Origin of the sequence: Vibrio lamellibrachiae, assembly GCF_050337265.1 — a bacterium.
GTDB lineage: Bacteria > Pseudomonadota > Gammaproteobacteria > Enterobacterales > Vibrionaceae > Vibrio > Vibrio kyushuensis.
Genome location: NZ_JAKJSU010000019.1, coordinates 1 through 56,989, shown reverse-complemented (window position 1 = coordinate 56,989; position 56,989 = coordinate 1). Strand labels below are relative to the sequence as shown.

Below are 56,989 nucleotides of genomic sequence, written 5' to 3'. Positions count from 1 at the left end.
GATTGTTTTTCAGCATCGATAAGCTTGAATTCATACTTTCATTCGCCATACCAGATTGAGTTTGTAGCTCTTCAATGATCGCTTGAATCTCTTTGGTCGAGTCTTGAGTTCTGGCGGCGAGCATTCGTACCTCGTCAGCCACAACGGCAAATCCTCGGCCACTCTCGCCTGCACGTGCTGCTTCTATTGCGGCATTCAATGCCAGTAAATTGGTTTGCTCTGAAATACTTTGTATTACTTCAATCACTTTGCCAATTTGTTCTGATTGATCCTTTAGTGAATTAACCACTTGGGCTGCGTCACTCAACTGATCCGCCATTTTAGCGTTTGCTCGATTACTCTCTTCAAACATGGTTAAGCTAGTGACCGCGAGTTCGTTCGCTTGGTTAGAGGCGGTGTCAGCGATATTGGCATTGGTTGCCACTTCTCTTGATGTGCTCTCTAGCTGGTTAATGGCTGATGCGACTTGTTCTACTTCTTTTTTTTCTTGATCAGAGTTTACCGTTGATTGAGTCATTACAGCTGCGAGCTCAGTGGAAGCAGAAGCCACATCGACGCTAATTCGGACTAACGAATCAACAGTGTAATGAAGCTTAGATACGGTGGAGTTTATATCTTTGGCCAACGCCGTAATTTCGTTGTCTCCTTCTTCACTGGCTTTCACCAACAAGTTGCCACCCGCGACTTCTTTCATTGTTGATTGAAGTTGGAGTATCGGTTTAACAATGACACCGGCAATTAGCCAACAAGCAATAAGACATGAGACAACGAGTACACAGAAGGCGATGAGTGCATTAGTGAGAACTGTGGCGTGCGATTGAGCATTGGTCTCTACGTTTTTAAGAGAAAGCTCATTGAGTGTATTGGATAGCGCAGTAATGGCATTGACCATTTGCTTGCCAAAGTCACGATATTCATCTGCCGCTCGGTTGTATTTTATTTCGAAGTCAGTAGTGAGGTTTTCATTTTTATGTTTGGTATTAAGCAGCGGGATCATTACATGAATCGAGTGGTTAATGTAGTCGTCCATCGCAGTACTTAATGCTTTTGCTTCATTCTCCATCCCTTCAACACTTGCCAGAGAAGACAGCAACACTTGGCTTAATTCTCTTTTCTGCTGTAAAACACTCGGAAGTATCTTTACTTCTTCTGGCTTAAACAAACTGTATATGGCGCTGATCCGCATCGCATAGGTATTGTCTATGATGTCTGTTAACTCATCTTTATGCAGAATTAGCTCTTCGGTTGATAGAGATACCAGACTAAATTCTTTCTCTAGGTTTGAGGTGCTGTAAATGATACCTGTGAGTAAAAGAAACATTGTGAATATGACCGGTACTACTACTTGTAGCTTAATGGATAAGCCGTTAAGTAACTGGCGCATTGAGATCCTCTCGATATTTTAAATGCAAATTATTCTCATTTGCGTAAATGAGTTTGTGATTGTAATAACTTTGACGAATAGATCAATCGTTTCTTTTACTAAGTTATACCTTTTGCGACGAGTTTATATGCAACTAAAGTTGTTGAAATTCATCGGCTTAGTGCCATTGCCTAGCGGTATTAAACTTGCTTGTGGGTGATAAGTGAACAAAACAGTGAGCCTTGGTTGTTTTTGCAGCAAAGTCACTTTTGTCATAGAGGCTTAAATTAACTGAAACACAACTGTCATATTTGAAGCCTAAAGTGAGCATCGTTCGAGTAAAACACAACGGCAATTCGGCCACTTAAGGAAATGTGATGAAAAAGACAGTTATCGGTGCAATCGCACTACTAGGCGCAATGGCAGTAACTACAGTTTCTGCAAAAGAAACAATCTCTGCTGTAGGCTCTAGCAGCGTTACTCCACTGATGGAAGTTTTCTCTGAAACTTACATGAAGGCAAACAATCAAGTATTTATCGAAGTTCAAGGCCCTGGCTCTTCTGCTGGTGTTCGTGCTGCTAAAAATGGTACAGCTGATTTAGGTATGTCTTCTCGTGACCTAAAAGACTCTGAAAAAGAAGCAACGCTAGTTGAAGAAGTTGTTGCTCGTGACGGTATCGCAGTTGTTGTTAACCCTAACAACAAACTTGATGGATTAACGGCTGAGCAAGTAACCGCTATCTATAAAGGCGACATCACTAACTGGAAAGATGTTGGCGGTGCAGACAAGCCAATCGTTGCTATCACTCGTGACACAGCTTCTGGTACTCGTGGTGCATTCGAAGACATCATGAAACTTAAAATGAAAGTTAACGATATTAAAGTATCGGCTATCTCTCAACGTGCTCAAGTTGCTAACGGTAACGGCGCACTTAAAACGATGGTTGCTTCAAACCCATACGCAATCGGCTACATTTCTCTAGGTACTGTTGACGAGTCAGTTAACGCACTTGCAGTAGATGGTACAGAAGCTTCTGTTGATAACGTGAAGAACGGCTCTTACAAAGTAGCTCGACCTTTCCTTGTACTTTACAAGCAAGGCCAACCAACAGCTGAAGCACAAAAATTCCTAGATTGGATGCTTACTGATGAAGCTCAACAGCTAGTTGACAACAAAGGCTACATCTCAGTTAACTAATCGACCCGTAATGAATTAAGTTTGCTCAGCCCGTATTTGGGCTGAGCCTTTTATCCACTTCACCAGTCTTTTTATTACTGGTTGAAGCATGAGATTTTGTATATGACCATCGCAAATAGTGAAAAGCTTATGAATACCCAAGCGACTCAAGTTAATCGGTCTGGCCTTCGCACAAAGAAACGTGTTGATTGGAAAGAACGAATTTTTCACGGTTTATTTTTAACAAGTGCCATTATCGGTATCGTTTCTTTAGCTCTTATTGCTTATTTCATTGTTAAAGAGAGTATCCCTGCATTCCGTGAAGTCGGTGTGTCAGGAATTGTTCTGGGCCAAAATTGGTTACCACCAGCGCTTTACGGCGTTGCGACTATGATTGTTGCTTCTATTGTTTCAACATTAGGCGCAGTTGTAGTTGGTGTACCGATTGGTGTTTTAACCGCGATATTCATTGCTGAGATCGCACCCAAGCGTCTAGCTGATATTATCCGTCCTGCGGTTGAATTGTTGGCGGGCATCCCTTCGGTTGTTTACGGTTTCTTCGGCTTGGTTATCATTGTCCCTTTAATTCAAGACATCTTCCAAGTACCAGCAGGTAACACAATTCTAGCCGGTATCATTGTTCTAGGTGTGATGATTTTACCAACCGTTATAACGGTCTCTGAAACGTCAATTCGCGCAGTACCGAGAACGTATAAAGAAGGCTCGCTAGCATTAGGCGCTTCAAAAATCTTTACCATCTTTAAACTGCTTGTACCGGCGGCTCGCTCAGGAATCATGACAGGTGTGATTTTGGGTATCGGTCGTGCATTAGGCGAAACGATGGCGATTATCATGGTGATGGGTAATGCTCCGGCAATGCCAGAAGGTATTTTAGATTCAGCACGTACACTAACGGCTAACATTGCAATTGAAATGTCCTATGCAAGTGGCATTCACGCCAATGCGTTGTACGCAACAGGTGTCGTTTTATTAGTATTCATCATGATGCTAAATGGTGTTCTTCTTTTCCTTAATCGCGAAAAGGCGAGGTAATGGCAATGAATCAAATTAAATTAAAGCAGTCTCGTCAGTTCAAAGATAATATTCTTAGTGGTTTCGTTTGGGCAGCAGCAGCAGCGACAGTAGGATTTTTATTTTGGATTATTTGGTACATTCTTTCTAATGGCCTACAACACGTAGATTGGGCATTCATCAGTGGCGATTATAGTCGTACGGGCGATTCTCAAGGTATCTTCCCAATGATTATGTCGACATTGTACATGGTCATAGCATCGATTGCCGTTGCTGCCCCACTGGGTATCATGACGGCTATTTACCTAACTGAATACGCCAAGGTAGGCAGTAAATTGGTTAAGGTGATTCGCTTCTGTACTGAGTCTTTAGCTGGTATACCATCGATTATCTTTGGTCTGTTTGGTATGACGTTCTTCGTTGTCATTATGGGCTTCGGTTTCTCGATTCTATCGGGCGCATTAACGCTAAGTATCTTGATACTTCCGGTTATCATCCGTACGACAGAAGAAGCGTTAATGGCGGTACCACAAACGTACAGAGAAGGCTCTTACGCTTTAGGTGCTCCAAAAATTTATACAGTCTGGCGCCTGATTTTGCCAAGCGCAATGCCAGGTATTGTTACTTCGGTTATTCTAAGTATTGGTCGTGTAATTGGTGAATCTGCCCCGGTATTCATGACTGCAGGTATGGTTGCGCGTATTCCTGACTCATTATTAGATTCAGGGCGTACATTAACCGTTCACTTATACAAACTGACGACCGAGCTGTTTACCATTGAAGAATGGAACCAGGCTTATGGCACTGCAACTGTATTGATTGTTGTTGTACTTCTAATCAACACAGTAACCAAATTGATTGCTAGTCGTTTCAACACAGCTACTTACTAACGCATACAAAATTGCATATAGAGTAAGAGATAGATTTGCCCTTTCTTAAGAAGAAAGCCCAAATCACAGTTGAAATAAGATGATAGACCAGACCGAATTTAGAGATAATGTAATGAACAAATTTAATATTGAAAACCTAGACCTGTTTTACGGCGAAAACCAAGCACTGAAATCAATTAATCTACCAATTCCTACTCGTCAGGTGACGGCTTTGATTGGCCCATCTGGCTGTGGTAAATCAACACTGCTTCGCTGTCTAAACCGTATGAATGATCTGATTGAAGGCGTCACTATCAAAGGAAACCTTGATATGGATGGCCAAGATATCTACGGTGATATTGATGTGGCGGATCTTCGTATTCGCGTTGGAATGGTATTCCAAAAACCAAACCCGTTCCCTATGAGCATTTACGAAAATGTTGCATACGGTCTACGAGCTCAAGGCATTAAGGACAAGAAGCATTTAGATGAAGTGGTAGAGCGTTCATTACGCGGTGCAGCACTATGGGATGAAGTGAAAGATCGTCTAAAAGCACACGCTTTTGGTCTATCTGGTGGACAACAACAGCGTCTTTGTATTGCTCGTACCATCGCTATGGCGCCCGATGTTATTTTAATGGATGAGCCGACTTCGGCACTTGATCCAATCGCGACACACAAGATTGAAGAGTTGATGGAAGAGCTTAAGAAAGACTATACCATCGTCATCGTGACGCACTCTATGCAGCAAGCACGCCGGATCTCTGACAGAACAGCGTTTTTCTTAATGGGTGAATTAGTTGAGCACAATGATACTCAGGTTATTTTCAGCGACCCGAAAGATGATCGTACTAAAGGCTATGTAAACGGTGACTTTGGTTAATTACCGACTGATGATTTACGCTCTAATCGAGAGTTTTTGGCTAACCTAGATTTAATTTTTAGCCAAATCTCGATTACAGCGAACCATATTTACTGGTGTAAATATTATAACTATAAGCGATGGAAACTTTGCCCCTCTTTATGAGGGGCTTTTTTATGTCAGCTTCACAATGAGGAAGCAGGAGCGTCATCGCTTTATTTGAGAGGTCATCGAAGGAAATCAAAGCCATTAGATCTGTACTACACTGAAATTTCAACACAGCATAATGTTAATTGTGTCACTTTATTCTTAACTATTAATGTGTGGAAGGATTTGTGAATGTAGACAGTAGCCAAATTGATCTTATGTGGATAATGTTATCGACTGTTGCAGTTTTGTTCATGCAAGCGGGCTTTTGTTGTATAGAAACGGGTTCGGTCCGTAGTAAAAATAGCATTAATGTTTCTGCAAAAAATTTCTGTGATTTCTGTATATCGTCAGCCCTTTTCTTAGTCATCGGTTTTCATCTAATCTATGGCAATAGTAGTACACCTTACTATTTTTTTAGTGGTGTCGATGCCTCCCCCTACTTACTTGCATTTTTCCTATTTCAATTGGTTTTTTGTGGAACCGCCTCGACGATTATGTCTGGAGCGGTCGCTGAGCGTACGACTTTCTTGGGTTATTTAGTCATTGCAGGGTTTATTGCTGGTTTTGTGTATCCTTTATTTGCTAGTTGGGTTTGGGGTGGACATATTAGCGGTGAACTAGGCTTGCTTGAACGCATAGGGTTCGTTGATTTTGCTGGTGCTAGCGTTGTTCACTCCATTGGTGGGTGGTCGTCACTTGCTGCCGTATGTATTATTGGTCCACGAATTGGCCGTTTTGGCAATATCAAAGCACGTATTGAAGGTCATAATGTCCCGTTGGCTACAGTCGGCACCATCATCCTTTGGGTGGGCTGGTTTGGCTTTAATGGAGGCAGTACCCTGGCCTTTAATGATGCCATCCCACAGATATTTTTGAATACGAATATTTCCGCCTGTTTTGGTGCAATAGCACCGTTAATATTTACCTGGCGTAAAAATGAAAAACCCTTTGTCCCCCATGTATTAAATGGGGCATTAACTGGCTTAGTTGCTATTACTGCGTGCTGTAATGTGGTCAATCTTCATCATGCAGTCTTAATAGGATTTATCTCAGGCTGTCTTTATCTTATCAGCGTCAAAATTCTAGAATTAAATAAAATAGACGACGTTGTGAATGCAGTGCCTGTTCATGGGGTGGGAGGCGCTTGGGGAACGTTATGTGTGGCTTTATTTGGTGATCCCACACTTATCGCGAACGACTTAGGGTTCTATCAACAATTAGGCGTTCAGGCACTCGGTATTTTGGTCTGTTTCTGTTGGGCGTTTGGCGCTACCTATCTATTTTTATTGGCTGTCAAAAGAGTCATTCCTCTAAGAGTAACAGCGGAGAGTGAACTACAAGGATTAAACGCTTCTGAACACAATGCGACGACCGAGGTCGTTGAGCTATTAACGTCGATGGTTGCTCAAGAAAAAACGGGAAATTTCGCTGAACGAGTATACGAAGAACCACATACGGAGGTGGGACAAATAGCGAAAGAGTACAATCGAGTCTTACATGCTGCCAATCAAGAAATGAAGAATAGACAAGCGGCTAATCAACAATTAACTGAATCACTAGAGAAACTCAAAGAGCTTCAATCTGATTTGGTTGAGGCAGAGAAAATGGCTTCATTAGGAGAGTTGGTTGCTGGTATCGCACACGAAATCAATACACCATTGGGTATCGGTGTTACCGCGAGCTCTTTTTTGCAAAGTGAAGTCAACGATCTCGAAGAACTATACAAGAAACGAAAGTTAAAAGAATCGGACGTTGAAGCTTTTTTAGCTGCGGCGGAACAAGGGACTGCCATTATTTCTCTCAATTTACAGCGAGTGGCAAACTTGGTGAAAACGTTTAAAAAAGTATCAGTTATCAATTCGGTCGATGCCCATGAAAAATTTGAGCTAAAAGAATACATTCAGCATGTGATCTATGAGCTTCGAATGAACCATGACACTGGAAATCATAGTTTTACTTTTTCTGGTGATGAGGTTTCAATTTATACTGATCCTAATGTGATAAAACAGATTTTCCATTCGTTCTATATGAATTCACTTCTTCATGGTTTTATATCTAGTCAATCAGGGGAAGTCTCGATTACAGTTAAATGCCTAGATAAAGACGTTGAACTTACATATGAAGACAATGGTGCTGGTATTTCATCAGAAGATTTGGTTAAAGTTTTCAACCCTTTCTTCACCACCAAACGAGGTCAGGGTGGGGGGGGGCTAGGCTTACACATTGTTTATAACTTGGTGACGCAAGTCTTGATGGGAACAATCAAGTGTGAAAGTTCCCCGGGTAGAGGGACATCTTTTACTATCCTATTTCCTCGGTATCTATAATGCTCGATCCAACCTATTTTTGATTGAATAAATAGGTTGGGTGGTTGGTGGTCTATTGAGGTGATGAGCGACGATTAAAAGTCAGCGTCAACTTGAAAGTGCATTGGCTCTTTAGAGTAAGGGTGCTCAAAGCTAAGCGATTCAGCATGAAGGTGAAGGCGATTAGCTTTAGTGCCGTATAGGCCGTCTCCAACAATGGGCATGTTTAAACCTTGATGATGAGCGCAGTGGACTCTTAGTTGGTGAGTACGTCCTGTTTTAGGGTAAAGGTAAACCTTAGAACAGCCGTTTGTAACTTCGATTAGATCCCAATGTGTTTCCGCTGATTTACCATGCTCAAAACAGACTAATTGACGCGGTCTGTCGTATAGATCCCCTCGCAAAGGAAGTGATACATCACCTTCAGATTCGGCAAGCTTACCGTCAATTAGTGCGACATAACGTTTTTTGACGGTTCGAGTAATAAACTGTTTTTGCAGACTTTTATTCGCGCGGCGAGTTAAAGCAAACACCAGTAACCCTGACGTGGCCATATCAAGACGGTGGAGAACAAATGGGCCTTCCACATCATTAAATTGGTCGCTCAATCGTGTGAAGGCTGAGTCGCTGATGTTTTTCCCCGGTACTGAGAGAAAGTCTGCCGGTTTGTTAACGACAACAATGGCATCATCTTGATAAACAATCTCAAGTTCCTTTCCTTCTGCCGGATTTTCCAATAGTGGATTATCATCAAGCTCAATACCTTCAAGCATGTGAGTTAATATAGGTAAGCACTTACTTTGGCACGAAGGGTAGTATTTCTTATGTTGGCGAATCTCTGACTTTGGAGATACTCCCCACCAAAACTCAGCTAAACAGATGGGGGTAAATTGATGCTGAAACGCATATTGAAGTAACTTTGGTGCTGCACATTCACCTGAGCCAGCTGGTGGAATAGGCGTCGTTGTTGCTTCAAAAATATCGTTTAGTGATTTCTCTATGCCCGCTTGATTTAGAAATTGGTATTGCTCAAATAATTTGTGCTGTAAAGCGTTGGACATAGCTTTACGTTGTTCAAGCATTGAACTTACTTCATCGGTTAACTGAGCAAGCTGCGATTGGATCTCGGAGAGGACCTCACTCTGTTGAACTTTTAGCTGCTTTAGGTGCTTTTTTTCGGCAACACTTTCTCGGCTAAGCTGTATCAGAGCTTGTTTCTGCTGCTCATCCGTATCATCAAGTAGAGTACGTTGTTGTTTTCTCTGTGCGCGAGCTTCAATCGTAGCCAGCCGATGGTTCTCAATTTTTTGCTCAAAGTCGGCAGATGCTGTCTCTAACGTTTGTTCTAATTCGGCAATTTTAGGGTTTGATTGACGCTGCTTGATGTTGTCATTAATTATCGTTATTTCAGCTAACTCACCGCGAAAAAAACTGTCGCTACTCAACATATCAAAAACGGGCGGTACAAAACCGGGAAGTAAGTTTTGATCGGCAATTTTCCCTGAAAAGGCGCTTAGATAACCAAGTTCTCCTTGCTGATTTTTGACAACAAGTACCCCAAACATCTTTCCGGTGCCCGTATTGGCGCCAGTGTCTAGACCAAAATCATGTACCCAATCAGTTTGTGTCTCTAACTTTGTTTGAAGAGCTTTCGCTGCCAATTCACTTAAAGGGTGAGGTTGATAGTAAAAAGGGAAGGTAAAGCGCTCTGGTAAAGCAACTTCTTCTATTGAATCAATAAACGGAGTAAAACAGAGTTCTGAGCAAGGTATTGTTGAGTCGGGCATAAATAAACCAAAACAAGCGCTGAATTGAAGTGAGGGCTGATTTTACTCCTCTGCTCACGAAATACTAGCGATGAATGTTGCCAAAGTCCTGTGAACTTAAAAGTTGTATACAGCCATGATACGCACTGTTGTTTCGTCTAGTTCCTCACCATTTTGATTGAGTGGGGGCATCTCGGTTTTATAAACGTCTGAAATAATACCAACTCGGCCAATATCAACTTTTAACCCAACGGTTGGAGAAAGGTGATCGTTTCTTGCTTCTAATAGAACTTCATGTGTTGTAGGGTCGGTTTGATGAATAGAAATACTGTTGTAGTTAAGCCCAATTCTTGGCGTAATAGCGACAGTAGGATTCAGTGAAAACTCGTAACCGATCGCTGTGTGTAATCCCCATGCTGTTACTTCTGTTGGATAGATGGAAGCAAAATTGGATGAATATGAATCACTGAGTGTAGAGCTTCCACCAAACGACCAGTTCAGATTAGGAGCAATTTCCGCACCTAATTCAACTGTTAATACTTCTATATCTTCAATAAAGCTCATACCACCAGCCACGAACGGTGCCTTTTCATAAGCATTTACTTTTAGGCTAATTAATGACGCTATTAACAGTGTTAGGTAGGGCTTTTTCATGGCTATTGCACTTGACGAAAAACATAAGTCATCATCGTATGGGAATTTTAAATTCCTTATTGATATTGATCAATCTCACACTTGAGCCCGTATATTTCGTATAACAAACGATTTTCTCGCCTTATGGCTACTAGGCGAGTAACTTAGCGTTGTATATGGATGTTTAAATTTTGCAGAGGTGATGCTTGAAAAATACCATCGACCTGAATTTGTATCGTTTTTTGGATCTTCTTTACGAGCAAAAATCACAGGTGAAAGTGTGTCACACACTGGGCGTTAGCCGAGCGACTTTTAATCGGCATTTATCTGATTGCCGAGACCTTTTTGGCAATGAGCTATTTTTGGCGACCAAAGGTATCTACGAACCGACGCTGTTCGCAAACCAGCTAATTGGGATTATCAAAGAGCCTTTAGAGCAACTAGAGCAGGCGCAGCAGGTGTCTTTAAGCTTTGAAGGTGATAGCGCTGATATTGAATATGTATTTTATGTCGCGAATCCGCTGAGCTCATTACTCACCGTTCCCTTACTTCAAGGGTTAACTCATGATACATATCAGCCTAAGATCTCATTTGTAGACTGGTCTTTAGAAGGCGTTGAGTTCCCAAGAAGTGGTAGTTTATCTGTGGGAATCTCAGGCTATCCCAATGATTTGAACGAACGTTTGGTTGAGAGAAAAGTCGGTACACTTTCATTGTATGTCTACCTTTCAGATAACCACCCTATGGCGGATAACGAAACCATTGACCTATCGGTATTAAGTGACGTCGATACTGTTCGCGTCTCTATGGGGTCGCTGGATGATAATTCTTATTATGGAAGAATGCATCGCCGAACGGGGGTTCAGCTGAATCAAAAACTGACCGTTGCGTCAGTTCATGCTGCCCTTGAGTGTGTTCAAGTCAGTGCTTATGCATTTATCTGTTTTAATTTAGACAGTAACGCGATCCCTGAGGGGGTTAAACAGATACCTTTGATGTTGAATGGCGATGCCATGACGTTTGATATTGGGATGCAGTTTCACCGAGCTTGTTATCAGCACCCTGTGATTAACAATTTAGAGAAGATGATTTCCAAACACTTATTCTCCATTGAAGGTACTAAATAGGGTGAATCAGTTTTGTGCCCACCAATAAAAAATGGCTTTCGAATATTCGAAAGCCATTGTGCAAACATTTAAGTTAATAGACTCAGCACAGGAAAAGGGAAAAACACTACTATATGGACATTACTTGAAGCCTTAGAAGTTAAAGCTTGCGGTTACTCGAACCACGTCTTCGTCAAATTCAACATTGTTTCCGTCATAGTTATAGTTATCAGATAGTTTGCCGTAATCTACCGACAGGCCAAGCATACGCCAGTTTACAGTACCGCCTACCGATGCGTAGACGTTATCCAAGTTGAAGTCATTATGCTGTGCATCATTAAACTTCACATCTGCGTTTAAGTAGTTGATGCCGACTTTTGGGATGATATCAAACTCACCAATTTCAAATTTGTAACCAACGTTCGCGTGCAGGCCCCATGCATCTTGCTCATTTGGCTCTGGTAACCCATCGATAGTATCAGTACCGATAGAAAAGCCGCCGCCAGTGACGATGTTATTACTAAGCTCGTGACTATAGCCAAAAGTCGCTAGCGTTTGATCGCCAACAAAAGTCGCACCAGCTTCGATAGACTTGTTGCGATCATTGGCTAGGGCATTGGTTGATAAGCAAAGCCCAACTATTGTTAGGGGCAGTGAGTAACGTACGTATTTGTTCATCAAAGTGTCTCGTTAGGGTTATAAACACGGTTACAATACGTTGATATGACTCTAAAAAATGAATGTGACAAGGCTCAAAATTGAGCACAGTTTAGTGGAACTTTTCGGTTTGCTATATTGTAATGAAAACTGAGGTTTTCAATAAGGAGAGCATCGATGCGTAGAGCGTTCATTGTGTTAGTTTGCATACTGTTAATCAGTTGCGGGACCAAGTTTGCCTATCGCAATATAGATTGGTTTATTCTTCAATATGTAGATGATTTTGTTGATCTAACCAGTGAGCAAGACGACATATTATCTCTCCAAATTGACCAGCTTAGTAATTGGCATCGAGCCGAAGAACTCCCACTGTATGTTGATCACCTCGATTCTCTACTATCGATAACAGCTGACAGCGTAACTCAAGAAGGTATCGCATTTCATTTTAAGCAGATTGAACTTCATTCCGAGCGTTTATTGAGACGTGTATCACCAGATCTGTATGCATTGACTCAAACATTGACCGATGATCAAGTAGAACAGCTCCTAATGAGTATTTCAGAGCGACATCAAGAGTACAGGGACAAGTATGAAGATCTATCCGAAGAGGATATTCATCAACGCTATCAAGAGCGCATTGGCGACAGGGTTGAAACATGGCTAGGACGCTTAAGTAAGGAACAAGAGGGCATTGTTGAACGTTGGGGAAATGGTTTTATGATATCGGCGTATGAGTGGATGGATTACCAGACAACCATGCATGATAAATGGCAATCAGTGCTTCATCGACGTGAAGAACTCAGTTACTTTCAGCCTAATTTTCAACGTTTGTTATTCGAATCTGATGCGTATTTTACGCCACAGCTCGTAGATATGATTGAGCACAATCGCTCTGTCAGTGAAAAACATATTGTAGAGATTGCTCAAAGCATGAGTGATAAACAGTGGAAGCACTTTCGAAAAGAAGTGAATAAATGGAAAGATATTGCATTAGATTTACAAGAGTAAAAGTATAGCTTTTTAAAAAAAGCCCTCGGCCTTTTCCCGTATAGAGAAAGGGCCGGGGGCTTTGTGATCATATGTACCGTGAGCCTCGGACTTCATTACTTAGACTGGACAAACTCTTTAAGCACGGTAAACAGTGGTGCTCATTACCATTCGTAGCGCAGGCTCGTTGTGATAACAGAACCTTTCTTACCAGAAACACTTGCGCCTGTTGATGAAATATTAGATTTCCCACCCTTATTATCAGTGTAGTTTAGGAAAATCGAAGAGCGGTTTGTTAGACGGTATTGAACTTCGGTTTGGATTGCGTCTTCAATCACATCATCCGTGCTTGTTGACTCATCGAGCTCTAGGTAACGGTAACCTGCACGAACTACCCACTTGCCAAAATCGTACGCAGCGCGAAGGTCGTAACCCGTGGTATCGGCGTTGTTACCGCTGTTTGATAGACCCATCGACTCTTGGCTGTAAGAAGCACCAAGGTAAAGGTTACCCAAGAAGTACTGTGACCCTAAGCCCCAAGTTTGGTAATCTTCGACGTCTGCTGCTTTATCATCCGCTTTAGTGTATTGGAACATAGCTGCAGGTTTCAGTATGCCCGCATCGCCCATATCAAGGGTATAGCGAGCAGCGGCGTTGTAGCCTATGTCAACATTACTGTTGGTGATGAGCGCTGCAGAAAGTGCTAGGTCACCAATCTCATTACGGTATTGAAAAGTACCGTTTTGACGGAAAATAAGTGCTGCACTCGAATCAACTTCGCCTGCGTGGTAGCCCGCTACTGGATCACCACCCGTTGAGAAGATATCACCAATGTCTGAAAACATGGTTACGCCAGAAACCACACGACCGGTTTCAATTCGGCCCATTTCATTCATATCAATACCAGCCCAGACGTAACGAGCTTTCCAATCGACATTGTCGTTCTCATCGTTTTGAACCAGTTGGTATTGCATTTGGCCCATAAGAGTAAAATCATCATTGATTGTTTGGCGTCCATTAAAGCCCATACGCGCGCTTACCGAGCCATTCAGTTTGCTATCGCCATCGGCAGCAGGGTTGCTGTCTTTATCATAATATTTAAAATCACCTTGTACACGGCCGTACATGTTCAATACTGAACCGTCATCAGCCTGGTAGATTTGCGCAGCATTTGTTGCAAACGGAAGAAGTACCACAGGTGCTAAAGCTAAGATTATCTTTTTCATTTTTATTATTACCAGTTTGTAGGGTATATCCATACGTCATTATGCAAAACAGTCCCTATTTGCATTTTTGGATATCAAAACCCCCACCTTTATTTCAAAGTGTTTAGTGAAGGTTGATATTGGGTGCTGAGTAGGCTGCGCTTACCGATAAAAGAAAGGTTATGTGGCGGCCTACATCAAAATTAAATCAGGTCTATATGGACCTTAACGACCACTTTTTTTATTGCAGTGGGGGACTCAACGAAACAACCCGGTTTGTGCGGTTCACCAGGGAAAAATACGGCAAACATATTCGGTTGAAGAGTGATTTGATTAACATTTTCCATGCTGCTAACTAAGAAGAAGTCATTCGTTTTATCGTACTCTGTGGCGGCGGGGTTATTAGGTGATTCGATGCAGTATTGAATCACTTCTTCACCACTAATTAAGCACTGAACATCAATGTAGTCTTTATGAACTTCGGCTTGCTTAGTATTCGAAAGCCCTGTTTCAAAAGCCATGACGTTAGCAAACATCATGTCACCTTCAATATCGTGTCGGCCGTTGGGAAGCGCTGCTAGGTTGGTACTATTTAAGAACGAGAGCGCCTGTAAGATAGCTTTTGGTAGGCACTGGTTAACTTGCTGATGTTGAATGTGACCATAAATCATAATTGGAACTCCAAACAATTTTTGGGTTAAGCGCTGATGTTTCAACGCCTAATTGATATCTACGCTTTAGAAATTGAACCGACGGTCAGTAAATCTTTAGTGCTATCGTCGATCGAACTCTTAAATAGTGGCGCTGTTAGCGTGCCGACAATCACGACCATAATGGTTCCAATTACACCGTAGAAGAAGAAATTCAGGTCAGTGAACGAACGAGCGGCGAGAACCACTGCGATGCTGGAAATAACACCAAGTAAGGCACTGGTTGCGTTGGCACGTCGAATGAATATGCCCAGCATGAATAGACCTGTCATTGGGCCACCCATTAAGCCAAGTAAGCTATTAAACGCGTCCCAAATTTCGCTCTCGTTGGACAGTATCAGGTAGGTAGAGGCAACGACCCCCAGAACACCTGCGATAACCGTCAGTAAGCGTCCAACCTTAAGCTTCTGCTCTGAAGATGGGTTGTCACTGATTTTTTCGTAGATATCGGAAGTAAAGCAAGCGGCAATACTGTTTAGGCTGCTCGAAATACTTGATTGAGATGCTGCGAAAATAGCGGCAATGATCAAACCTGCAATACCTGCTGGCATTTGCGAAATAACATAGAAAGGTAAGATGCCACCTGTATTAAAATCTGCTGGGAGTTCAAGTGGGTTCTGGCTATAGTAAGCGTACAAACCCGCACCGACAGCGAAGAAGAATACGGGTACACAAGCGACTAGTTTGGCGTTAGTGATCAGTGCTTTCTTCGTCTCTTCGATGTTATCCGTCACGATGTAACGTTGTACAACATCTTGGCTTGCGGTGAACTGCTGAAGCGTCGCAAAGAAGAAGCCAATCATTAAGACTGGGATGGTGCTTTCAGTCCAGCTCCAACGGAATTGTTCGGCTGGGAAGTATTTGTTTTCTCGCGCTGACATGCTAAAGATTTCACCGATACCGCCATCGACGTTAAAGCAGATCACGATGAAGATAAGGATGGCCGCAGCGGAGAGCATAATTCCTTGGATAACGTCTGTCCAAATAACGCCTTCGATGCCACCTAAGAAGGTATAAATGATACAAAGTACACCGATTAAGAATACGATGGTCAGTGGACTCATATCAATAAACGGCATGAGAGCAAGCGCGGTTAAATAGGTAACGATTGCGATTCGGCCTATATGGAACAGCATAAAAGAGATACTGCCAAATAGACGCATCTTCACATCAAAGCGACGTTCTAAATATTCGTAAACTGAGGTTAAATTTAACTTTCTAAAGAAAGGAATATAGAACCAGAATACGATGGGTAGAATCGCTATTGCAATGTATTGGCCAATTAAGAATGTCCAGTCATCTGTGTATGCTTTGGCCGGAATTGACATAAAGGTAATAGAGCTCAGTGTGGTTGCGAAAACACTGAAACCAGCGGCCCATCCGGGGATACGGCCGCCAGCTTTAAAATAATCATCCGCTGATTTTTGGCGTTTAGCGAAGTAAACACCAACTCCCATAATCGCACCTAGGTAAACTATTAAGGCAACATAATTGAGTGTGCCAAATGAACTTGTTTCCATAGGGGGTAGACCTTTTTCTGTAGGGTTAAATTATGGTTATTGAAGGCACATCAGTGCCCACTGTTTTATTAAGTGTTGTTATTATTTATTAAGATGTGTGGAGAAATAGATTCTATAAATCAGTCTGTTGAAAAAAATGTTCTGCCCAAGATGCGACACCAATAAGACCTGCGTTTGCACCACTGTGAGCATGAATGACTTCTATTTGATAGGCTGGTGGAAGCTGTTTTAGATAATGTTGAACAAGTGACAGGAATTTGGGAGCCAAGCCGACACTACCTCCGAGGCAAATCACTTGTAGATCAAGTGAGATCTTCAAGTCAGCAACGAGATTCGCAATGGTTTTAGCGGCATTTTCAACGATATCTTTTGCATGGCTATCTCCATCAAGGTACTGCGTGAAAACCATCTCTCCAGTACACTCGTCACCAAAATAAGGTTGTCCCGCTTTACCGATTGCGGTTCCTGAGGCGATACTTTCAACACAACCTTGTCGTCCGCAGCCACACATTGGGCCATTAGGATCTGCCAATGTATGCCCAGCATGACCTGCAATACCATGTAGGCCTGTAACCAGTTCTTCATTGATAACAAAGCCCGCGCCAACACCTGTCGAAACGGTGATAAACCCCATCGAGCTAGGCATTGATTCAAGTAGTTGATATTCTGCCCATGCTGCCGCCTGAGCATCATTAATAACCATGACAGGTCTATGGCAGAGGTGTTCAAACACTTCTGCGATTGGATACTGGTTTAGTCCGCCTAGGTTGTTTGGGTTAAGTGCGGTTAAGATACCTTCGTCAATGATGCCAGTTGAAGCCACAGCGAGATAATCAGCTTGCTCGTATAAAGGAGTAACAAGTTCACGAAGCGCTCTTGTTAACTCATCAGGATTATCAGATGAAGGCGTTGCTAATTGCTTGAGCTTTAAAATCTGACCTGACTGAATTAAAGCCGCAGCGATTTTTGTTCCACCAATATCGACAGCTAGACAGGTTTTCATGCAATTGCCTCCATATTTTCGGGTATAGTGTCATCTGTTTTTGCATTACGTACAGCATTATCAAACCATTGGCAGATATGTTCAACGCGTGTTATCGCAGAACCAACCGTTACACAAGAGGCGCCAGCCTTGATCGCTGCGCCCGCCAACTCCGGTGAATTGAAACGACCTTCCGCCATGACAAAGCAACCTTGTTCAGCTAAGCGAGTGATGAAAGGAAAGTCAGGCTCTGTGGGTACTGACCCTGAAACGTAACCAGACATTGTCGTACCGATGATTTCTACATCGAGTTTAAAAGCGGCCATTCCTTCATCATAGTTAGAGCAGTCGGCCATTACCAAACAGCCTAGCTCATGAATTTTATCAACCAGCGTCGTTACTTCAGTCGGTCTTGCACGGTTAGTCGCATCAATGGCAATGATGTCAGCGCCTGCTTCTTTCAGAGCAATTACGTCTTCAATGAAAGGAGTAATACGAACATCTGAATCAATAAGATCGCGCTTAATAATGCCGATAATCGGTACAGAGACTAACGGGCGTACGGCTTTAAGGTTTTCAACACCTTCAATTCTGAGTCCTGAAGCCCCTCCTGCAATGCTGGCTGCTGCCATTGCTGCAACAATTGAAGGTTTATCCATAGGGCCACCATCAACAGGTTGGCATGAAGACACAAATCCGTGTGCTAGTTTATCGAGAAGTGGAAAATTGTTCTTATTCATGTGAGTTAAACTCCGTAAACTACATCTAGCAACTTAGTATTGCTCCATTATTTTGTTTTCGGAGTATAACTTCAAACTGTTTTGATTAAAATGGCGATCCTGCTCTCACTTTATTGTTAGTAATAATCGAGACTCTAACCAGATTAGGCAGAAGCTATTAAAGCGATTGGTGAATTCAGCTTGCTCATAAAAATAAACTATGAGAAATTGTATGGAGTATAACTTCAAATAATAAAATTAAGGTGTCAGCATGGAAATAGGCTCCCAAAGTACAGCTCAACGAAAGAACATCCTTCGCTATGCGATAGAGAATGCCAGTCTCTTCCAAAATGGTCAGAGGCTAGATAATCAGGTTATCGTGATTGAGGGCGATACGATCGTCGCTATCGGTGATAGACAAACATTCGACTCTCTTCCCAATGACCTTATTGATGCCGAACACCAACTGGTTAGCCCCGGGTTTATTGACCTTCAACTGAATGGTTGTGGTGGCGTGTTGTTTAATACTGATATTTCACTTGAAACTTTAAATATCATGAATGCTACCAATGTGCAGTATGGTACAACGCAGTATCTACCTACTTTGATTACCAGCCAGGCCGATCATATGAGACAAGCGATTGATCTAATGGCTGAGTTGGATTCAGCCGATCAGCAGGGAGTGCTTGGGCTGCATTTAGAGGGCCCATTTATTAGTGTAGAGCGTAAAGGTGCGCACCAAGAAAAGTATATTCGAGAGCTCGATATGAAAACGGCTCAGTACTTATCTGATCATCAACAATACATTAAGGTCTTAACTGTTGCTCCTGAGAATGTGGATCAAACGGTACTTGATCTTCTAACTGAATCGTCGATAACTGTTTCAATGGGTCACACTAATGCGAGCTATGAGCAGATTTCAGAGAAAACTGGGATTGGTATGGCGACACATTTATACAATGCGATGTCACCGCTAACCAATAGAGAGCCCGGAGCGGTAGGTTATGTATTTAATCAAAAACCGTATGCAGGGATTATTGCTGATGGGATTCATGTTGATTACACGTCACTGAAAATTGCCCGTGAATTGCTTGGTGAGAAATTATTTTTAGTGACGGATGCTGTAGCACCAGCAGGTACTGACTTAACTCAATTTGATATGGCAGGTTTGCAGGCTTATGTGACCGAAGGTAAGTGTCATTACAAGGATGGGACGATTGCTGGCGCAGCTATAACCATGAGCCAAAGTATTCGCAACCTAGTTAAACATGCGGATGTGCCCATATCTGAAGCGCTAAATATGGCGTCTCTTTATCCTGCTAAATCTATTGGTGTTGATGACCAGTATGGAAAGCTAGAAAAAGGGTATAAAGCGAATCTGGTTTTTCTAGATGATGAGCTAAATGTGAAAACGACTATTCAAATGGGTAAGCAAGTTTATCAAAATTAGACTCGACATTATTGGCCATTAGAATCTTTGTATAAGCTAGAAGCTTTGAAAAATAAAAGCTCAGACATAAAAGAAAAAGCCAGTTAAATGATTAACTGGCTTTCGTCGATTTGGAACAAAGATAAAGCTGCTAACCTAGAGCTTCTGTCGTTTTAAGCTTGATGTCATGGGTTCCAGACATGTCTTTTTGTACTAATAGCGCATACATCAGATCAAGCACAAATAACTGTGAGATTTTTGTCCCAATGGAATCACCTTGCAACTGCCCTTGGCGGTTCCCATTGACTAAAACACTATCAGCATATTTAGTAATAGCGGACCGAGGGTTATGAGTGATTGCAATCGTTGTGGCACCATTCTCTTTTGCCAGTTTCAGTGACTTGGTTGTCTCAACCGAATCTCCCGAGTGGCTTATACCAATCGCAACATCTCCTGGCTGTAACAGTGATGCTTTGATGTACATAAAGTGGTTGTTTATATAGGCATCTACATTTAAGCCGATGCGCATAAACTTGTACTTAGCACTTTCCGCAGAAATACCGGAAGAGCCTACGCCAAAGAAATATATGGCTTTGCCATTTTTTACCTGTTCAGCAGCCTTAGCCAATTGTGAGAAGTTCAATAAGTTAAGAGTTTCAGACAGCACTTGGTCAATGGAGGATTGCAGCTTTCTACCAATGATTTCTGCACTATCTTCTTCAGTAACGTCGGTATCCAATATTGTCGGCTCTGCAGCTTGTGTTGTAGATACTTCAATAGCGAGTTGCAATTTAAAATCTTGATAACCACTAAAGCCTAACGTTCGACAAAAGCGGATGATAGTTGCATCGCCAGCATTAACCTCAATAGACAGCTCAGCGATAGATAGCGTGCTGATTTTATCAGGATTGGATGCGACATAGTCTGCAATACGCTTTGATGATGGTGTGAGGCTATTATAAAGGCTGCCCATAGTATCAATGATATTGCCTGCTCGAATTTGTGGCATATTGAATTTACTCGACGTTGAACGTTGGTTATATGCATTCTCACACAATAAGATCATGATTTGAAGTTAAGCTCCATAATTATTTCTCATAACTAAGTCCTGTTTGAATAATCGATTCAGGATGTTCATGCATACATGAATTCATACCGATGTCACATTTTTGCTCTACGACATGACAGTTTTTATTGAATAGTGAAACTTCACTCCATAATATAGTGTTACTCCATTTGATATTGGCTTTATGAAGTTAATCTTCATCAATAAATGTACACTTGTACAGACTGAGGCAAGCATGAAAAAACTAACGGGTCTAATTGCAGCACCACACACTCCATTTAGTACGGATAATAAGGTTAACTTTGAAGAGATTGATAAGATTGCCTCTCACCTTATTCAAGATGGCGTAAAAGGCATCTATATTTGCGGAACGACAGGTGAGGGCATTCATTGTAGCGTTGAGGAACGAAAACTAATTGCAGAACGTTGGGTGACGGCGACTCAAGGGAAGCTTGATATCATTGTTCATACAGGTGCTCTTAGCATTGTAGATACACTAGAGCTGACTAAACACGCAGACACACTTGATATCCTAGCAACATCGGCTATTGGCCCATGTTTTTTCAAGCCGGGCAGCGTCAATGAACTGGTCGAATACTGTGCTACCGTAGCCGCCGCAGCCCCTTCAAAAGGTTTCTACTATTACCATTCAGGTATGTCTGGCGTAAACGTCAATATGGAAGAGTTCTTAATTGCTGCAGATAAACGCATTCCTAACTTATCTGGCCTTAAGTTTAATAGTGGTGACTTGTACGAATATCAACGTTGTTTACGTGCATGCGATGGTAAATTTGATATTCCATGGGGCGTTGATGAGTTTCTACCCGGTGCGTTAGCGGTAGGTGCAAAGAGTGCGGTAGGTAGCACTTATAACTATGCAGCGAAACACTTCAATTCAATCATTGAGGCATTTGAAGCAGGCCAGCATGATATCGTCATCAGCAAAATGGATAATGTCATTGCACTTATTCGTGTGTTGGTAGAATTTGGTGGTGTCTCTGCGGGGAAAGCAGCCATGGCATTACATGATATCAACGCCGGTGATGCGCGATTACCGCTATTACCTTTAACTCAAGAACAGAAAGATACGGTTATTAATAAAATGCGTTCTGCTGAATTCATTTAATTAAATTAGTAACCTAGTTAACCCTTAGGTATTTATTAATTAAATGCCCCCTATTGCTATGTAATTAATAGATTGGCTATTTTGTCCAGGTCTTCTTGATTAAATTCAAGAAGGCCTTTTTTAATGGTTCGATAAACTATTGTATTTTTATCTCTTCATGTTGATCTGTGTTTTTTCTTTATTTTACATGCACTTAAATTTGTGTCTCTGGGTCTTTCTTTTGATTTGCATATATACAAGGAAGATATGAGATATCGAATTTATATAAATTGTTGCTTATGATCACAGATTGATTCATTAAGGTTTGAAATAAAACTCCAATAAGAGAGAATGTAAATGAAGGATTTCTTTACCCTGTTCTTAAAAGTGATATTTAATATAAATTAGCCATGATGAGCTAATAAAATGAAACAGAAGGATTGTTATGAAAAACTTAAATAAAATGACCATCGCACTCATGGTTGCAGGTCTTTCGCTATCTGCTCATGCTACGACAACACTTAAAATGGGCATGCAAGCTTCAGTAGGTTCTGTCGAGTATACATCTGCGAAATACTTGGCTGACACACTAGAAGAGATAAGTGGCGGGGACATTAAGGTCTCTATTTACCCTGGCGCACAGTTGGGTGATGACCGTGCAATGCTACAGCAACTCTCGATGGGTGACCTAGATATCACTTATGCTGAATTTGCTCGTGTAGGCTTGTGGATCCCACGTGCAGAAGCGGTTGGTCTGCCATATGTCGTCAAAGACTTTGAGCATATTCGTCGAATCTTTGATTCTTCATTTGGTGAAGATATTAAACAAGAGATGCTCACCAAGTTTAATTGGCGTGCTCTAGACACTTGGTATAACGGTACACGTCAAACGACCTCGAATCGCCCACTTAATACGATTGATGACTTTGAAGGGCTTAAGCTTCGCGTTCCAAACGCAAAACCTAATCTAAACTACGCGAAACTTTCTGGCGCATCTCCAACGCCAATGGCCTTTTCTGAAGTGTATTTAGCACTGCAAACGAATGCAGTTGACGGGCAAGAGAACCCTCTTCCTACTATCAAGACGATGAAGTTCTTTGAAGTTCAGGAAAACCTAGCGTTAACCAATCATATTGTAAATGACCAAATGGTGCTGTTCTCTAATACAACTTGGGAAACGCTATCAGATAAGCAGCGTAGCCTTGTGCAACAAGCCGTAGAGAAGGCAGGTAACGCTCATACTCAGTCTGTTAAAAAGCAAGAAGCAGAGTTGGTGTCGTTCTTTGAAAAAAATGGTGTCACGGTAACTCAGCCAGACTTAGGTCCATTTAGAGATGCGATGAAGCCACTTTATAAAGAGTTTGATGAGAAATTGGGACAACCAGTGATAAATAAACTGGCTTCAATGTAGTAGTCGATTAGGCTGGCCTTTGGGTCAGCCTAGGAGTTTAAGATGTTACGTAAAATATTTGACTCGATAGAAGAGATCATCACTGTCCCGTTAATGGCTGCGTTACTTGTCGTACTAACGTGGCAAATCGTTACTCGATGGCTATTTAACGCTCCTTCATTATGGAGCGAAGAGTTAGCGAGAGTACTTTTCATGTACATGGTATTGATTGGCGGGGCACTAGCCATCAAAACCGAATCCCATGTAAACATAACTTTTTTCTCAGATATGTTACCTAGGAAAGTTCGTCTAGCTTTGGTACTTACTCTGGAACTAGCCGTTCTAATTTCAATATTTGCCATCATTTACCTTGGTTACCAACACGTTCAGCGCACCGCGTTTTTCGAACTGATTACGCTTGGAGTTTCAGCGAGTTGGCTCAATTACAGTTTACCTGTTGGTGGTGTCTTTATGGTTCTTCGTCAGACCCAGAAACTCATTGGTATTGTCAAAGAGTTTAAGGTTGTCGAGCAAACACAAGACATTAATTCAACTCACGCAGCTTAAAGGTATTATCTCATGGTTGGTTCAATATTTGGCTGGTTGGCGCTGCTCTTTGCAGGCATGCCAGTTGGCTTCTCTCTTATTTTCGTCGCGTTACTTTTTTTAGTTTTAACGGGCAGTACGGGAATTAACTTTGCTGCTCAGCAAATGGTCGATGGCCTTAATAATTTCACTTTACTGGCAGTCCCTTTCTTTGTATTAACCGGGCACCTGATGAACAGTGCTGGTATTACAGAGCGTATTTTTAACTTTGCTAAATCCATGGTGGGGCACATTACCGGTAGTCTTGGTCATGTGAATATTATGGCAAGCTTGCTCTTTTCTGGCATGTCAGGCTCTGCGTTAGCGGATGCTGGTGGCCTTGGGCAGCTTGAAATTAAGTCGATGCGTGATGCAGGTTATGATGATGATTTTGCAGGCGGGCTTACGGCGGCATCTTGTATTATTGGTCCACTCGTTCCTCCATCGGTTCCTTTAGTCATCTACGGTGTTGTGTCTGGTACATCAATTGGTGCACTCTTTTTAGCGGGTGCAGTACCCGGTATCATGTGCTGCATAGCATTGATGTTGATGAGTTACTATATCTGTAAAAAACGCGGTTATATGACATTACCCCGTGCGACACGCAGAGAGCAATTTAAGTCATTTAAAGAAGCGTTTTTATCATTGCTAACGCCGATCATCATTATTGGTGGTATTTTCTCAGGTAAATTTACACCGACTGAAGCAGCGGTTGTTTCATCGCTATATGCACTGTTCTTAGGCACGCTGGTTTACAAGCAATTAACGCTATCAAGTTTCGTTGGCATCTTAAAAGAAACTGTAAATACAACGGCGGTGGTTGGTTTGATGGTTATGGGTGTGACCGTCTTTGGTTGGATTGTTGCGAGAGCACAATTGCCACAAATGCTTGCTGATTTCTTCTTAACAATCAGTGATAACCCGTTGGTACTGCTGCTTCTGATAAACTTACTGTTGCTATTCCTTGGCACATTCATTGAGTCTTTAGCACTGCTACTGTTATTGGTTCCTTTCTTGGTGCCAGTTGCGACTGCTATGGGGATTGATCCTGTTCACTTTGGTGTCATGGCAATCTTGAATCTAATGATTGGTATTCTTACTCCTCCAATGGGTATGGCGCTATATGTGGTTTCGAAAGTAGGTAACATTCCTTTCCATACATTAACGAAGGGTGTGATCCCACTTCTCATCCCACTGTTTGTTGTTCTAATATTGGTTGCAGTATTCCCTCAGTTTACTCTATTGCTACCACAGTTAGTTCTTGGGTATGGTGGTTAGTCGTATTGAATACACTGAACTTCAGATCCTTTTAAACTGACAGTAAAAAGATCCCGATACGGGGTCTTTTTGTTTTAGGTCGAAACGAATAATAGATCAATGATGTGTAAGAGGAAGGTTACATTTTATACTAATACGTGTATCTTCAAGAACTTGAGTATGTGGCCTTAAACAAGGAGTGTTAATGGCGATCGAGTGGATAGTACTGTTCTCTGCAGGTGTATTTGGTGGAATATTAAATTCTGTAGCTGGTGGGGGGAGCTTTATTACTTTTCCTACCTTACTTGCGTTTGGTGTCCCGCCTGTTGCCGCCAATGCGACCAATACTTTTGCTGTCAGTGCCGGCTATTTGAGCGGTGCCTACGGTTTCCGTCATGAGTTTTCTAATGATAAGAATCTAATGAAAATTGTTTTGCTTAGCTCGTTAGGCGGAATTATTGGTGCTCTATTACTATTAAGTATCCTAGACAGTACATTTCTAGTCTCGATCCCTTGGCTATTGGCTTTTGCCACGTTCTTATTCATTTTTGGCCAACGTCTTCAACAAACTATCCTTAGCGTTATGCCAAAGGGGCGTAGTCTTGGTCGTATGGCTTCAATCTCTTTAGCTCTGCTTTTGTTATTGGTGTCTGCTTATGGGGGCTTTTTTAACGCAGGTTTAGGCGTTGTTGCGTTGAGTTATCTTGTACTTGCTGGCTATCAAAATATTCACCAAATGAACGGGCTAAAACTTGTCATATCTTCGTGCGTCTCAATGTCAGCCATTGTGATATTTATCTATGAAGATATGATTGATTGGCAGCGCGGTGGGGTGGTGTTAATTGGTTCACTGGTCGGTGGTTATGTTGCCGCTAGGGTATCTAGGCAGATACCTGCGATCTATATTCGAAACTTTGTGGCTCTCTCAAGCTGTGCTATTACCTTGTATTTCTTTGTAAATACGTATGGGTAATTAGATGTGAGGTTTTTAACGGTCTTACTCAAGGTAGGGTCGTTGAAAGAATAATATGACTGTTTGTAAATCCTATGACTGAGCTTTGGATGGAGAACTCTTAAACTTTAGTATTAACCTCAATATTATTCTATTAATAAAAATAATTATATCAATCTTAAGAATGAGAACTGTTCGTAACTGATTGAAATGTAATGCATGCTAATCGGTAGAGTTTCTAGTGATAAAGAACTTAGATCTCCGTTACTTGACATTTGTTCTCACTATTTTAAATTTGACGTTATTCTCTGTAGAGAGAATAAGTTGTCTATGAAGTACATAATAAATCAGTGGCGTTATGAAAAATATTAAAAAAGTCTATGAGACTATTACACTCATAACTGAGAATAGTCTTCAATCTTCATTATTGAAAGACGCTTTAGAAAAGTTACTCGATACGGATATCGATGTTATTTCCATTAACACCTTATCTGAGTCTCTTTTTTTGAAAGGGCGTCATGTAAGCGAGCTCGTTATCATTGATATGAGCGTCTGCACTAAAGATAAAATTGAAATATACGGTACATGCCGAGAGAACTACTTTCCAAACAGTGTTGAAGCATTAATTAACTGTGATAAGTCTTGCCAGTATTCTGACCTTGTGCACTGGACCAATCTGGTGGGGGTTTTTTATAACATTGATGACATTAATCTACTGGCCCAGGGCTTAGATAAAATCTTACACGGGGAGTTATGGTTAAGTCGCAAGCTAGCACAGGAATACATTCTTCACTATAGAAAAAGTGCAAGTTTCAAGACCAGTAATTCATACAGCAAGCTAACCAAAAGAGAGCAGCAAATTATAAAACTATTGGGTAATGGCGATACCAATGTAGAAATTGCTGACAAGCTATTTGTTAGTGAAAATACGGTTAAAACGCATTTACATAATGTGTTCAAAAAAATAAACGTGAAAAATAGGCTTCAAGCACTAATTTGGGCGAGAGAAAATATAGGCTTCGAAGAGTTTGTTTAAATTGGTTGTTCTAAACCAAAAAATCCCTTAATTCAATTAAGGGATTTTTTATTTGTATTTATCCGTCTCATAGTCAGGAAATGACAACGAATCATCTACAAAATATGGTGCTTCTCTTGTGCATATTTTTCAATGATTGGACTATTTAACTCTTCGAGATTGGCCGGCTGCCACATCCCTCGTTCTATCCCTTCTATGACTAAGTGAATAACCGACGCATCAATAGCAGACATCACCGCTACATTAACAGGCTCATTATTAGTATAGCCCGCCTCAACCTCTAATAGATCTTTATAATCGACAAATCGAAATACATCGCCAGTGACTTGCATAGACAAGATTGTTTTGCTGGTTGTGACACTTAGTAGGATTTGTCCAGTACGAACATCGACAACTCGTAAATTCACGGTAACCATGTCACTTCGATACTCTGTCGCCCCTCCTATACCTAAATAACGGGCGCCAAAGCCACCTGTTTTTACGTTAGAATCGTAGGCAACAATACCGCCCTCGATTACGACATTCGCAGAACTTAGAGAGGGAAGGTCGGCACCGTGATTAGAGACGGACTGATCTTTTTTCTGAGCGGCCCTGATGATTTTTCTTTCTGTTAGTAGATTCTGAAGCCCTTCACGTTCTAGAGGAGTAAACCAACTTGAATCCAGAAGCGAAGTTGTTAGAAGTGCTGTACCGCCTTGTGGAACCGCGGTTGAGAAGTTACTGTTTGGTGAGGGTTTGTATTGCCCTGTTTGATCTCTGAAATCATAGACAGAAACTAGAATTCGGCCTTTGGGTTTTGGTAAAGCAATAAGATCGGAGTAAGTTGCCCCACGTGGCATAAGGCGAGGGGCCTCATCTGCCTCTGGTACACTTAATGAATTAGAACACCCTGCTAAAATTAACAATGTGACTAATAAAACTAGTCTGTTCATCGTACTTCCTTGTATTACTTATAAGTCAGGGTTTAGTCCACTGACATTAATTTTTGTGGACTCACCCGTTTCATTATCAATGATAATAACGGCAAGTCCGGATCCTTCTTCTTGCACATTTAAAGTGAAGGCTTCGGTCACTAGGTTCCCCGTTGTGTTCCCGGTCCCTATATCTGCCAATAACTGGCTTATTAGTCGAGATTCCAAACTAGATGCGAGTCGGTCGATTGCTGACTCTTCTTCGAACGCACTACTACTTACAGGTGCTTTATAATCGTTGATCGCGTTGGCCACACCTAATAGGTGAGAGCTGTTTCCCGAGTAGCCACCGAAACTAGGATTATTCGGTGTGTAAATCATCTCGGACGCGTTTACGAAAGGCGTGAAATATAGGAGTAAACTTATTGCAATTTTGGTTTTCATTCTTGCCTCTACACTTAAAATTCATCGTGTTCCAGATCAAAAGTATCTTGAAACAACCTCTCGGCTTGCCATCGTATGATATAGTCACTGACAGCATTCACAGCCTCATCAGCTTTTTCCTGAGCTTGTCTACGCCCTGGTGATAGTGCTGCTCTGTAAATCGGTTTTCTAGAGTGATAAACCCCCACGATGCTTCCAGAAAGCGCCGTTGGTCTTTCTCGCACCTCGAAGTTTTCGTTCAAATTTTCGTATCTATCATTTAATTTTTGAGAGAAGAAAAAGTAGAAATCTTCGCCGAGCCTTGTCATGGTTCTGTCTACAATAAGCCCTGATACTTCATCGAAGTTCTGAAACGTACTTTTTTTATCTTCTAACATTTGGCTATTTTCTAAAGGGGTACTCTGTTCTAAGTTCTTACTAGGGACACTATTACTTGCTTGCGCCATAAAACTAATAAAAGTAGTACAGAGTGCTAATGTCATTACTACTTTGTTTGTCATGCTGGCCACCAAATAATCATGTATAAAAACAGCCTTAGATATTTTTTATTCAAGGTGAAGATACTAATTATATATTTGTTTTTTATCAATCAAGAAAGCGCCATATTACCTGTTCATTATTTTATTCTTATTTATGAGACGGTCAGGGTAGGGTCAAATATAATAAAGAACAATAAGATTAGTTTCCAATTGAAAAATTAACGCTGTATATAAACTTTAGTGCTAATTTTCAATTTTTATTCTAACGCATTATATTCAATGTGCATTTGGTTATTCAATCAAAAGAAAATCATTTATCCCTGAGATTCAATGCAAAGTTTATTGTTGATTGCTTCCCAAAATCTAATAATGATTGCCGTTCATTGGGAGCGCAGTAACGTTACGGAGTAGGGAGTAAGTGATGAAGTTAAATTCAGTGAAGGTTGTCTCTCTTGCTTTAACTGCCGCTTTGCTTTTGTCTGGGGTTGTATCAGCAGCACCTAATTACACAACAGATAGCTTCAGTGACTTAGACCTAGATGGTTTTTCTGAACTTGATGTTGCATATAACAATTATGCAGAAGTAAGTCTAAACAATACACATAATAGTCAGGTTGTAGTTAGACAAACACAAACTGGTTTTTCAAGTAATAAAGCTAAAGTGTCGATGAAAAATGCATCAGGAAGTGAAGTATTTTTGAATCAGATAGGGTCGGGCAACGTTGCGGTGATTGAGCAAAGAAATGGTGCAAACGAAGCTATCCTGACTCAAGTTGGACATAGGCATGAGGCATACATAATCCAAGAAGGTGATTTCAATCAAGCTGACATAAGTCAACTTGGACTTCCTGGGAATGTTAATTTGACGCAGTCAAATGGTGGTAATTATACAAAAATTGTCGATTTCGGTGGTTCTGACTACAGCATAAATCAGTCAGGCGATACGACATTTGTAATTGAAAGCAGTATGAGAAGAAACATCAGTATTGAGCAGTAACTGAATACTAAACATTAGAGAATTAGGATAAAAGGACGTTTATTATGAAAAAACAACTAGCGATTGCTATCTCAGTAGCATTAGTATCTGGCAGTGCATTAGCATCTTCTGGCAATGAAGCTGTAATTGATGATCTTAGTGGTTATGTGAATTCTGAATATGTGGATAATCAAGCCGATGTTAAATTATCTGGTACCAAAGATAACACGGTAAAGGTTTCGCAAACTAGTACTTCGCCTTACGGGCTGGACGGCAATACAGCAGTTGTTGATGTCAAGGGTGGTGAGGACAACACAGTTGTGATCGACCAGGCAAGCTCTTTAAATCAAGGCTTTGTGAAAATGGAAGGCGACGTTGACGATAACTACATTGATCTGCAGCAGAAAGGTGAAAGTGATGATGCTCAGGTTAAAGTGTTGGGTGATTCTGATCGTAACCGAGTTAATATCAAGCAACACGGGACATCTGATGTTGCGAATAATGCTGCGGTCGTAGGGTTGACAGAAGCAGATGATAACAGAGTGAGTATCACTCAAGGCCAAAGTAATAATGCCGAAGTTGGGATATCTAATTCAGATCACAATAAAGTAACAATAGCTCAGACTTTAAGTAACGAAGGTGATTGGGGTGGCGCTTACGTTGATTTAAGTAATGATTCAGATCATAACACAGTAACAATCACTCAAGCAGAGTGGAACCTGACTGAACTAAATATGGATAACTCCAAAAGAAACGGTGTAACCGTTACACAAACATACGGTGACGAAGCATATATAGACTTAGTTGGCTCTGATGACAATAGAATAACTGTTGTCCAGAATTCCGATTATAAATATAACAAAACTGATATCGACTTGGGTGACTCTGACCGAAACGTAATCAGTGTTGTGCAAAACAAAAATAACTATTCGGGTGATAATGGAGCGTTCGTAACTCTTAATAATTCTGATGATAATAACATTAAGGTGACGCAAGCTCGTAGAGACAGTGCAGATATAGACTTGCTAAATTCTGATGATAACCGAATTGTTGTAAACCAGAAAACAGATAATACCGCAATCGTTGATCTAGCTGACTCAGACGATAACTTAATTAAAGTTCTTCAAAACTCTGACCATTCCGGTGCGACTGTTAATCTAGTAGACTCTAGCCATAATGATGTACGTGGTGGTATCTATATTGAGCAAACATCTCAAGACTGGGCGAATGTTAGCTTAGTGGGCTCTGATTATAACTCTATTAGTATAGTTCAAAGATAAGTTAACACGTATGTTAACCCTTAGAAAAGCGGTGCTCTGCACCGCTTTATTTGTCTCAATAACAGCGTCAGGAAGTATATCTATGATTGAGCATAGAGGCCTTTCTATTGCGTGCAGCGAGCAAGACTCTTTTATTCGACTTCTCTTTACCATGAGCGACCAATCCGGAAAAATACAATTGCATTCTAGTTCTGGTAACCGAATGTCTAGCACGGTTAGTAAAGGTTCTACCGTAAATTACAGCATGAATAAACAACAGTTTCCCGTTAACGTTATCTACGATGCAGATGGAAGAAAAACTGAGTTTATGATTGACCAAGATTGTATAGTTGAATAAAAACCTTGCTGATAACAGCAAGGTTTTTTTGAATCGATACTTAGTAAATACTAACCATATATGATGATTAGCACTTCCCTTCACTATCTACCTAGCCGTAAATAGTCGGAATCGGCAGACGCTTATGTTGTGTCACTGTGTAGATGTGAACCAAACGCTCAGAAGCTTCTTTGCTCACCTCTTTACCTTCTAAAAAGTCATCAATTTGATCGTAGGTCAGCCCTAGCGCAGCTTCATCGGCTTTTTGTGGGTCAAGCTCTTCCAAGTCTGCTGTAGGTACTTTTTTTACTAGCAACTCAGGTGCGCCTAACGTATCCGCTAGTTCACGAACTTGGCGTTTATTTAATCCAAATAGCGGCGCTAAATCACAAGCACCATCACCAAATTTGGTGTAGAAGCCAGTGATATTCTCTGCTGAGTGGTCAGTGCCTAATACTAAGCCGCCAACATAACCTGCAATTTCATATTGAGCGACCATACGCGCACGTGCTTTTACGTTGCCTTTTACAAAGTCGATCTTAGCTTGATCTTGTGGAAGTAACCCCGTGCCTTCTAAAGCGGTATGAGTTGCAGCATGAACGCCATCAACACCTTGCTTTATATTGACTGAAACAGACTGAGTTGGCTTGATAAAAGATAACGCGAGTTGTGCTTCATCTTCATCTTTTTGCTCATCATACGGTAATCTAACGGCAATGAACTGGTAGTCATTACTTGGTGACTGCTCATTAAGTTCATCGATAGCGAGTTGGGCTAAGCGACCGCAAGTTGTTGAATCCACACCGCCACTAATACCCAGTACCAGTGACTTACAGCCAGACTGCTGTAGCTTGGTTTTTATAAAATCAACGCGACGTGTGATCTCAAATTGTGGGTCAATCGACGGGAGCACGCGCATTTCATCACGAATTATCTGTTCCATTAGTGTACCTATCCTGCAAGCAATAAAAATCAAATTGTTATTAACCTGAATTCAGGTTATTTAGTATTATCATACCTTAAACATTGAGTTAGAAAACCGAGAAAAGAGTTTTCATTAAAGGATAGGAAATAAAATGAGCAAAATAGCCGTATTTGGTAGTGCATTTAACCCACCAAGCATAGGGCATAAAAGTGTGATTGAGTCGCTTGGGCATTTTGATCAGGTATTGCTTATTCCTAGTATCTCTCATGCTTGGGGCAAAGAGATGCTAGATTATAAAATTCGATGCCAGCTCGTTGATGCGTTTATTGAGGATCTATCGGGAGTGAACGTTCAGCGAAGTTTGGTTGAAGAAGCATTATTAAAGCCTTCTCAATCGGTCACGACTTTTTCCGTTCTTGAAGCTCTTGAAAAACAGAACCCGAATAGCGAACTTACGTTTGTCGTTGGCCCTGATAACTTATTAAGTTTTAGTCAGTTTTATAAAGCGGATGACATTTTACAACGATGGAATTTGTTGGCTTGCCCTGAAAAAGTAAAAATTCGAAGTACCGATATACGTACGAAACTTGCTCACGCTTCCAGTATTGAAGGATTAACCACACAAAAAGTGGCTAAATTATTGAAAGAATTATCAGTATATTAGAAAATACATAACAGAATGATGTGTCTGGAACGAGTGAATGAACCTCAAGAAAGCAGTAGTGTCATTGCTGTTCATTTCTCCTTTTGGAGTGAATGCATGTGACCTTTTTGATAAGCAGTTGTATCCCCAGCAAGGTGTTGATTCTGTTGTTTTAACGAGTAATAGTGGCGTATGTTTATCAATGGATGATACGTTGGAGTATGCGACAAGGCCTTGGTTTGCGATTATGCAATGGCTTGGCGATGAGCCTTCGACATCAGAATCCTATTGGGATGATTGGGTCTTAAAATCAGAGTCTGATCCATTATTAACTCAAAGTATTGCCTCTAATTATTTTGGTTTTGGTGTCTGGATGCCACCAGAGCTAGAAGACAAAATTAATGATATGAGTACCGAGGAGTGGTTAATGAGTCACGGCCTACAGTTAAGTGTTGGCTTTGGTGATAAAAATTCAGGACAGCCACGAATGCGTTTTGATTATCGATGGCATGATAAGTATGAAGGCGATGTGATGATGCAGGTGGAAGTTCCGTTTTAAATCGGTTCTTTGCTAGTTAACGGCTAAAGGATATTGATACAGAAAAGGGAAATGACGTTACTAGTAGTAAACATCATTTCCCTTTTTTTGATCCTAAAGATCAGTCATTAACGCTTAAACGTAACCTGTTCAGTTTGCTCAAGATTAATCGTTGTTTCCGCAGGTTTTGTTTCTGCGATAACTTTACCGTGACGAATTGAGTAACGCACAGGAACTTGGCGACGAACCGCATCGAAGCCATTTTCCGCTGGTAGAATAAGCAAGTTACCCGGCTTTCCTTCTTCAATACCATAGTTATCTTGAATATTGAGCGTACGTGCTGAGTTTGTGCTGATCAAATCTAGCGAGTTGTTGATCTGATCGTAACCCATTACCTGACACACATGCAGTCCCATATGCAAAACTTGAAGCATGTTCGCTGTACCTAGTGGGTACCAAGGGTCAAAGACATCATCGTGACCAAAACAGACATTAATGTCAGCGGCTAGCATCTCTTTAACACGAGTTACTCCACGGCGTTTTGGGTAATCATCAAAACGACCTTGCAGGTGAATGTTCACGAGCGGGTTTGCGACGAAGTTAATGCCAGACATTTTTAATAGACGGAACAAACGAGAAGCATAAGCACCGTTATATGATCCCATCGCTGTTGTATGACTCGCCGTTACCTTGTCACCCATCTCAAACTTGTGTGCCAGTGCCGCTAAAGTCTCTACGAAACGTGATTGTTCATCATCAATCTCATCACAGTGAACATCGATTAAACGATCATACTTTCTAGCCAATTCAAATACATAATGCAGTGACTCAACACCGTACTCGCGAGTAAACTCGAAATGTGGGATTGCACCAATGACATCAGCACCAAGTTGAACTGCTTCTTCTAATAACTCCTTACCATTTGGATAAGAAAGAATACCTTCTTGAGGAAACGCGACGATTTGAATATCAACCCACTGTTTCATCTCTTCGCGTACTTCAACCATTGCTTTAAGAGCAACAAGCGTTGGATCTGAAACATCAACGTGTGTTCTTACGTGTTGAACACCATTGGCAATCTGCCACTTTAGCGTTTGCTTAGCGCGCGATTTAACATCTTCAATAGAGAGTGTTTTTTTACGCTCAGACCAACGCTCGATACCTTCAAATAACGTACCTGAAATATTCCAACTTGGTTCACCAGCCGTCTGAGTTGTATCAAGATGAATATGAGGTTCACAAAAAGGCGCGACCGCTAGACCACCTTGAGCGTCAAGAGTATCAACCGTCAATGTCGTTGATTCTGCATTATCGAAAATACGGCCAATTTTTCCACTTTCGATAAGAACTTGCTTTAACTCGCCATCATTATTAAGGCGTGCGTTTTTAATCAGTAAGCTTGTCATTATTATTCCTTACGCCACAGACTTTTCAGCAGACGTTTCTTTATTAAGCAAAGCGTTTAATGCTAAGTAGCTCAGTGCGCCACCTAGAACAGCGTTAACAGGAACAACACCTGGGAGGAAGTGGCCTGCTGCAACACCGATTACAACAGCAAGAATACCTGCCCAGTTGATTGTTTTAAACTCGGTTTCTGCAAAGTTTTTGTAACGCTTACGGTTGATGATGAAGTCGGTGATGATTACGCCGCCAATGGGTGGTATAGCAAGGGAAAGGAACGTTAGCCAGCCAACAAAGTTGTTGTAAAGCCACAGTGCGCACAAAGTACCGATAACACCATTTATCATTGAAAGGTATTTGCTTGATAGCCCGGTAATATTTGAAAATCCAAGGCCTGATGCATAAAGTGCATTATCGTTAGTCGTCCAAATATTTAGGCCCAATACGATAATTGCTGGGATTAATAACCCTTGTGCAATCATAACCTCAGAGATATCAGATTGACCTGTCGCGGCAGCGCCTGCTGCGCCAAAGATAAACATTAAAGAGTTACCAATAAAGAAAGCAATCATTGTAATTAGGACCGCACTTGCTGGCTTTTTACCAAAACGTACAAAATCAGCAGTTAAAGTGCCTGCACTGATAAACGAACCGACAACCATGGCGAGTGCAATAGAGAAGTCGATAGGCTGTTCTGGTTGAACTTTTTGTAGTTCGGCAACCCCCCCCACACTATCAACTGCTTGAAAAACAGAGAAGCCACCTAAAAGTGCAATCGCAGGAACCGCAATCGCAGACAACACCATCAAAGCTGAGATGCCAAAATAGACCGTTGCGGTCATTAGCAGGCCAGAGACAATGATCAGTGTGTTGGTATCAATTCCTGTTGCTTTATGTACAGGGATTGAAAACATCGCCACCCCGACGCCAAACCAGCCAACCTGCGTGCCGCCAAGGAGTGCGGAAGGTAACCAAGAGCCTTTTGAACCAAAAGAGAAGCGAGCGAGAAGGTGAGTAGAAAGGCCGGTTGAAGCACCGATGTAACCTAGAGCTGAGGTGTATAGACCAAGAATAAGGTTACCAACAAGGACAGCGAGGAAGAAGTCATTAAACGACAACCCTGTACCTAATGAGCCTCCGGTCCACATACTTGCAGAGAAAAAAGTAAGCCCGAGCATTACCATGGTAAGGGACAAAACCCCTTTTCTAGCCGATGATGGAACCGGCCCGAGACTGTAGTTATTATCAGCAGACATCTTTTTCTCCACAACAATTAATAGTAAAAACAATAGCCAAATTGCAGGCAAACGCGAGGATTATGATGCGAAAAATCTACGAGTCAATAGGCTATTTGTGATAAAACCGTTTACGTAAAATAGTAATGTGTATTTTATCAATAAAATCAGATAATTGTGTTTCTATAATAATATAGAAAAGCGTTCGGTTTATTTTGCGGAGTGTTTAGGTTTGATTGAAAGGTTGTTGGGTTTTTGTGAATTTAGCGTGCAGGTTATGCGTTAGAGTTCATTTGTCGCTCTACTCTTTGCAGCTAGAACGACAAATCATATTTGAGCAGTAGAGTTAACTAGCGCACTGCGGTACAAAAACTGACATCAGCGACACCAGTTTTAAGGTCATAGCTGTGGTAGAACTCGAAACAAGGTCTATCATCACTATCGATCCCTTGTTCAACAATCTGGGACATTAGCAGGTCCCAAGTAGAGGCGTATTGTGACTTGTCAGTTATGGTTTTTCTAATCACCCCATACTTACCCCCAGAGAATGGTTTCGCTTCTATTCCATTAGTCGGGACAGTATCTTCATCAACAAAAAGACATATATCAGTACGGCATTTCTCATCTGGTGTTATTTCAGGGTTATCGTGATAGATAAAAATACTACCGTTTTGTGCAAAGCCATTAGGCCCAGCCCAACCATATAATTTTCCAATGGCAGGATCATAGTTCTCTCCATAAGGACCATTGACTCGTACGTATGCGAGATTTGCCGCATCAAAGTGTTGAATTTCCATCGTTTCAGTTGTCATGTTGTTGCTCCTTTTTGTTAGTTCAGGGGCAGTATAAGAATCCTCGCTGGAAGAGGCGTGTCCTATCTTGCGCAACGAGTGTCCAATCTTGCTGCTTTTCAACAGTGACGAAAACGTATCGATGCTTTCACATTGACGAATTTGTGTTGGAGTAAGATTAAAATACTGTTTAAACGCCTTAGCAAGGCTTTGGGAGCTCGAAAATCCGTACTCTAATGCAACATTCGTAATAGCGGGCTTTCTATAGAATAGGTCGTTGGCAGCGTTCTCAAGACGCAGTCGCCTTAAGTAGTCGTTTAACGTCTCGCTTGTCACCGCCTTGAAAATACGATGAAAATGATACGGAGATAAACAGGCTAACTTAGCCACTTCTTCAAGGTTTAGGGCAGAGTTGTAATGTTTTTCTAGATGTCGAATAACAGGTGTTAAACGCTGATGATAGTCCGTTGCCATCAAGGTTACCTAAATACGTAAACAAGTGACGTCATTCTACTAAGACAGGGAAAAAATGCAGTGTCGGGAAGTGAAATTATGATCGATGACGGAATTGAGGCAAAAAAATAGCCAACTGCAAGTATGCAATTGGCCGATATAAATATTTGTGAACAAATAGGTTCACTAACAACGTCAGTTGGCTAGGTGACCCTCGGCTTAAGAAGGGTCAATATTAGTATTGCAGTATATGTGCCAAGTTTTAGAGTGCATAATTGACTGCAATTGCGTCTATTTTCGTTGTTATATTCACCATCGATTGCAGAGTGCGATTGCGTTTTGCGATCGTGTTGCAATTTGCAGTTTAAATATAAACTTGAGTGCATTTAATTCATATTGTTCATTAATACTATTGTTCATTAAAACGGTTGTTGAAATAAGACCCTAGTACTAATGCAAGCAGTCGGGCCTCGTTGGGTGGCTATTAAACAGAATAGAAGAAATACAATTGAGACTTCATGCGAATAATGATGCCGCGAATAACATCTAAGAATGACATAAACGCAACGGGCTTCTCACCGCTAATCCATGCAAGTCCAACCGCGCCAACAGGTAAATCGTAGTTATCGTCTTCAAGTACTTTTAGTCGAACAAAGTGGTGCTTGTTCATTACGTTTTTCCCTGTCGTACTACGTACAGAAGGGTCTATACCGAGAAGATTACTTTGTGCTTCCCCCGTAGCTTCAACAATGCCTTCAACTTCTGCTGCAAATATTTTCCCAGGGTAAACCGATGAAGAGAACTCGGCGACCTGGCCAGGTTTCACATTACGAATAGCCTGATGATTGACTCTCATAAGCACATATTTTTCATCAGTGTACATCTGTAAGCGCGGTACACGTGAAATTAGCTGACCCTCTCGCAAAATGAAGTTAGTGACAAAACCATCAGCAGGGGCGTAGATCTTGGTACTGTTTAAATCCCATTGTGCTTTTGCTATTTTTTGCTCTGCGCTATCAAACTCTGATTGACGACTTGCCAGTGAAAGCTTTGATTTAGTGATGTCTAACTTTTCACGTTCGCTATCGACACGTGCTTTATCTAACTCAGCTTGCAGTGTTTTTAATTGCTGCTTTGCTATCGCGACAATGCTGGTTTGCTTATCGATATCGCTTGCAGTGATGGTGTTCTTTACGGCCGAATTTTGTTCTTGATAGCGCTTCAACATTTTGTTTTGTAGGGCATAATCAATTCTTGCAGTATCAAGGTCACTTTGCGATTTTTCTAAGCCATGCAATGTTGACTTATAATCGCTTTCTGCCAATAGAATATCCTCTCTTGCCGTAGTAACCGCTATTTGAGCGGTTGCTCCGTTTGCCTTAGCTTGATCGAGTGCTATTTGATACGGTTCATCTTCAATCTCATAGATCAGCTGACCTTTTTCAACACTCTGGTTAGGCTCGATATAAATATTTTTCACTTTACCATTTATGTTAGTTGAGTCAGGACGAAGTTGAATATGTGGAGATTGAACAATTGATCCACCAGAAAGATCCATAGGAGTGTAGTTAATTAGACCTACCCAAACAAACAGCAACCAAGATGTCCCACCTAGGTAGGAGAATGTTTTTGTGCCCTTATTCCAAGGCATACCAACTAGCCTCAAAATATAGATAAATAGAGCCCATACTGCTAAACCTTCTAACATTATGATTCCTCGTTTGATTGATTAAGTGGTGGGGCGCTTCGCCAAGTGTCACGTACAGAGATGATCGCTTTTTCTGCATCAACAAACGCAACGATAACGGCAACAACCCAAACCCAATGCCAAAGAAAACCAATCCATGTTAAGGCGGTGATTAACCCTATCTGCTGATGCTTTTTACTGTGAGCTTCACTTATTGGTAGCTCATGGAACTTCCAAAATCCAAACAACACAGCACCGATGGTGGCGATTAAAACTAGACCTGATACAACGTGAATAACAGTATCCGCTGTCGTACCAACAAAGGGAACGCTCACTAGACTCATGCAAAATATCCTCAACGAAATGAATTGTTACATTATGCCAAGTGGTTGCTAGAGGCCTATAAAGACGATAGATTAACTCGTTTATTGAAATATTTTGATGTGTTCTGTCGGGAGTGGGGCGTGAATTTTATTCGAGCAGCCGGTTTTATCGCTATTTATCGCAGTGTTGTACAGGCATATGGCTTGCAACAAGAACAGCTAAAAATCCCAGCAACGGTGTTTGAGCACCCCATGACCCTGATTCCTATCTCGGAGTTTAATTTTATTCTCAAGAGGATTGAGCAACTGACTCAAGATCCTGATTACATTATTAATCGATCACGAAATGTCGATTTAACTGCGTTAGGGAGCCTCGCTCATTGGATGTTTTCCGGTTACGATTTGGCTTCAATGATCCGCCGGATCAATAGTGGGATTACTTGCCTGCAATCTGGTGCTTTTGTGATTGGCTCTCAAAGTGGGAAGATTATTAAATGGGTATATCAAAGCTCAAGCATTGATTCTGAAGTGAAAGTTCACGACAGCATACGAGTTGCGATCTTTATGATGAAAGCGATGAGAATCTATTTGGGAGAAGATTTTTCGCCATTGAGAGTGATGCTGTCAGGTACACGAGATAATAAACCTCTATATCGTGATTATTTTGGCTGTGATATTGGCTGGAATCATAATCAGACAGAAGTGTGGTTTGATTCTGATTTGCGTTTTTTACCTGCCCAACGTGAGTCAAACTATAAAAAACCAATGTCGATAGACTTCAAAGATTTGGATGACTTTTTAAGCATGCCACAGTTCGACGATGAGATGAAAGTGGTGTACGAAATGATCATCTATAGCTGTCACTATGGTCTGCCTAGTTTAGAAAGAGTGTCTAGTCTAATTGGGTTATCCAACCAGCAGTTTCAACGAAAGCTGAACAAAAGAGGGTATAACTTTTCGTCGCTGTGTGGATTTGTATTGAGTAACGAGGCGACCAATCTACTTGCCAAAGGTATTCCTATTCAACAGACATACCAACGCCTAGGGTATACGAATATCGAAAGTTTTAATCGTATGTTCAAAAAGCACCGTGGTTTAACGCCAACACAATATGTGAAACGTTTTGATGATAACTTTTATTAGCTTGTCACAGTGTCTAGTATAAGCTTTCACAGATTAAGAGGTTATCACTTTAAAAGGTTAGCTCGTTGTGTTGTCATACAGTGGTCGAATTAATAAGATGTATAGATAGGTAGATGTTGATTAAATGGAATAAATTTGGGGCTGTATGGCGTTTAATATCAGTGTTTATGCTGACTTTTATCACGGCTATACCTGCATCATTTGCAAAAGAAAAAGTAACCATATTTGCGGCTTCTTCTCTAACTAATGCATTGTCAGAGATTGCTGACGAATATCAACAGCAACATCAAGTGACCATTCGTTTATCTTTTGCATCTTCTTCTGCTTTAGCTCGGCAGATAACGTATGGAGCGCCTGCCGATATCTACTTCCCAGCAAATCAAAAATGGTTAGATTATGTCATTGAGCAGCAAGCTGTCGATGCAGATAGCCGTGTTACATTGCTTAACAACTCTTTGGTGCTCATTGTTCCTGTTAATCAAGGTGTTGGTGAAAAAATTGAGGGCGCTGCAAAATCATGGGATTTGGTTAACCTTTTAAACGGTGGACGCCTTGCTGTCGGAGACCCTGATCACGTACCTGTTGGGCAATACGCAAAGCAAGCATTAGAACACTATGAGCAATGGGAAAGCGTTAAATCTCATTTAGCACGTGCGAATAATGTTCGTGGGGCGTTAGTGCTAGTAGAACGAGGTGAATCGCCATTAGGTATTGTGTATCAAACCGATGCCATGATCTCTACAAAAGTAAAATCAATTGCTACGTTCTCGTCTGTTAGCCATCAGAATATTGAATACCCAATGGTGATAGTAAGCGAAAAACCGACACCAGAAAGCCAAAAGTTTTATCAATATTTGCAAAGTGACGAAGCGAAAGCGGTATTTCTTGCACATGGCTTTGGAGTGAATTGATTGTGCTGACAGAATATGAACTCTCTGCATTAGTATTAAGTATCAAGGTTTCCACTGTTGCGGTGGTTGTAAGCTTGCCATTGGCCATTTTAGCGGCATGGATTTTAGCTCGTATTGAGTTTAGAGGTAAGGCACTACTAGATAGTGTTATACACCTACCTTTAGTGTTACCCCCTGTTGTTATTGGTTATCTACTACTAGTAGCGATGGGTCGACAAGGGTTTATTGGACAGTGGCTTTATCAAACCTTTGGTGTCAGCTTCTCGTTTAGTTGGCAAGGGGCTGCATTAGCATCAGCTGTTGTCTCTTTTCCTTTAATGGTTCGAGCTATTCGTCAATCGATTGAGTCGGTTGATACTCGCTTAGAGCAAGCTGCACGCACATTGGGTAGCAGCCCTTGGCGGGTATTTGTTACCATCACTTTACCGTTGACGGCGCCGGGTATTATCTCTGGGATGATCATCGGTTTTGCGCGAAGCCTTGGGGAATTTGGTGCGACTATTACCTTTGTTTCGAATATTCCAGACGAGACGCGAACGATTCCATTGGCGATGTACTCATTTATCGAAACGCCGGGTGCTGAATTTCAGGCAATGCGTCTGTGCATTATCTCAATTGTTATTGCCCTTGCTTCTCTAATTGCTTCTCAGTGGCTGACTAAGAAAGCGCAGCAAAAGGGGGTAACAGCATGCTAAAAGTGGATATTAAAAAGCAGCTTGGGGATATTGAACTTGATGTTCAAGCGGAGATCCCACTGCAAGGTGTTTGCGCTATTTTTGGCCGCTCTGGTGCTGGAAAGACTTCGCTGGTTAATGTACTTGGTGGCTTATCTCATCCAGATTATGGTGATATTCATTTAGGGGAAAGAGTTCTTTTCTCAAAAAGACCAACAAGCTCGAAAAAGATTAATTTACCGCCTGAAAAACGAAAGATTGGTTACGTATTCCAAGAAGCTCGCCTGTTTCCACATTACACCGTAAAAGGAAACCTTAATTATGGCGCAGTGAAGTCAGATAACGAGAGCTTTCAAAAGATCATTCACTTACTTGGTATTGAAGATCTACTCGATCGCTATCCCAACTCATTGTCTGGTGGTGAGAAGCAGCGAGTAGCGATTGGACGAGCACTACTAACGTCACCCACAATGCTATTGATGGATGAACCGTTAGCATCACTCGATTTGCCTCGTAAAAGAGAGTTGATCCCTTATCTTCAAAAGCTCGCTAAGCAGCTTAGCATTCCTATTGTTTATGTCAGTCATAGTCTAAGTGAAATCCTACAGCTTGCTGATCATATGTTGGTTTTAAATGCTGGTAAGGTTGTAGCGCAAGGCCCGCTTGCCCAAGTTTGGAATAGTGATGAGATGAGACCGTGGATTGCAGCTCAAGAGCTGAGTTCTCTACTCCATGCCAAAGTGGTTGAGCGTCATACCCAATACCCAATGACACGGTTAGAGCTTCAAGACGGTAATCATTTATGGGTGAATGGCGTATTAGATGAATCACTACACAACACTTCTCTTAAGGTACGAGTAGAGGCTAATCACGTCTCGATATGTACGTCAAGACCTGAAAATTCAAGTATTCGAAATATTCTAAAGGGGTTTATTAAAGAGTTACATCCAAATGACAACGGCGAGCAAGTGCAAATAAAAGTTGCGCTTGGTGAGGATGAACTTTGGGCCAACGTGACGACTTGGGCGTGTGATGAGCTCAAGCTATCTTGCGGCTCTCATGTATACGCTCAGATAAAAGGTGTCTCGATGGGGCCAACCGATATCGCACAGTCCCACTAATTTTTATGAATCAGTTACTTGAAAACGTTAATTGATGCGCGTATTTGTGGTTTTGGAGATTCAATTCTTGGCATTACAAAGAAAGTTTCCTCGCAAATGGCTATAGTGAGTAATGCTTGAACACTTATTGTTGGTTTGACGTGCTTACGATGTTCAGTTGTTCAGTTGTTTAGTGGGAAAGATAGGTCAGATCCGACATTGATTAGGGAAAGGATATTCCATTGAAAGCGATATTAATACTATTGGTACTATTGATAAGTGGCTGTGGCCCGTTGGCGACACTTGAGCGTGATATTAATATAGTGAATAAGCAATATCAGGACATAACATTTCAACTTCCTTCCACTGATCGCTATGTTATTGTTCAACTCTCTTCGGAAAGTATTGAGGACATCGTCAGTGTTGATATTCATGAAGGCAGTAATAAAATCTCGATTCCAACCCTTGTCGAGCAAACTGCCGTTATTTATCTTTTCCCAGATGAGAGTCGCGACCTCATTTATCAGCCGCAAGAAAAACTCTATCGTATTGATGCTAAAGACTTAGTCGGAGATAACCCGACCATTATTATCAATGAGTCAATGCTCAGCTTTGAAAGTGTAAAAGGGTTAGAGACCGTACCACTGTTAGATTATATCGAACTTGAACTTAACCGAGCTAATATTGGTCGTATTGTACCACTTGATCATGAGATGTTTGGCGATGAAGCAAAATATTTGGGTATGTGGAATCCGCTTGAGTTTGTTGAAAGACGCTACTCTGGGCTAATTTTCATGCAGCCGTATGATCCTAATAAGATCCCAGTGTTATTTGTTCATGGGATGGGGGCAAGTGGTAGTGACTTTGAAGCCATCATTAATCAAATGGATAAAGAGCGTTATCAAGCTTGGGTTGTCAATTATCCCACCGCACTCTCTTTAACCTTAGTTGCGCATTCACTCTCGGCGATGGTTTCTATTGCTCGTGAGGACTACAATGCGGATACGCCAATACACATTGTTGCACATAGCATGGGGGGCGTATTAACTCAGCATTTTCTCAATATCTGTAGTGCGCAAGAGCGTTGCGATAAGATCCATTCTTTCACCTCCATATCTTCTCCTTTTGCTGGCGTTAATTCCGCGCAGCTTGGCGTGGAGATGTCTCCTGTGGTGATGCCTTCATGGAAAGATATCGCTCCAAATAGCACCACAATCAAAAACCTATTTAACCAAGACCTTGCTGCCAATAAGCCGCCTCACTATTTGATGTTCGCTTATGATAATGGTCGAGTTTCTGGTAACCCTAGCGGCGATGGAACAATTGCGCTCTCAAGCCAATTAACTCCTTTTGCCCAGCAACAGGCTGAACAAATGTCTGGCTACAATGAAAGTCATACGAGTGTCTTAACAAACCCCCAACTAGTGAGTGATCTTGCCAAGTTTTGGCAACAGACAGAAGCCGGACGAATTAAATAGATTTCATCAACAATACTAGCTTTCACCTCGGCTTCATCTAAGTGTATTTGGGGGATGTATTTGTTGTTAAGTCGTTTGGCGTTTATTCCGTTTTATCCATCGACCCCATGGAAGGCTCAACAAAGTAAAAATAGATACAGCGTAGAGCATGGACCATCCAAGGCAGATGAAGACTAACGTACAGAGAACCAGTGATACTAAAGCTAATCCTTTTTTAATACCGTTTAACAGCCTAAACGCGGCGAGCATTGCAAGTAGATAAACCAGTACAAAGATGCCATTGGCTAACTTTAAGAAGAACTCTAAGTTGAGCCCTGAAACTTCGCCTCCCACGCAAGAAAGCAACAGTATTATGCCAACGACGAGTGTGGCATTAGCGGGTACGCCTCTGGATGAAACTTTCGCAATTGCACCTTCCGGTTGATATTCTCTTGCTTGAGCCCAGACCATGCGCGATAAACTCTGAGTATATAAATTGACGCTAGCAAAGCAGGCTGAAAACCCAAGTATGCTGATTAATAATGCAAACTTTGACCCAAATAGAAGATCACTAAGAAAAGGGATTGAAGCATATTCAAACTCAGCACTACCATACGCTGAAAACTTTAAGATAACGACGGAGCATGCCCAGTAAGTAGCGCCTGCAATAAAACAACCTATAAGTATTGCAATGGGGAAGTCACGTTGAGGATTTTTGAACTCCTCTCCCATATGAGCAAAGGCTTCGATGCCGACAAAGCACCAAAACATAACCCCAAGCGCTGCGGTGATCGGCCATAAAGAATCGATGGTTAACGGCGGCATTGCCATATCGGCGGTTGAAATATCACCCTGCCATAAAAACGCGCCAATAAGAGCAAAGATACTAAGAGCAATCACGGTTTGAAGTCGTCCCGATGACTTGCTGCCCATCAAGCTAACACTCACAAGCATAAATACAGTGAGTATCTGGGTAATTAGTGGGGTGTTGATAGGCGAGGGCATGATCTGTTGTAAAAAGCCAGCAGCAAGCGCAACGGCTGCGGGTACACCAACAGGAATAACGCTAACAAATAGCCATGCCACACTGCGTTCCAGTCGGCGACCAAAAGCTTTGCGAACAAAAAATGCGGTTCCGCCAGCACTAGGATACTGTTTTCCAAGTTCAGCAAACGTTAAGGCGATAGGGCAAATTGCGATAAAAAGTAGAAGCCATGCCCATAGAGACATTTCAGCGGCAATACCAGCGGCAATCGCAGGGATCATAAACAGCCCCGTTCCCATAAGTGTGGTCGAGAGTTGACCTATGCCTGATATTAACGTTATTTCCTGCTTTAATTGACTCATCAATTCGCTCCTTGAATGATTCAGATGATCAGCTTACTCGTTCTCAATTAGAAACACAGCTATCAATTTGTCGTAGTTATGCGTCAAAGTGACGGTTTACTCGGTTAGTTCACGTCACTTTGTATTTACTTGGATAAACTAACTGCTGTCTCTGATAAATGGTGAATCAAATATGCAGTGACTAGTACTCTTAACTATTCTTCATGCCAACGGTGACCATAAGCCTGTGAGTAATCGGGTGTGGGTATCGATGAATGTAAGTCTTCACTAGCTTCTAGCGGTCCTATAACCGTTCGATAAGGTAAAACTCCCGCCCATGCCTCAACATCCAGATCGGCCAAGTCGTCATTTACTCCCGAGTTGCTGATTTTTACTGACGCTTCGGTCAATGGAATGACTAAAAGGTCTGTGGCCGTTAGTTCCTTTTGGTTACTCAACCGTATATCAGAACATCGACTTGGCGCGATTTGCTCGACAAAGTGATTAAGTAGACGGTCTTTCTCTGCGTTGTCTTCAATCGCTTCAAACTGACCAAGAACGACAGCTGAACGATAATGCGCGCTATGATGAAAAGCAGACCGAGCAAGTACCCATCCATCAAACAACGTAAATGTCAGACAAGTCTGTTTCGCCTGTTTTAACTGTTTGATCAGGCGGCTATTTTTAGCACCGTGTATATAGACATTGTTGTCCACGCGCCATGCAAGCATAGGAATAACAATTGGCCCTGTACTATCTTCAATAGCAATGTGAGCAATGAGGCTTTCATCGATGATCTGATAAAGGTTTTTAACCTCAAAATCGGCTTTTCTCGCACTTTTTTTAATTTGGGTTCTTTGGCTTGTCGATAACATATCCCACTCCTTTGGCTCAATACTGCCTTAAACGGCAGCGTTTACTTGATAACTGAGAACTCAGTGATGGTTGCAATATAAAAGCAAACTGGTAGGTTAAATAGGGCCACTTTATAAATAAGAGTAGATCCAGTTATGCAGCCAATTGATATTGGTGACTTGCCATTTGACCGAGCTACCTCCTCACTGCAAAAGCAGTTGTTTTCGGCTATCCGAGAGAAGATCTCGGCTAACCTGTGGCCCAAGGGCGGGAAGCTTCCGTCGACTCGAAAACTCGCTAATGAATTGGCCATAAGCAGGAACACCGCAATAGCAGTGTACGAACAGTTGGTCTCTGAAGGGTATCTTGAGTCTAGAGTTGGATCGGGCTTTTATGTGGCGATTGAACTCCCTGATTATATTTTTGAAAAAAACGCACCAATATCAAATTTGAATATTTCCAGCAGTGACAGGGCAGAGGTGCACGATCTGAATGGCAGCTTTGCTCCGGGCGTTCCTGATTTAACCCACTTCCCTATGAGCAAATGGAGTCGGCTATTACAACGACACGCTTCTCGCGTTAACTTATTGGGAAGCCAAGATCTTCAAGGTGATCCCTATTTACGCCAGGCCCTGTGTGACTATCTATCGAGCAGTCGCTCAGTCAGTTGTAGTGCCGATCAAATCATCATAACCTCAGGTGCACAGCAAGCGTTATCAATCGCATTAATGTCGACACTGGAGCCGAACGATAAAATATTAATGGAAACGCCAGGCTACGCCCAAATGCGTAAAGTCATCAGCTTGTTAAGGCTTGATCTCGAACCTGTCGATGTTGCACCTAAAGTGGGCTTAAATTTGGACCAAGTAAAAACAAGCCGTGCCAAATCTTTGTATGTGACACCCAGTAATCAATACCCTATGGGAACAACGATAAATCTAGAGCAGAGAATTGAGCTAGTGCGATGGGCTAAAGAGAACAACCGTTGGATTATTGAAGACGATTACGATAGTGAGTTTCAGTTCGCGCACCGGCCTAATCCAAGCCTGCAAGGATTATCGGCAAAGGTAGGTGCAGACGCACGTGTTCTCTACATCGGTTCGTTAAGTAAAGTGATGTTTAATGGTTTAAGGCTAGGTTACTTGGTGGTACCGAAAGGATTGGTTGCTCGCTGTTTAGAAGTCAAAGACGCATTAAGCGGTGATACTCCATCTCATGTACAAGCGGCGCTGGCTGATTTTATCGTAGAGGGCGATTTTTTACGCCATATTAGAAAAATGAGAAGACTCTACAAACAGAAATATGAACTAATGATAGATGTGATTGAACGTCATTTTTCAGACAAAGTAGAGGTGATCAGTCAAGCAGCAGGGCTTCATGTGACCTTAAAGTGGGAAGCTGGGATTAGCGAGTTAGAGCTGTGCGAGAAGGCGATAGAAAAGGGTATTACTATTAGACCGCTTGCTATGTATGAGCACGAAACAGCAAACGACAGGCAATGGCAAAGTGCTGTTCTAGGTTTTGGAAATATTGATATAGAAGACATTGACCATCGAATTGCAACGCTTGCACAGCTGCTTTAAACATGGTTAATTGAGGAAGAGAACCGTTTGAATTCATTAAAAAATGGAGTAACAGGCTCGCTTTCGCGCAAAGGAAGAGCTGTTGATGGAAAATGCGGTGTTGATACAAAGGACTGTGCAGGTAAAAGAAAAGGGAAGTCATGAGTAGTGGAGCGAAATGTGGACAAGTTTGATCAGATTATTATTGATATCTTACGTCAAGATGCTCGTCGGTCGGTCAGTGATATTGCCAGAGAAGCTAACTTATCTCGCTCGGCTGTTACGGCTAGAATCAAAAAATTGGAAACAGACCAAGTTATCTTGGGCTATCATGCGCACCTTGCCGAAGAGAATACACAAGAGATCATTAAGGCATACCTTGCGCTCAGGTTTGATATGTCTAGCACCACACAACATTGTGAAAGCTATGCTAAGAAAATTTACACCATTGATGGTGTTAAGTGGTGCCACGCTATCAGTGGTGAAACCGATATGATGTTGTTTGTTGAAGTGACTAGCATGGCACGTTTAAACGAAATTCGTGATGAGCTGCAATCTTACCCAGAACTACGCCACTTAATTACACATACAGTTCTTACTGAATTTTTTAATACTTCATCTCTGCATAACGCAACTCAAAAGAAATAGGTTACTCATGACATTCACCATATGGTTATCACTTCTTACTATCTGCTTATTGGGCGCAATGTCACCGGGTCCGAGTCTTGCCATGGTTGCTAAGCACAGTTTGGCTGGTGGTCGAGCTAATGGTTTGGCTGCTGCCTGGGCACACGCCTTTGGTATCGGCATATATGCTTTTATCACGCTTATTGGTCTTGCTGTGGTACTGCAGCAATCGCCTCTATTATTTAAAACCATTAGTTATGCTGGTGCTGCTTATCTTGCCTACTTAGGGGTAAATGCGCTGCAGTCTAAAGGTGGTGTAGCCGCTAAGTTGGAATCAGGTGAAACGACGAGTCTTTGGCAATCAGCGAAGGAAGGGTTTCTAATCTCACTGCTTAGCCCTAAAATCGCACTGTTTTTTATCGCACTATTCAGTCAGTTTGTGGCGGTAGGTAGTGATACTTTTAGCAAGGGCTTGATAGTCATGACTCCACTGGTTGTGGATGGCCTTTGGTATACGCTCATCACCTTTATGCTATCAAGCCCAATGCTGCTTGATAAAATTCGCTCAAAAGCGGTGCTGATTGATCGTTTGTCAGGTGTCGTATTAATTCTGTTAGCGCTTAGAGTTGTATTTACCGTCTAACCAGCTGAGTTCCAACTTACTTTTGAACATCGTGTGAAAATGAATGCCCAAAGCGATCTGAGATCAGCAAGTTATTTGGGCATCTATTTAGTGGAAAATTTCTGCAACGGTATTAAGGCTATCTACTCGTCAGCCCATTGAAGCAAAGTAAGCTTCAATTTCCATTTTTGTTAATTCTTTAGTTTCATTTGAAAAGCAGTAATGGCTTGGTCTTTGATCACTGAAATATTGCATACTCATCTCTAAGCCATCTATATCAGTAAATAGTCCTAGTGGCATGTTATAGCTGCCTACTTTGTTCAAGCGGTAAAAAAGGTGAGTGCCACAATTGCCACAGAAACCACGTGTCGCCCAAGGTGACGAGGCGAACTCCTTCAAGTGTTCTGTGCCTTCAAAAGTAACATCGGTTCCGCACTGAACAGCAAATAGAGGGCCTCCGCCCCAAGCGCGACACGTATCACAATGGCACACGGTAAACTTAGGGTTAACCTTAGCGGCCTTTACTTTAATGCTGCCACACAGACAATTTGCTGTTTTTCTCTCTGGCATTGTATTTATCCTTAAATTCGCTTATCTGACTCGACTACCTTTAAAATGAAGAGTTTGGTTGAGTTAGAAACTCAATCTCTTCTTTACTAGAGGTGCGGCCTAGGATGTTATTTCGATGCGGATATCGCCCAAACTTTGCGATTATATCTCGGTGCTTGATCTCGAATTCAAGATTAGCTTCAATACCGTTACTCTCGTAGAGTTCAACTGCAACATCGTGAATCTTTAATGATTCACTGTGCATATAAGGCATGTAAAGAAAGCTTCTCTCTGTGGCGTTTAGATCGCTATCTTGCCCAAGTTTTACCGCTTCTTGCGCAAGTGCCAATGCTAAAGGATCAGATGCAAATGACTCAGGTGTATCTCGATACATATTTCTAGAGAATTGGTCTAAAACAATAATTTCAGCTAACCGGCCTTTGGCTGACTCTCGCCATTCAAAAAGCTCACACCCTATCGCACTAGAGTGTAGTTCAGAAAATCTACGTCTAATAAGCTCATCGACTTTATTATCTTTGATCCACCATTTCGATGGACCTAGTTCGTCAAACCAAAACGTTAAAACGTCACCGTATTTCATACTATCCATCCTTAGATATTAATTAAGCGTCTTGCTCTCTCGCTAGGTTCTTAGACATGTTAAACCCTGTAATTGTAAAGCCAACTTTCTCATACAGTTTAACTGCACGTTTATTGTGGTAAGCCACTCTAAGTTTGATTTGGTGAATCCCCACTGACATTAATTGCTTTTCAAGCTCTTCCATCGCTTGTTTGCCGTAGCCAGAACTTCGGTACTCGTCAGCGATATAAAAATCATAAATAAAGGTCGATTGTTCATCGTTATTGATTGCGTGCCATAGGTATCCAACCAACGTTGTTATGCCTTTAATTTCAGTATCGATACATAATAAAGTGTGTTGGTCGCTTTCTAGCCCATTAGGGAAGCAGCGTTGTAAGTCCTTTTTCGCCTTTTCAATGGCGACAGGGATAGAGTGGCCATAGTTCTGGGAAATTTCATTGCTGTAGTCATCCACGAAATATTGGCAATATGCAGGGAACTCTTTCTGCTGCATCTTTCTCAGCTTTATCACATTCATTCTCATTATAGTCGTTACTACTATGAGCACGATAACGTTAATGGTATGTAAAATTCAATTGATATTAGTTTAAGTTAAGTCATTAGCTGAATTGAATGCAGTCTGGAGCGATTAGTGTTTTGTTAAGAGGTGGTGAACACGGCTAATTGCTTTTGGATAAAAGAAATATCAGCCTTGAAGAAGTCTTGAAGTGGAATGTCCTCTACTGGGAACCAATAGAAAACTTGTTGCCGCTCAGGGTCAATGGCAATCGGATTCGTATTTTCTGGAATGGAGAGTAGGGCATAGTGAATCTCTCCACCAAAGTCATTTTCAGCAACGTGTGACCCCAAAAAATCACAGGCTTTGAGTCCTGTTTCTTCCCATAATTCGCGTATAGCGGCTTGTTTACCGGACTCTCCCTGATCGATGGCTCCACCGGGAAATTCATAGACCATACCTTTAGTCCGTCTAAATCGTTGTTGGATTAAGACTTTTCCATTTCTAATAACAATGGCCATTGCTAAGTTTTTCATCGAATGCCTTTTGTGCCTATGTATTATTCGTAAAGTGGGCTGATGCTTCGAGCAATCTCATCTGCTGAATATAAGTTAGAGATGGTCGTCTCAACTTCAGCTCCTAGCGTATTTTTATACAATTTTTGAGCGTAATTATCGGCTCTTGTGGTGACCAACACATGCTTTAATATGGAATTTTTACGAGCAAGCTGAACTTTAACGTGCGGTAGTGATTCGATAATTAGTTTTTTGCCAATCCCTTTACCTTGAGAGTTTGGCATAACAACCTAAATGGGAAATTGTTTCTTAAGCATCGAATTATTTATGTGCGAACTAAAGACATTGGCACGAACCTAATACCATTGAACTCTGCTTCCTCACCTGTGGCTGTAAAGCCATTTCGACTGTAAAATCCGACTGCATTAACCGACGAACGTAGGCTAATTTCTTTGGCGTCTGTCTTGCTCAGTAAGTGATTTAATAAATCCCCTCCTAATCCTGAACCTTGCGACGAGCTTGAAACAAATAAGTGGGTTAGATAATTTCCATCACGTAAAGCAGCAAAACCTAATAATTCCTCACCGGAAACAGCCTTAATAGAGAGAAACTTGTTATTATCCAATGTACTAGCTAAGTCAGGTAGAACTCGTTCTTTGTACTCTTGTTTTCCTTGGGTATTAAGAAATGGAAGTACATCCTTTTCTGATACCTCAGAAACAAGCATTGTAACTGCATCTAAATCGGTGGTTATGACTTTTTGAATTTCCATACCTTCTCCAAGCATATCAGACTCCAAGTTGAGCACACTCCGCGTTGGGAGTCCTTATTAGCGCTTTGTTATGTCACTTGACTTACAATAGCATCAACTTCTACTTCGATTAACCACTTTGGATTAATAAAGCGATTAGACCAAAAATGCCAAGTGCCATCTGCTGTATTGAATGGTTAGTTAGCCATTATTCTCAAGGGTAAAACTTGGCAGTAAAAAACAGTGTTACTATTCGCTATCCGATACCAACAGAAACCGATGAGAGATTATTGATGTCAGCTCAAAAACCACTACTTAATGAAGTCATGCTCGCATTCCAAGTTATCCCTAGAGTAAAAGAAGGCAATAACTTTGAAGTAGTAGACAAAGCTATTGAGGCGGTAAAAGCCTCTGGTGTACCTTTTCAAGTGAGCGCGATGGAAACAACAATGAAAGGCGAATTAAACCGACTACTCGAAGTGGTAAAAGATGCACAGCAAGCTTGTTATGACGCAGGGGCTGTTGAGGTTATTACCAACATCAAGATCCATAGTAAAACTGAAGCGGCTACAGACACTTTTTGTACTTATGACAGAGGTGTTACCAAAGCCAATCATATGTTTGTAAACAACTAATATTTATGCCGCCTCTGTATTTTCAGCATGGCGGCCAATGCCCTTGTTAGCAGGATAAGAATTATGGATCAAAATGATTCGCTGTTTTAGTAAAAAAAACAGTTAGCTGGGTATACCTTTAACCGGCTTTGCCACAAAATTGATACAAGAAAGAACTGAAAACCCAAGAGATGAAAAGAGAGAGTGGCAGCATAGTTAAAAAGTACTCTATATTAAGCTGGGTAATAATGTGACTTGTTCCAATTAACAAACCTAATATGGCAAGGTTCTTAAACGGTAATCTTTGATATTTTAAAGAATGTTTAGCTAATACAGAAGATATAGCAAATCCACTCCCACCTAAAAGCCCCCATATTAAAACATGTGTTGAGAACACCGGAAAAAGACCAAAGTACCCTAAGTGGCCCGTATAATTGCTGAAGGCGTTAATCCCAACCCAATAGATAAGCAAAGGCGGGGTAGAAGAGATTACAAAAATTAAGAAAAACTGTTTCAACCTACTCTCCATTGCCTGTTTGTATGCCTAACGTTGGAAGTTGCTCATGAATGTATTGTTACGAACGTTTCACTGCAACCACTGAATATGTGTGCCAATGTTTCATTCGACCTAACGAGGTCTTGGCTTCTTCGTCACGCTCAACAAACCTAATGATGTCGAAACTTGTGAATAAAGCCCTTACTTTTGATTCTGACAACGGTGCTGTCGGACTACGATAATTCTCAGCCCAACTGTCTTTGAAACCCATGAAGTCACCTGCAAACACCCCTCCAACCTGAATAGAAGAGTTGATATTATTCCAAATAACATCAAATTGGTTTGGGTTAGCAAAGAATAAGCTTGAGTTGGCAATTACGACACCAGATTTGGGGTAGTTGAAAGACACGAAAGAAGACTCTGATATTTCTACTAATGATTTAGATCCAAATCTGTCTCTACAAATTGCTACAGAGTCCGGGTTAATATCAAAACCATGAACTTGAAAACCTTGCTGTTCTAAATATTGACTGTCGCTACCAGTCCCACAACCACAATCTATAGCGACATTGAGATTTGATTCATTAAGACGGACAGCAAGCTCTGTGCGCCTTGAGTGTGGGCGAGATAATGCTTTATCGTAAAACTGACGCCAAATTTCTGTGTTTTCATCCATAATTTTGTGATTTTCCGTAAAATACATCACACCTTGTCAATTGGTAAAAATAGACAACTAAACATTAAGTTACCACCTAATAAACCGAACTAAACCACTACCTAAATGCCAAGCGCTTTGGAATCCAGTTGAACAATTTGTTAGAAAACTATCGGTCTGCTGGATGGTTAATCCCATCATTAGTAACAACGTTACCTAAATCAAAAGGGTTTACGTCTTGCAAGCACCCAACATTAAAACCGTATTCAGTTGGGTCTGAACGTCGTTGGTGGTGGGTATAGATACCGCAATTAGAACAAAAATAGTGCTTAGCTTCGAGGGTGTTGAATTGATAGAGCTTAATGGACTCTTGGCCTTTGATTACGCGAATCCCATCTAATTTAATCGACGCAACAATCGCACCTTTTCTACGACATATTGAGCAATCACAACGTCTTGGTTTTTCAATGCCATTGGGCAGATGTAGCTCTAGTTCGACTGAACCACAATGACATTTCGCGATATGATGAGTTTTAATTATAGTGTTACCAATTTCCTTGAGCATATATATCCCCTAGTTTTATAACGCCAAATTAAGCAGCGTGAGTTAGCTGGAAACTATTGTTATTTATCTTGTGGCTTACTACATTGAAACCGCTTCTATCTTATTACCATCAAGATCTCGGACAAAGGCGGCATAATAGCATTCACCATACTCTGGGCGTAAGCCGGGCTTCCCTTCGCACTTTGCGCCAAACTCAATAGCGGTTGCGTAGAAGTTATCAACTGCCTCTTGATTAGGGGCATTAAAGGCTACGTGAGTTCCATTGCCATTCGACGCATAACCTTCAGATGGTAGACCAACCCAAAATTCAAAGTTAGAGCCATAGGCTGCCGCGACACCTTCAATTAGGTGAGTTCGATTAATAGATAGCGTTTTAAACACAGCATCGTAAAAATTCATTGCTGATACGATATCTTTAACTCCAACCGATACGTGATTCAAAATCATTAAAACTCCTTTTATTCATCAACACTCGAGGGGATTATAATGCATATTAGTTTTACTGTGCCTGCTTAGCTGACAATGCCCATACCCCAGCAGTAGAAAGTAACGAGCCACCGAAAATATTAAATATACGTTGAGTTTTTGGTGACGATAATACCTGCTGAGCTTTACCTGCGAATACAGCATACAGCGTTGCATTTAGGGCAGCTAAAGCTACAAATGTAATTGCAAGAATCCATAATTGGGATGTAACTTCTGCATTTGTATTTATAAATTGAGGTAAAAAAGCAACAAAGAAAACAATGCCTTTGGGGTTCAAAGCCGTAACTAAATAAGTGTTGATAAATAGCTTCCAACTTGAAGCCTTGTTTTCATTTTTACTGATATCCGCAGGTTTAACACCAGCCATTAGTAAATTTATTCCTAAGAATATTAAATAAAGACCACCAATCCATTTTACTACTTGGAACCAAAAAGCCGATTCAGCTAATAAAACGCCTAAGCCAAGTAAAGATAGAGCAAGCGCTGTAGAGTCTCCAAGTGCAACGGCTAAAATTAGCGGGATCTTAGCTTTATAACCATGGGACATCGAATAGCTAATTACTGTCAGAATTGTCGGTCCTGGTATAAGCAATAATACAACTGATGCAGCGACAAATGTGAACCATAGTTCGATACTCATAAATACTCCGATGTAAAAATAATGCCGTGTTAATTAGTGAAAAAACGATGTCCATTGACCTAAATGTTACTATCCTAGGCACTGAGATTGAAAAAGACCAAAACGCCGAGCGTCTTGGCGTCCTGTTGAACAATTTGTTATGCGCGTTTATCACGATTAAGCTCAGCTATAGTAGTACGTAACTTGTTTGATTTAAGCTCTGTAAGCAAAACAGTGACTAAAGACAATATTGACGCTGAGATAAGCGCGATGTTTATCCAGTTGTTACCTGTACTCTCATCGATACCCCATAAACCGCTAAATAATAATAAACAGGCTACTATCGATAGAGCCGAATCATTCGTTTTAACTTTGTATTCGTCAGCTGCTATGTCTTTGATAACCGAAATTGGATTTGAAAGCCCATCAAGCTTAACTGCAAATTTCTCATTTCTGACTTTGGTCTTGAAGCCAATGCTTTGTAATGAGTTCGCCAAATCTTCCATGATAAATAATCTCCATTTCCGCTTGTGTATAACGCTAAGCTAACCTGCACAGCACCTTGGCATATACTTTTTCAGAGCAAAAAATACCAAGCGTGAAGTCTCTGGTTTAGCGTCTTGTTAACTGGTTTTTCTTGCCACTAACAATCCGTGATTACTAGAACCTAATAAAGAAGGCTCATCGCAAGTCCTTAAATGGTAGTTTAGCCAAGTGTTATATTGCTCTGAAGTGAAGTTATTTACACCTGATGATATATAGCGACCGAATCCATCTGTAGAGACATGACGTAGTTTGGTGAAACTACTTTTATTGATTAGCTCTTCAATCTCTGGTGGTGTAGCAAAGTAACCAACGTTAAAGAAGCCATCAGCCAATTTACTTGGCACTAGGCCTGTTTCAAATAATGTAGTGGTCAACTAATATTGGCCACGATCTTAGAGTTTAACCAGAACAACCGTTCTGACTCATTAGGTGTCAGCCCGCCATTATATTGATGGGGTCTGAGCTGACAGTAATATTGAATTATGTATCGAGTAATTTCTTGCTGTGCTTCAATAAAGCTACGATAACCTACCGTCGGGATCCACTCGGTCT

61 protein-coding genes and 2 pseudogenes (1 of these 63 cut by a window edge) are annotated in these 56,989 nt (G+C 41.4%); 28 read left to right on the top strand and 35 right to left on the bottom strand.

From position 1 onward, the window contains the following. Positions 1-1,384, bottom strand: partial view of a methyl-accepting chemotaxis protein gene (locus L4C54_RS23160; protein ID WP_428809963.1) — the 5' portion only. The gene continues 260 nt to the left of window position 1, outside the view; 1,384 of the gene's 1,644 nt are visible here — the first part of the coding sequence; its start codon is at positions 1,382-1,384; its stop codon lies off the left edge, out of view. Between the two features lie 356 nt (positions 1,385-1,740). Here L4C54_RS23160 and L4C54_RS23155 point away from each other — a divergent pair, with 356 nt between their 5' ends. The 5 genes from L4C54_RS23155 (at position 1,741) to amt (ending at position 7,781) form a co-directional block, all read left to right on the top strand. Beyond that, positions 1,741-2,562 (top strand): phosphate ABC transporter substrate-binding protein, encoded by an 822-nt coding sequence (locus L4C54_RS23155; protein WP_428803492.1) that lies wholly within the window; start codon positions 1,741-1,743, stop codon positions 2,560-2,562. 102 nt (positions 2,563-2,664) lie between these two features. Then, positions 2,665-3,594 (top strand): phosphate ABC transporter permease subunit PstC, encoded by a 930-nt coding sequence (gene pstC, locus L4C54_RS23150; protein WP_428803491.1) that lies wholly within the window; start codon positions 2,665-2,667, stop codon positions 3,592-3,594. A gap of 5 nt (positions 3,595-3,599) precedes the next feature. Then, positions 3,600-4,463 carry a phosphate ABC transporter permease PstA gene (pstA, locus tag L4C54_RS23145; protein WP_428803490.1) on the top strand — a complete coding sequence of 288 codons (864 nt, stop codon included), beginning with the start codon at positions 3,600-3,602 and terminating at the stop codon, positions 4,461-4,463. 112 nt (positions 4,464-4,575) lie between these two features. Beyond that, the gene (gene pstB, locus L4C54_RS23140; RefSeq protein WP_428803489.1) at positions 4,576-5,325 is read left to right on the top strand and encodes a phosphate ABC transporter ATP-binding protein PstB; all 750 of its coding nucleotides are present in this window, start codon (positions 4,576-4,578) and stop codon (positions 5,323-5,325) included. A 314-nt stretch (positions 5,326-5,639) separates the two neighbouring features. Further along, positions 5,640-7,781 carry an ammonium transporter gene (gene amt, locus L4C54_RS23135; RefSeq protein ID WP_428809962.1) on the top strand — a complete coding sequence of 714 codons (2,142 nt, stop codon included), beginning with the start codon at positions 5,640-5,642 and terminating at the stop codon, positions 7,779-7,781. 74 nt (positions 7,782-7,855) lie between these two features. Here the strand turns inward: amt and L4C54_RS23130 are convergent, their stop codons facing one another. Beyond that, positions 7,856-9,547, bottom strand: coding sequence for a pseudouridine synthase (locus L4C54_RS23130; RefSeq protein ID WP_428809961.1), 1,692 nt, complete (start codon positions 9,545-9,547; stop codon positions 7,856-7,858). Between the two features lie 96 nt (positions 9,548-9,643). Continuing rightward, complete coding sequence (locus tag L4C54_RS23125; protein WP_428809960.1) at positions 9,644-10,180, bottom strand: autotransporter; 537 nt, start codon at positions 10,178-10,180, stop codon at positions 9,644-9,646. A gap of 185 nt (positions 10,181-10,365) precedes the next feature. On the opposite strand from L4C54_RS23125, the gene L4C54_RS23120 reads away from it, so the two are divergent. Then, positions 10,366-11,286, top strand: coding sequence for a LysR substrate-binding domain-containing protein (locus tag L4C54_RS23120; RefSeq protein ID WP_428809959.1), 921 nt, complete (start codon positions 10,366-10,368; stop codon positions 11,284-11,286). A 132-nt stretch (positions 11,287-11,418) separates the two neighbouring features. Here L4C54_RS23120 and L4C54_RS23115 read toward each other — a convergent pair whose 3' ends face one another. Beyond that, entirely contained in the window at positions 11,419-11,943 is a 525-nt protein-coding gene (locus L4C54_RS23115) for a hypothetical protein (protein WP_428809958.1), read from the bottom strand. Positions 11,944-12,099: 156 nt separating this feature from the next. On the opposite strand from L4C54_RS23115, the gene L4C54_RS23110 reads away from it, so the two are divergent. After that, the gene (locus tag L4C54_RS23110) at positions 12,100-12,930 is read left to right on the top strand and encodes a DUF6279 family lipoprotein (protein ID WP_428809957.1); all 831 of its coding nucleotides are present in this window, start codon (positions 12,100-12,102) and stop codon (positions 12,928-12,930) included. Positions 12,931-13,073: 143 nt separating this feature from the next. Here the strand turns inward: L4C54_RS23110 and L4C54_RS23105 are convergent, their stop codons facing one another. The 5 genes from L4C54_RS23105 to L4C54_RS23085 all read right to left on the bottom strand — a co-directional run bounded on the left by L4C54_RS23105 (position 13,074) and on the right by L4C54_RS23085 (position 18,066). Further along, positions 13,074-14,135 (bottom strand): porin, encoded by a 1,062-nt coding sequence (locus L4C54_RS23105; protein ID WP_428809956.1) that lies wholly within the window; start codon positions 14,133-14,135, stop codon positions 13,074-13,076. Positions 14,136-14,317: 182 nt separating this feature from the next. Then, entirely contained in the window at positions 14,318-14,785 is a 468-nt protein-coding gene (gene nanQ, locus L4C54_RS23100; protein WP_428809955.1) for an N-acetylneuraminate anomerase, read from the bottom strand. A 59-nt stretch (positions 14,786-14,844) separates the two neighbouring features. Beyond that, positions 14,845-16,344 (bottom strand): sodium:solute symporter family protein, encoded by a 1,500-nt coding sequence (locus tag L4C54_RS23095; RefSeq protein ID WP_428809954.1) that lies wholly within the window; start codon positions 16,342-16,344, stop codon positions 14,845-14,847. 112 nt (positions 16,345-16,456) lie between these two features. Then, a complete protein-coding gene (locus L4C54_RS23090; RefSeq protein WP_428809953.1) occupies positions 16,457-17,347 on the bottom strand; it encodes an N-acetylmannosamine kinase in 891 nt (296 codons plus the stop codon). Next, positions 17,344-18,066: an N-acetylmannosamine-6-phosphate 2-epimerase gene (locus tag L4C54_RS23085; RefSeq protein WP_428809952.1), complete on the bottom strand. Its 723-nt coding sequence runs from the start codon at positions 18,064-18,066 to the stop codon at positions 17,344-17,346. Before L4C54_RS23085 ends, L4C54_RS23090 begins: the two co-directional genes overlap by 4 nt. A gap of 250 nt (positions 18,067-18,316) precedes the next feature. Between L4C54_RS23085 and nagA the strand changes: the two genes are divergently transcribed. Further along, positions 18,317-19,495: an N-acetylglucosamine-6-phosphate deacetylase gene (gene nagA, locus L4C54_RS23080; RefSeq protein WP_428809951.1), complete on the top strand. Its 1,179-nt coding sequence runs from the start codon at positions 18,317-18,319 to the stop codon at positions 19,493-19,495. Between the two features lie 130 nt (positions 19,496-19,625). Here the strand turns inward: nagA and L4C54_RS23075 are convergent, their stop codons facing one another. Next, positions 19,626-20,540 (bottom strand): MurR/RpiR family transcriptional regulator, encoded by a 915-nt coding sequence (locus L4C54_RS23075; RefSeq protein WP_428809950.1) that lies wholly within the window; start codon positions 20,538-20,540, stop codon positions 19,626-19,628. Between the two features lie 235 nt (positions 20,541-20,775). Here L4C54_RS23075 and L4C54_RS23070 point away from each other — a divergent pair, with 235 nt between their 5' ends. The 6 genes from L4C54_RS23070 to L4C54_RS23045 all read left to right on the top strand — a co-directional run bounded on the left by L4C54_RS23070 (position 20,776) and on the right by L4C54_RS23045 (position 26,865). After that, the gene (locus L4C54_RS23070) at positions 20,776-21,666 is read left to right on the top strand and encodes a dihydrodipicolinate synthase family protein (protein WP_428809949.1); all 891 of its coding nucleotides are present in this window, start codon (positions 20,776-20,778) and stop codon (positions 21,664-21,666) included. A 424-nt stretch (positions 21,667-22,090) separates the two neighbouring features. Continuing rightward, complete coding sequence (locus L4C54_RS23065) at positions 22,091-23,056, top strand: sialic acid TRAP transporter substrate-binding protein SiaP (protein WP_428809948.1); 966 nt, start codon at positions 22,091-22,093, stop codon at positions 23,054-23,056. A gap of 42 nt (positions 23,057-23,098) precedes the next feature. Further along, complete coding sequence (locus tag L4C54_RS23060) at positions 23,099-23,602, top strand: TRAP transporter small permease (RefSeq protein ID WP_428809947.1); 504 nt, start codon at positions 23,099-23,101, stop codon at positions 23,600-23,602. Positions 23,603-23,614: 12 nt separating this feature from the next. After that, on the top strand, positions 23,615-24,898 hold the full coding sequence (locus L4C54_RS23055) for a TRAP transporter large permease (RefSeq protein WP_428809946.1): 1,284 nt from the start codon (positions 23,615-23,617) through the stop codon (positions 24,896-24,898). Positions 24,899-25,082: 184 nt separating this feature from the next. Then, positions 25,083-25,850 (top strand): sulfite exporter TauE/SafE family protein, encoded by a 768-nt coding sequence (locus tag L4C54_RS23050; RefSeq protein WP_428809945.1) that lies wholly within the window; start codon positions 25,083-25,085, stop codon positions 25,848-25,850. 337 nt (positions 25,851-26,187) lie between these two features. Continuing rightward, entirely contained in the window at positions 26,188-26,865 is a 678-nt protein-coding gene (locus L4C54_RS23045) for a LuxR C-terminal-related transcriptional regulator (protein ID WP_428809944.1), read from the top strand. Positions 26,866-26,960: 95 nt separating this feature from the next. On the opposite strand, the gene L4C54_RS23040 is transcribed toward L4C54_RS23045, so the two are convergent. From L4C54_RS23040 to L4C54_RS23030, 3 genes are read right to left on the bottom strand one after another with little or no spacing between them, the layout of a single operon-like run. Further along, positions 26,961-27,797 (bottom strand): CsgG/HfaB family protein, encoded by an 837-nt coding sequence (locus tag L4C54_RS23040; protein WP_428803469.1) that lies wholly within the window; start codon positions 27,795-27,797, stop codon positions 26,961-26,963. An 18-nt stretch (positions 27,798-27,815) separates the two neighbouring features. After that, on the bottom strand, positions 27,816-28,220 hold the full coding sequence (locus tag L4C54_RS23035) for a curli assembly protein CsgF (RefSeq protein WP_428809943.1): 405 nt from the start codon (positions 28,218-28,220) through the stop codon (positions 27,816-27,818). A 14-nt stretch (positions 28,221-28,234) separates the two neighbouring features. Continuing rightward, positions 28,235-28,720: a curli production assembly/transport protein CsgE gene (locus L4C54_RS23030; RefSeq protein WP_428809942.1), complete on the bottom strand. Its 486-nt coding sequence runs from the start codon at positions 28,718-28,720 to the stop codon at positions 28,235-28,237. A 400-nt stretch (positions 28,721-29,120) separates the two neighbouring features. Between L4C54_RS23030 and L4C54_RS23025 the strand changes: the two genes are divergently transcribed. The 3 genes from L4C54_RS23025 (at position 29,121) to L4C54_RS23015 (ending at position 31,292) form a co-directional block, all read left to right on the top strand. Next, positions 29,121-29,696, top strand: coding sequence for a hypothetical protein (locus L4C54_RS23025; RefSeq protein WP_428809941.1), 576 nt, complete (start codon positions 29,121-29,123; stop codon positions 29,694-29,696). Positions 29,697-29,740: 44 nt separating this feature from the next. Then, positions 29,741-30,955 (top strand): right-handed parallel beta-helix repeat-containing protein, encoded by a 1,215-nt coding sequence (locus L4C54_RS23020; RefSeq protein ID WP_428809940.1) that lies wholly within the window; start codon positions 29,741-29,743, stop codon positions 30,953-30,955. Between the two features lie 82 nt (positions 30,956-31,037). After that, positions 31,038-31,292 carry a cupredoxin domain-containing protein gene (locus L4C54_RS23015; RefSeq protein ID WP_428809939.1) on the top strand — a complete coding sequence of 85 codons (255 nt, stop codon included), beginning with the start codon at positions 31,038-31,040 and terminating at the stop codon, positions 31,290-31,292. 91 nt (positions 31,293-31,383) lie between these two features. On the opposite strand, the gene nadE is transcribed toward L4C54_RS23015, so the two are convergent. Continuing rightward, complete coding sequence (gene nadE, locus L4C54_RS23010) at positions 31,384-32,214, bottom strand: NAD(+) synthase (RefSeq protein WP_428809938.1); 831 nt, start codon at positions 32,212-32,214, stop codon at positions 31,384-31,386. Positions 32,215-32,347: 133 nt separating this feature from the next. Here nadE and L4C54_RS23005 point away from each other — a divergent pair, with 133 nt between their 5' ends. Further along, positions 32,348-32,860: a nicotinate-nicotinamide nucleotide adenylyltransferase gene (locus tag L4C54_RS23005; RefSeq protein WP_428809937.1), complete on the top strand. Its 513-nt coding sequence runs from the start codon at positions 32,348-32,350 to the stop codon at positions 32,858-32,860. A 37-nt stretch (positions 32,861-32,897) separates the two neighbouring features. After that, entirely contained in the window at positions 32,898-33,398 is a 501-nt protein-coding gene (locus L4C54_RS23000; RefSeq protein WP_428809936.1) for a hypothetical protein, read from the top strand. Between the two features lie 107 nt (positions 33,399-33,505). On the opposite strand, the gene L4C54_RS22995 is transcribed toward L4C54_RS23000, so the two are convergent. The 5 genes from L4C54_RS22995 to L4C54_RS22975 form a co-directional block, all read right to left on the bottom strand. After that, entirely contained in the window at positions 33,506-34,783 is a 1,278-nt protein-coding gene (locus L4C54_RS22995; protein WP_428809935.1) for a cytosine deaminase, read from the bottom strand. Positions 34,784-34,792: 9 nt separating this feature from the next. Then, positions 34,793-36,034: a cytosine permease gene (codB, locus tag L4C54_RS22990; RefSeq protein WP_428803459.1), complete on the bottom strand. Its 1,242-nt coding sequence runs from the start codon at positions 36,032-36,034 to the stop codon at positions 34,793-34,795. Positions 36,035-36,363: 329 nt separating this feature from the next. Then, a complete protein-coding gene (locus L4C54_RS22985) occupies positions 36,364-37,278 on the bottom strand; it encodes an AraC family transcriptional regulator (protein WP_428809934.1) in 915 nt (304 codons plus the stop codon). 463 nt (positions 37,279-37,741) lie between these two features. Continuing rightward, positions 37,742-38,965, bottom strand: coding sequence for an HlyD family secretion protein (locus L4C54_RS22980; protein WP_428809933.1), 1,224 nt, complete (start codon positions 38,963-38,965; stop codon positions 37,742-37,744). Further along, positions 38,965-39,288 carry an MFS transporter gene (locus L4C54_RS22975; RefSeq protein WP_428809932.1) on the bottom strand — a complete coding sequence of 108 codons (324 nt, stop codon included), beginning with the start codon at positions 39,286-39,288 and terminating at the stop codon, positions 38,965-38,967. The genes L4C54_RS22980 and L4C54_RS22975 overlap by 1 nt, the downstream gene beginning before the upstream one ends. A 120-nt stretch (positions 39,289-39,408) precedes the next feature. Between L4C54_RS22975 and L4C54_RS22970 the strand changes: the two genes are divergently transcribed. The 5 genes from L4C54_RS22970 to L4C54_RS22950 all read left to right on the top strand — a co-directional run bounded on the left by L4C54_RS22970 (position 39,409) and on the right by L4C54_RS22950 (position 44,573). Next, the gene (locus L4C54_RS22970) at positions 39,409-40,410 is read left to right on the top strand and encodes an AraC family transcriptional regulator (protein ID WP_428809931.1); all 1,002 of its coding nucleotides are present in this window, start codon (positions 39,409-39,411) and stop codon (positions 40,408-40,410) included. Positions 40,411-40,523: 113 nt separating this feature from the next. Then, a complete protein-coding gene (modA, locus tag L4C54_RS22965; RefSeq protein WP_428809930.1) occupies positions 40,524-41,321 on the top strand; it encodes a molybdate ABC transporter substrate-binding protein in 798 nt (265 codons plus the stop codon). Between the two features lie 2 nt (positions 41,322-41,323). Further along, positions 41,324-42,016 carry a molybdate ABC transporter permease subunit gene (modB, locus tag L4C54_RS22960; RefSeq protein ID WP_428809929.1) on the top strand — a complete coding sequence of 231 codons (693 nt, stop codon included), beginning with the start codon at positions 41,324-41,326 and terminating at the stop codon, positions 42,014-42,016. Beyond that, complete coding sequence (gene modC / locus L4C54_RS22955; protein WP_428809928.1) at positions 42,010-43,116, top strand: molybdenum ABC transporter ATP-binding protein ModC; 1,107 nt, start codon at positions 42,010-42,012, stop codon at positions 43,114-43,116. Before modB ends, modC begins: the two co-directional genes overlap by 7 nt. A 221-nt stretch (positions 43,117-43,337) precedes the next feature. Continuing rightward, positions 43,338-44,573, top strand: a complete 1,236-nt coding sequence (locus L4C54_RS22950) for an esterase/lipase family protein (RefSeq protein ID WP_428809927.1) — start codon at positions 43,338-43,340, stop codon at positions 44,571-44,573. A 66-nt stretch (positions 44,574-44,639) separates the two neighbouring features. Here the strand turns inward: L4C54_RS22950 and yjeH are convergent, their stop codons facing one another. Beyond that, on the bottom strand, positions 44,640-45,899 hold the full coding sequence (gene yjeH / locus L4C54_RS22945) for an L-methionine/branched-chain amino acid transporter (protein WP_428809926.1): 1,260 nt from the start codon (positions 45,897-45,899) through the stop codon (positions 44,640-44,642). 194 nt (positions 45,900-46,093) lie between these two features. Beyond that, positions 46,094-46,753 (bottom strand): pyridoxamine 5'-phosphate oxidase family protein, encoded by a 660-nt coding sequence (locus L4C54_RS22940; protein WP_428809925.1) that lies wholly within the window; start codon positions 46,751-46,753, stop codon positions 46,094-46,096. A 135-nt stretch (positions 46,754-46,888) separates the two neighbouring features. Between L4C54_RS22940 and pdxR the strand changes: the two genes are divergently transcribed. The 3 genes from pdxR (at position 46,889) to L4C54_RS22925 (ending at position 49,565) form a co-directional block, all read left to right on the top strand. Beyond that, the gene (gene pdxR / locus L4C54_RS22935; protein WP_428809924.1) at positions 46,889-48,316 is read left to right on the top strand and encodes a MocR-like pyridoxine biosynthesis transcription factor PdxR; all 1,428 of its coding nucleotides are present in this window, start codon (positions 46,889-46,891) and stop codon (positions 48,314-48,316) included. Positions 48,317-48,475: 159 nt separating this feature from the next. Beyond that, the gene (locus L4C54_RS22930) at positions 48,476-48,943 is read left to right on the top strand and encodes an Lrp/AsnC family transcriptional regulator (protein ID WP_428809923.1); all 468 of its coding nucleotides are present in this window, start codon (positions 48,476-48,478) and stop codon (positions 48,941-48,943) included. A 7-nt stretch (positions 48,944-48,950) separates the two neighbouring features. Continuing rightward, entirely contained in the window at positions 48,951-49,565 is a 615-nt protein-coding gene (locus tag L4C54_RS22925; protein WP_428809922.1) for a LysE family translocator, read from the top strand. 129 nt (positions 49,566-49,694) lie between these two features. Here L4C54_RS22925 and L4C54_RS22920 read toward each other — a convergent pair whose 3' ends face one another. The 6 genes and pseudogenes from L4C54_RS22920 to L4C54_RS22895 form a co-directional block, all read right to left on the bottom strand. Continuing rightward, positions 49,695-50,114 (bottom strand): GFA family protein, encoded by a 420-nt coding sequence (locus tag L4C54_RS22920; RefSeq protein ID WP_428809921.1) that lies wholly within the window; start codon positions 50,112-50,114, stop codon positions 49,695-49,697. Between the two features lie 40 nt (positions 50,115-50,154). After that, on the bottom strand, positions 50,155-50,694 hold the full coding sequence (locus L4C54_RS22915; protein ID WP_428809920.1) for a DUF924 family protein: 540 nt from the start codon (positions 50,692-50,694) through the stop codon (positions 50,155-50,157). 22 nt (positions 50,695-50,716) lie between these two features. After that, on the bottom strand, positions 50,717-51,205 hold the full coding sequence (locus L4C54_RS22910; protein WP_428809919.1) for a GNAT family N-acetyltransferase: 489 nt from the start codon (positions 51,203-51,205) through the stop codon (positions 50,717-50,719). A gap of 128 nt (positions 51,206-51,333) precedes the next feature. After that, positions 51,334-51,726: an NUDIX hydrolase gene (locus tag L4C54_RS22905; protein ID WP_428809918.1), complete on the bottom strand. Its 393-nt coding sequence runs from the start codon at positions 51,724-51,726 to the stop codon at positions 51,334-51,336. A 23-nt stretch (positions 51,727-51,749) separates the two neighbouring features. Beyond that, positions 51,750-51,992 (bottom strand): annotated as a pseudogene (locus tag L4C54_RS22900) (GNAT family N-acetyltransferase); the annotation flags it as partial. Between the two features lie 38 nt (positions 51,993-52,030). Beyond that, complete coding sequence (locus L4C54_RS22895) at positions 52,031-52,477, bottom strand: GNAT family N-acetyltransferase (RefSeq protein ID WP_428809966.1); 447 nt, start codon at positions 52,475-52,477, stop codon at positions 52,031-52,033. A 272-nt stretch (positions 52,478-52,749) separates the two neighbouring features. Here L4C54_RS22895 and L4C54_RS22890 point away from each other — a divergent pair, with 272 nt between their 5' ends. After that, positions 52,750-53,091: a thiamine-binding protein gene (locus L4C54_RS22890; protein WP_428809965.1), complete on the top strand. Its 342-nt coding sequence runs from the start codon at positions 52,750-52,752 to the stop codon at positions 53,089-53,091. Positions 53,092-53,209: 118 nt separating this feature from the next. Here the strand turns inward: L4C54_RS22890 and L4C54_RS22885 are convergent, their stop codons facing one another. From L4C54_RS22885 to L4C54_RS22850, 8 genes and pseudogenes are all read right to left on the bottom strand, one after another. Further along, positions 53,210-53,587, bottom strand: a complete 378-nt coding sequence (locus L4C54_RS22885; protein ID WP_428809917.1) for a hypothetical protein — start codon at positions 53,585-53,587, stop codon at positions 53,210-53,212. A 58-nt stretch (positions 53,588-53,645) separates the two neighbouring features. Beyond that, positions 53,646-54,242, bottom strand: coding sequence for a class I SAM-dependent methyltransferase (locus L4C54_RS22880; RefSeq protein WP_428809916.1), 597 nt, complete (start codon positions 54,240-54,242; stop codon positions 53,646-53,648). Between the two features lie 148 nt (positions 54,243-54,390). After that, on the bottom strand, positions 54,391-54,786 hold the full coding sequence (locus L4C54_RS22875) for a GFA family protein (RefSeq protein WP_428809915.1): 396 nt from the start codon (positions 54,784-54,786) through the stop codon (positions 54,391-54,393). Between the two features lie 78 nt (positions 54,787-54,864). Continuing rightward, on the bottom strand, positions 54,865-55,233 hold the full coding sequence (locus L4C54_RS22870) for a VOC family protein (protein WP_428803439.1): 369 nt from the start codon (positions 55,231-55,233) through the stop codon (positions 54,865-54,867). 52 nt (positions 55,234-55,285) lie between these two features. Further along, positions 55,286-55,912, bottom strand: a complete 627-nt coding sequence (locus L4C54_RS22865; protein ID WP_428809914.1) for a LysE family translocator — start codon at positions 55,910-55,912, stop codon at positions 55,286-55,288. Positions 55,913-56,049: 137 nt separating this feature from the next. After that, entirely contained in the window at positions 56,050-56,397 is a 348-nt protein-coding gene (locus tag L4C54_RS22860) for a hypothetical protein (RefSeq protein WP_428809913.1), read from the bottom strand. A 117-nt stretch (positions 56,398-56,514) separates the two neighbouring features. Beyond that, a complete protein-coding gene (locus tag L4C54_RS22855) occupies positions 56,515-56,811 on the bottom strand; it encodes a hypothetical protein (RefSeq protein WP_428809912.1) in 297 nt (98 codons plus the stop codon). Then, positions 56,808-56,989 (bottom strand): annotated as a pseudogene (locus tag L4C54_RS22850) (IS3 family transposase); the annotation flags it as partial. The gene L4C54_RS22855 and the pseudogene L4C54_RS22850, both read right to left, overlap by 4 nt.

Bases quoted from the DNA above. Each gene is read 5' to 3' on its own strand.
- L4C54_RS23155 (WP_428803492.1), top strand. From the start codon at position 1,741: ATGAAAAAGACAGTTATCGGTGCAATCGCACTACTAGGCGCAATGGCA.
- pstC (WP_428803491.1), top strand. From the start codon at position 2,665: ATGACCATCGCAAATAGTGAAAAGCTTATGAATACCCAAGCGACTCAA.
- pstA (WP_428803490.1), top strand. From the start codon at position 3,600: ATGAATCAAATTAAATTAAAGCAGTCTCGTCAGTTCAAAGATAATATT.
- pstB (WP_428803489.1), top strand. From the start codon at position 4,576: ATGAACAAATTTAATATTGAAAACCTAGACCTGTTTTACGGCGAAAAC.
- L4C54_RS23130 (WP_428809961.1), bottom strand. From the start codon at position 9,547: ATGCCCGACTCAACAATACCTTGCTCAGAACTCTGTTTTACTCCGTTT.
- L4C54_RS23125 (WP_428809960.1), bottom strand. From the start codon at position 10,180: ATGAAAAAGCCCTACCTAACACTGTTAATAGCGTCATTAATTAGCCTA.
- L4C54_RS23115 (WP_428809958.1), bottom strand. From the start codon at position 11,943: ATGAACAAATACGTACGTTACTCACTGCCCCTAACAATAGTTGGGCTT.
- L4C54_RS23110 (WP_428809957.1), top strand. From the start codon at position 12,100: ATGCGTAGAGCGTTCATTGTGTTAGTTTGCATACTGTTAATCAGTTGC.
- L4C54_RS23105 (WP_428809956.1), bottom strand. From the start codon at position 14,135: ATGAAAAAGATAATCTTAGCTTTAGCACCTGTGGTACTTCTTCCGTTT.
- nanQ (WP_428809955.1), bottom strand. From the start codon at position 14,785: ATGATTTATGGTCACATTCAACATCAGCAAGTTAACCAGTGCCTACCA.
- L4C54_RS23095 (WP_428809954.1), bottom strand. From the start codon at position 16,344: ATGGAAACAAGTTCATTTGGCACACTCAATTATGTTGCCTTAATAGTT.
- L4C54_RS23090 (WP_428809953.1), bottom strand. From the start codon at position 17,347: ATGAAAACCTGTCTAGCTGTCGATATTGGTGGAACAAAAATCGCTGCG.
- L4C54_RS23085 (WP_428809952.1), bottom strand. From the start codon at position 18,066: ATGAATAAGAACAATTTTCCACTTCTCGATAAACTAGCACACGGATTT.
- nagA (WP_428809951.1), top strand. From the start codon at position 18,317: ATGGAAATAGGCTCCCAAAGTACAGCTCAACGAAAGAACATCCTTCGC.
- L4C54_RS23075 (WP_428809950.1), bottom strand. From the start codon at position 20,540: ATGATCTTATTGTGTGAGAATGCATATAACCAACGTTCAACGTCGAGT.
- L4C54_RS23070 (WP_428809949.1), top strand. From the start codon at position 20,776: ATGAAAAAACTAACGGGTCTAATTGCAGCACCACACACTCCATTTAGT.
- L4C54_RS23065 (WP_428809948.1), top strand. From the start codon at position 22,091: ATGAAAAACTTAAATAAAATGACCATCGCACTCATGGTTGCAGGTCTT.
- L4C54_RS23060 (WP_428809947.1), top strand. From the start codon at position 23,099: ATGTTACGTAAAATATTTGACTCGATAGAAGAGATCATCACTGTCCCG.
- L4C54_RS23055 (WP_428809946.1), top strand. From the start codon at position 23,615: ATGGTTGGTTCAATATTTGGCTGGTTGGCGCTGCTCTTTGCAGGCATG.
- L4C54_RS23050 (WP_428809945.1), top strand. From the start codon at position 25,083: ATGGCGATCGAGTGGATAGTACTGTTCTCTGCAGGTGTATTTGGTGGA.
- L4C54_RS23045 (WP_428809944.1), top strand. From the start codon at position 26,188: ATGAAAAATATTAAAAAAGTCTATGAGACTATTACACTCATAACTGAG.
- L4C54_RS23040 (WP_428803469.1), bottom strand. From the start codon at position 27,797: ATGAACAGACTAGTTTTATTAGTCACATTGTTAATTTTAGCAGGGTGT.
- L4C54_RS23035 (WP_428809943.1), bottom strand. From the start codon at position 28,220: ATGAAAACCAAAATTGCAATAAGTTTACTCCTATATTTCACGCCTTTC.
- L4C54_RS23030 (WP_428809942.1), bottom strand. From the start codon at position 28,720: ATGACAAACAAAGTAGTAATGACATTAGCACTCTGTACTACTTTTATT.
- L4C54_RS23025 (WP_428809941.1), top strand. From the start codon at position 29,121: ATGAAGTTAAATTCAGTGAAGGTTGTCTCTCTTGCTTTAACTGCCGCT.
- L4C54_RS23020 (WP_428809940.1), top strand. From the start codon at position 29,741: ATGAAAAAACAACTAGCGATTGCTATCTCAGTAGCATTAGTATCTGGC.
- L4C54_RS23015 (WP_428809939.1), top strand. From the start codon at position 31,038: ATGATTGAGCATAGAGGCCTTTCTATTGCGTGCAGCGAGCAAGACTCT.
- nadE (WP_428809938.1), bottom strand. From the start codon at position 32,214: ATGGAACAGATAATTCGTGATGAAATGCGCGTGCTCCCGTCGATTGAC.
- L4C54_RS23005 (WP_428809937.1), top strand. From the start codon at position 32,348: ATGAGCAAAATAGCCGTATTTGGTAGTGCATTTAACCCACCAAGCATA.
- L4C54_RS23000 (WP_428809936.1), top strand. From the start codon at position 32,898: ATGAACCTCAAGAAAGCAGTAGTGTCATTGCTGTTCATTTCTCCTTTT.
- L4C54_RS22995 (WP_428809935.1), bottom strand. From the start codon at position 34,783: ATGACAAGCTTACTGATTAAAAACGCACGCCTTAATAATGATGGCGAG.
- codB (WP_428803459.1), bottom strand. From the start codon at position 36,034: ATGTCTGCTGATAATAACTACAGTCTCGGGCCGGTTCCATCATCGGCT.
- L4C54_RS22985 (WP_428809934.1), bottom strand. From the start codon at position 37,278: ATGGCAACGGACTATCATCAGCGTTTAACACCTGTTATTCGACATCTA.
- L4C54_RS22980 (WP_428809933.1), bottom strand. From the start codon at position 38,965: ATGTTAGAAGGTTTAGCAGTATGGGCTCTATTTATCTATATTTTGAGG.
- L4C54_RS22975 (WP_428809932.1), bottom strand. From the start codon at position 39,288: ATGAGTCTAGTGAGCGTTCCCTTTGTTGGTACGACAGCGGATACTGTT.
- modA (WP_428809930.1), top strand. From the start codon at position 40,524: ATGTTGATTAAATGGAATAAATTTGGGGCTGTATGGCGTTTAATATCA.
- modC (WP_428809928.1), top strand. From the start codon at position 42,010: ATGCTAAAAGTGGATATTAAAAAGCAGCTTGGGGATATTGAACTTGAT.
- yjeH (WP_428809926.1), bottom strand. From the start codon at position 45,899: ATGAGTCAATTAAAGCAGGAAATAACGTTAATATCAGGCATAGGTCAA.
- L4C54_RS22940 (WP_428809925.1), bottom strand. From the start codon at position 46,753: ATGTTATCGACAAGCCAAAGAACCCAAATTAAAAAAAGTGCGAGAAAA.
- pdxR (WP_428809924.1), top strand. From the start codon at position 46,889: ATGCAGCCAATTGATATTGGTGACTTGCCATTTGACCGAGCTACCTCC.
- L4C54_RS22925 (WP_428809922.1), top strand. From the start codon at position 48,951: ATGACATTCACCATATGGTTATCACTTCTTACTATCTGCTTATTGGGC.
- L4C54_RS22920 (WP_428809921.1), bottom strand. From the start codon at position 50,114: ATGCCAGAGAGAAAAACAGCAAATTGTCTGTGTGGCAGCATTAAAGTA.
- L4C54_RS22915 (WP_428809920.1), bottom strand. From the start codon at position 50,694: ATGAAATACGGTGACGTTTTAACGTTTTGGTTTGACGAACTAGGTCCA.
- L4C54_RS22905 (WP_428809918.1), bottom strand. From the start codon at position 51,726: ATGAAAAACTTAGCAATGGCCATTGTTATTAGAAATGGAAAAGTCTTA.
- L4C54_RS22895 (WP_428809966.1), bottom strand. From the start codon at position 52,477: ATGGAAATTCAAAAAGTCATAACCACCGATTTAGATGCAGTTACAATG.
- L4C54_RS22890 (WP_428809965.1), top strand. From the start codon at position 52,750: ATGTCAGCTCAAAAACCACTACTTAATGAAGTCATGCTCGCATTCCAA.
- L4C54_RS22880 (WP_428809916.1), bottom strand. From the start codon at position 54,242: ATGGATGAAAACACAGAAATTTGGCGTCAGTTTTACGATAAAGCATTA.
- L4C54_RS22875 (WP_428809915.1), bottom strand. From the start codon at position 54,786: ATGCTCAAGGAAATTGGTAACACTATAATTAAAACTCATCATATCGCG.
- L4C54_RS22870 (WP_428803439.1), bottom strand. From the start codon at position 55,233: ATGATTTTGAATCACGTATCGGTTGGAGTTAAAGATATCGTATCAGCA.
- L4C54_RS22865 (WP_428809914.1), bottom strand. From the start codon at position 55,912: ATGAGTATCGAACTATGGTTCACATTTGTCGCTGCATCAGTTGTATTA.
- L4C54_RS22860 (WP_428809913.1), bottom strand. From the start codon at position 56,397: ATGGAAGATTTGGCGAACTCATTACAAAGCATTGGCTTCAAGACCAAA.